The 56,477-nt window shown below is 54.9% G+C and carries 54 protein-coding genes and 1 riboswitch (1 of these 55 running past the window's edge); of the genes, 24 read left to right on the forward strand and 30 right to left on the reverse strand.

Features of this window, described 5'->3' with window-relative positions; translation table 11 throughout:
- Window positions 1–24 precede the first annotated feature (24 nt).
- From CRO87_RS12805 to CRO87_RS12820, 3 genes are all read right to left on the reverse strand, one after another.
- Entirely contained in the window at window positions 25–1,350 is a 1,326-nt protein-coding gene (locus CRO87_RS12805) for an MFS transporter (protein ID WP_097163332.1), read from the reverse strand.
- Between the two features lie 260 nt (window positions 1,351–1,610).
- Entirely contained in the window at window positions 1,611–2,639 is a 1,029-nt protein-coding gene (gene yhjD, locus CRO87_RS12815) for an inner membrane protein YhjD (protein WP_097163333.1), read from the reverse strand.
- An 81-nt stretch (window positions 2,640–2,720) separates the two neighbouring features.
- Complete coding sequence (locus CRO87_RS12820) at window positions 2,721–3,620, reverse strand: LysR family transcriptional regulator (RefSeq protein WP_097163334.1); 900 nt, start codon at window positions 3,618–3,620, stop codon at window positions 2,721–2,723.
- A 118-nt stretch (window positions 3,621–3,738) separates the two neighbouring features.
- On the opposite strand from CRO87_RS12820, the gene CRO87_RS12825 reads away from it, so the two are divergent.
- Window positions 3,739–4,497: an SDR family NAD(P)-dependent oxidoreductase gene (locus CRO87_RS12825; protein WP_097163335.1), complete on the forward strand. Its 759-nt coding sequence runs from the start codon at window positions 3,739–3,741 to the stop codon at window positions 4,495–4,497.
- Window positions 4,498–4,837: 340 nt separating this feature from the next.
- Here CRO87_RS12825 and CRO87_RS12830 read toward each other — a convergent pair whose 3' ends face one another.
- Window positions 4,838–5,374: a GNAT family N-acetyltransferase gene (locus CRO87_RS12830; protein ID WP_097163336.1), complete on the reverse strand. Its 537-nt coding sequence runs from the start codon at window positions 5,372–5,374 to the stop codon at window positions 4,838–4,840.
- Window positions 5,375–5,516: 142 nt separating this feature from the next.
- Between CRO87_RS12830 and CRO87_RS12835 the strand changes: the two genes are divergently transcribed.
- Window positions 5,517–7,103: an STY4199 family HEPN domain-containing protein gene (locus tag CRO87_RS12835; protein ID WP_097163337.1), complete on the forward strand. Its 1,587-nt coding sequence runs from the start codon at window positions 5,517–5,519 to the stop codon at window positions 7,101–7,103.
- 5 nt (window positions 7,104–7,108) lie between these two features.
- On the opposite strand, the gene CRO87_RS12840 is transcribed toward CRO87_RS12835, so the two are convergent.
- On the reverse strand, window positions 7,109–8,761 hold the full coding sequence (locus CRO87_RS12840) for an alpha,alpha-trehalase (RefSeq protein ID WP_097163338.1): 1,653 nt from the start codon (window positions 8,759–8,761) through the stop codon (window positions 7,109–7,111).
- A 376-nt stretch (window positions 8,762–9,137) separates the two neighbouring features.
- Between CRO87_RS12840 and CRO87_RS12845 the strand changes: the two genes are divergently transcribed.
- Window positions 9,138–10,229 (forward strand): serine hydrolase, encoded by a 1,092-nt coding sequence (locus CRO87_RS12845; RefSeq protein WP_097163339.1) that lies wholly within the window; start codon window positions 9,138–9,140, stop codon window positions 10,227–10,229.
- Window positions 10,230–10,235: 6 nt separating this feature from the next.
- Here the strand turns inward: CRO87_RS12845 and CRO87_RS12850 are convergent, their stop codons facing one another.
- The 3 genes from CRO87_RS12850 to CRO87_RS12860 form a co-directional block, all read right to left on the reverse strand.
- Window positions 10,236–10,487 (reverse strand): hypothetical protein, encoded by a 252-nt coding sequence (locus CRO87_RS12850; RefSeq protein WP_097163340.1) that lies wholly within the window; start codon window positions 10,485–10,487, stop codon window positions 10,236–10,238.
- Window positions 10,488–10,671: 184 nt separating this feature from the next.
- Window positions 10,672–12,024, reverse strand: coding sequence for a glutathione-disulfide reductase (gene gorA, locus CRO87_RS12855; protein ID WP_097163341.1), 1,353 nt, complete (start codon window positions 12,022–12,024; stop codon window positions 10,672–10,674).
- 70 nt (window positions 12,025–12,094) lie between these two features.
- Window positions 12,095–12,937 carry a 23S rRNA (adenine(2030)-N(6))-methyltransferase RlmJ gene (locus tag CRO87_RS12860; RefSeq protein WP_097163342.1) on the reverse strand — a complete coding sequence of 281 codons (843 nt, stop codon included), beginning with the start codon at window positions 12,935–12,937 and terminating at the stop codon, window positions 12,095–12,097.
- 181 nt (window positions 12,938–13,118) lie between these two features.
- Here CRO87_RS12860 and prlC point away from each other — a divergent pair, with 181 nt between their 5' ends.
- Together prlC and rsmJ are read left to right on the forward strand one after the other, a co-directional pair.
- Entirely contained in the window at window positions 13,119–15,161 is a 2,043-nt protein-coding gene (gene prlC / locus CRO87_RS12865) for an oligopeptidase A (protein WP_097163343.1), read from the forward strand.
- A 7-nt stretch (window positions 15,162–15,168) separates the two neighbouring features.
- On the forward strand, window positions 15,169–15,921 hold the full coding sequence (gene rsmJ / locus CRO87_RS12870; protein ID WP_097163344.1) for a 16S rRNA (guanine(1516)-N(2))-methyltransferase RsmJ: 753 nt from the start codon (window positions 15,169–15,171) through the stop codon (window positions 15,919–15,921).
- A 204-nt stretch (window positions 15,922–16,125) separates the two neighbouring features.
- Here the strand turns inward: rsmJ and uspA are convergent, their stop codons facing one another.
- On the reverse strand, window positions 16,126–16,563 hold the full coding sequence (gene uspA, locus CRO87_RS12875; protein ID WP_003861223.1) for a universal stress protein UspA: 438 nt from the start codon (window positions 16,561–16,563) through the stop codon (window positions 16,126–16,128).
- A 300-nt stretch (window positions 16,564–16,863) separates the two neighbouring features.
- On the opposite strand from uspA, the gene uspB reads away from it, so the two are divergent.
- Complete coding sequence (gene uspB, locus CRO87_RS12880) at window positions 16,864–17,199, forward strand: universal stress protein UspB (protein WP_097163345.1); 336 nt, start codon at window positions 16,864–16,866, stop codon at window positions 17,197–17,199.
- A gap of 62 nt (window positions 17,200–17,261) precedes the next feature.
- On the opposite strand, the gene pitA is transcribed toward uspB, so the two are convergent.
- Window positions 17,262–18,758, reverse strand: a complete 1,497-nt coding sequence (gene pitA, locus CRO87_RS12885) for an inorganic phosphate transporter PitA (protein ID WP_097163346.1) — start codon at window positions 18,756–18,758, stop codon at window positions 17,262–17,264.
- Window positions 18,759–18,987: 229 nt separating this feature from the next.
- On the opposite strand from pitA, the gene CRO87_RS12890 reads away from it, so the two are divergent.
- Window positions 18,988–20,181: an NAD(P)/FAD-dependent oxidoreductase gene (locus tag CRO87_RS12890; RefSeq protein WP_097163347.1), complete on the forward strand. Its 1,194-nt coding sequence runs from the start codon at window positions 18,988–18,990 to the stop codon at window positions 20,179–20,181.
- 259 nt (window positions 20,182–20,440) lie between these two features.
- Here CRO87_RS12890 and CRO87_RS12895 read toward each other — a convergent pair whose 3' ends face one another.
- The 6 genes from CRO87_RS12895 to CRO87_RS12920 all read right to left on the reverse strand — a co-directional run bounded on the left by CRO87_RS12895 (window position 20,441) and on the right by CRO87_RS12920 (window position 26,471).
- Window positions 20,441–21,046: a LuxR C-terminal-related transcriptional regulator gene (locus tag CRO87_RS12895; RefSeq protein ID WP_097163348.1), complete on the reverse strand. Its 606-nt coding sequence runs from the start codon at window positions 21,044–21,046 to the stop codon at window positions 20,441–20,443.
- Window positions 21,047–21,129: 83 nt separating this feature from the next.
- Entirely contained in the window at window positions 21,130–21,657 is a 528-nt protein-coding gene (locus CRO87_RS12900) for a fimbrial protein (protein ID WP_097163349.1), read from the reverse strand.
- A gap of 16 nt (window positions 21,658–21,673) precedes the next feature.
- A complete protein-coding gene (locus tag CRO87_RS12905) occupies window positions 21,674–22,606 on the reverse strand; it encodes a fimbrial protein (RefSeq protein ID WP_255252511.1) in 933 nt (310 codons plus the stop codon).
- 22 nt (window positions 22,607–22,628) lie between these two features.
- Window positions 22,629–25,178, reverse strand: coding sequence for a fimbria/pilus outer membrane usher protein (locus CRO87_RS12910; RefSeq protein WP_097163351.1), 2,550 nt, complete (start codon window positions 25,176–25,178; stop codon window positions 22,629–22,631).
- A gap of 29 nt (window positions 25,179–25,207) precedes the next feature.
- A complete protein-coding gene (locus tag CRO87_RS12915; protein ID WP_097163352.1) occupies window positions 25,208–25,885 on the reverse strand; it encodes a molecular chaperone in 678 nt (225 codons plus the stop codon).
- 58 nt (window positions 25,886–25,943) lie between these two features.
- On the reverse strand, window positions 25,944–26,471 hold the full coding sequence (locus CRO87_RS12920; RefSeq protein WP_097163353.1) for a fimbrial protein: 528 nt from the start codon (window positions 26,469–26,471) through the stop codon (window positions 25,944–25,946).
- Between the two features lie 513 nt (window positions 26,472–26,984).
- On the opposite strand from CRO87_RS12920, the gene CRO87_RS12925 reads away from it, so the two are divergent.
- From CRO87_RS12925 to CRO87_RS12935, 3 genes are all read left to right on the forward strand, one after another.
- The gene (locus tag CRO87_RS12925; RefSeq protein ID WP_176504309.1) at window positions 26,985–27,635 is read left to right on the forward strand and encodes a helix-turn-helix domain-containing protein; all 651 of its coding nucleotides are present in this window, start codon (window positions 26,985–26,987) and stop codon (window positions 27,633–27,635) included.
- Window positions 27,636–27,706: 71 nt separating this feature from the next.
- Entirely contained in the window at window positions 27,707–28,336 is a 630-nt protein-coding gene (locus CRO87_RS12930) for a winged helix-turn-helix transcriptional regulator (protein WP_097163355.1), read from the forward strand.
- A gap of 293 nt (window positions 28,337–28,629) precedes the next feature.
- Window positions 28,630–28,812: a hypothetical protein gene (locus tag CRO87_RS12935; protein WP_097163356.1), complete on the forward strand. Its 183-nt coding sequence runs from the start codon at window positions 28,630–28,632 to the stop codon at window positions 28,810–28,812.
- Window positions 28,813–28,856: 44 nt separating this feature from the next.
- Here the strand turns inward: CRO87_RS12935 and CRO87_RS12940 are convergent, their stop codons facing one another.
- The 5 genes from CRO87_RS12940 to CRO87_RS12960 form a co-directional block, all read right to left on the reverse strand.
- Window positions 28,857–29,870, reverse strand: coding sequence for a magnesium transporter (locus CRO87_RS12940; RefSeq protein WP_097163357.1), 1,014 nt, complete (start codon window positions 29,868–29,870; stop codon window positions 28,857–28,859).
- Between the two features lie 59 nt (window positions 29,871–29,929).
- A riboswitch (M-box (ykoK) riboswitch) is annotated at window positions 29,930–30,114 on the reverse strand.
- Between the two features lie 75 nt (window positions 30,115–30,189).
- Window positions 30,190–30,705, reverse strand: a complete 516-nt coding sequence (locus CRO87_RS12945; RefSeq protein ID WP_097163358.1) for an NlpC/P60 family protein — start codon at window positions 30,703–30,705, stop codon at window positions 30,190–30,192.
- A 221-nt stretch (window positions 30,706–30,926) separates the two neighbouring features.
- The gene (locus CRO87_RS12950; protein WP_097163359.1) at window positions 30,927–31,493 is read right to left on the reverse strand and encodes a LuxR C-terminal-related transcriptional regulator; all 567 of its coding nucleotides are present in this window, start codon (window positions 31,491–31,493) and stop codon (window positions 30,927–30,929) included.
- 372 nt (window positions 31,494–31,865) lie between these two features.
- The gene (locus CRO87_RS12955) at window positions 31,866–32,726 is read right to left on the reverse strand and encodes a LysR family transcriptional regulator (protein WP_176504310.1); all 861 of its coding nucleotides are present in this window, start codon (window positions 32,724–32,726) and stop codon (window positions 31,866–31,868) included.
- Between the two features lie 62 nt (window positions 32,727–32,788).
- Window positions 32,789–33,706, reverse strand: coding sequence for a LysR family transcriptional regulator (locus tag CRO87_RS12960; protein WP_097163361.1), 918 nt, complete (start codon window positions 33,704–33,706; stop codon window positions 32,789–32,791).
- 837 nt (window positions 33,707–34,543) lie between these two features.
- On the opposite strand from CRO87_RS12960, the gene arnB reads away from it, so the two are divergent.
- Genes arnB through arnF form a run of 7 tightly spaced genes read left to right on the forward strand, consistent with a single transcriptional unit; the run spans window position 34,544 to window position 41,907 of the window.
- Window positions 34,544–35,683 carry a UDP-4-amino-4-deoxy-L-arabinose aminotransferase gene (gene arnB / locus CRO87_RS12965; protein WP_097163362.1) on the forward strand — a complete coding sequence of 380 codons (1,140 nt, stop codon included), beginning with the start codon at window positions 34,544–34,546 and terminating at the stop codon, window positions 35,681–35,683.
- Window position 35,684: 1 nt separating this feature from the next.
- Entirely contained in the window at window positions 35,685–36,668 is a 984-nt protein-coding gene (gene arnC / locus CRO87_RS12970) for an undecaprenyl-phosphate 4-deoxy-4-formamido-L-arabinose transferase (RefSeq protein ID WP_097163363.1), read from the forward strand.
- Complete coding sequence (arnA, locus tag CRO87_RS12975; RefSeq protein ID WP_097163364.1) at window positions 36,665–38,647, forward strand: bifunctional UDP-4-amino-4-deoxy-L-arabinose formyltransferase/UDP-glucuronic acid oxidase ArnA; 1,983 nt, start codon at window positions 36,665–36,667, stop codon at window positions 38,645–38,647. Before arnC ends, arnA begins: the two co-directional genes overlap by 4 nt.
- A complete protein-coding gene (arnD, locus tag CRO87_RS12980; RefSeq protein ID WP_097163494.1) occupies window positions 38,647–39,540 on the forward strand; it encodes a 4-deoxy-4-formamido-L-arabinose-phosphoundecaprenol deformylase in 894 nt (297 codons plus the stop codon). Before arnA ends, arnD begins: the two co-directional genes overlap by 1 nt.
- Window positions 39,541–39,545: 5 nt before the next feature.
- Entirely contained in the window at window positions 39,546–41,201 is a 1,656-nt protein-coding gene (gene arnT, locus CRO87_RS12985) for a lipid IV(A) 4-amino-4-deoxy-L-arabinosyltransferase (RefSeq protein WP_097163365.1), read from the forward strand.
- A complete protein-coding gene (arnE, locus tag CRO87_RS12990) occupies window positions 41,198–41,536 on the forward strand; it encodes a 4-amino-4-deoxy-L-arabinose-phosphoundecaprenol flippase subunit ArnE (RefSeq protein WP_097163366.1) in 339 nt (112 codons plus the stop codon). Before arnT ends, arnE begins: the two co-directional genes overlap by 4 nt.
- Window positions 41,536–41,907, forward strand: a complete 372-nt coding sequence (gene arnF, locus CRO87_RS12995) for a 4-amino-4-deoxy-L-arabinose-phosphoundecaprenol flippase subunit ArnF (protein ID WP_097163367.1) — start codon at window positions 41,536–41,538, stop codon at window positions 41,905–41,907. Before arnE ends, arnF begins: the two co-directional genes overlap by 1 nt.
- Before the next feature lie 63 nt (window positions 41,908–41,970).
- Here arnF and rpoH read toward each other — a convergent pair whose 3' ends face one another.
- From rpoH to ftsY, 4 genes are all read right to left on the reverse strand, one after another.
- Window positions 41,971–42,825 carry an RNA polymerase sigma factor RpoH gene (rpoH, locus tag CRO87_RS13000; protein ID WP_097163368.1) on the reverse strand — a complete coding sequence of 285 codons (855 nt, stop codon included), beginning with the start codon at window positions 42,823–42,825 and terminating at the stop codon, window positions 41,971–41,973.
- Between the two features lie 266 nt (window positions 42,826–43,091).
- Window positions 43,092–44,150, reverse strand: a complete 1,059-nt coding sequence (gene ftsX / locus CRO87_RS13005; RefSeq protein WP_097163495.1) for a permease-like cell division protein FtsX — start codon at window positions 44,148–44,150, stop codon at window positions 43,092–43,094.
- Window positions 44,143–44,808: a cell division ATP-binding protein FtsE gene (ftsE, locus tag CRO87_RS13010; protein ID WP_097163369.1), complete on the reverse strand. Its 666-nt coding sequence runs from the start codon at window positions 44,806–44,808 to the stop codon at window positions 44,143–44,145. Before ftsE ends, ftsX begins: the two co-directional genes overlap by 8 nt.
- A 2-nt stretch (window positions 44,809–44,810) precedes the next feature.
- On the reverse strand, window positions 44,811–46,328 hold the full coding sequence (gene ftsY, locus CRO87_RS13015) for a signal recognition particle-docking protein FtsY (protein WP_097163370.1): 1,518 nt from the start codon (window positions 46,326–46,328) through the stop codon (window positions 44,811–44,813).
- A 146-nt stretch (window positions 46,329–46,474) separates the two neighbouring features.
- On the opposite strand from ftsY, the gene rsmD reads away from it, so the two are divergent.
- The gene (rsmD, locus tag CRO87_RS13020) at window positions 46,475–47,071 is read left to right on the forward strand and encodes a 16S rRNA (guanine(966)-N(2))-methyltransferase (RefSeq protein ID WP_097163371.1); all 597 of its coding nucleotides are present in this window, start codon (window positions 46,475–46,477) and stop codon (window positions 47,069–47,071) included.
- Window positions 47,061–47,333, forward strand: coding sequence for a DUF1145 family protein (locus tag CRO87_RS13025; RefSeq protein WP_097163372.1), 273 nt, complete (start codon window positions 47,061–47,063; stop codon window positions 47,331–47,333). The genes rsmD and CRO87_RS13025 overlap by 11 nt, the downstream gene beginning before the upstream one ends.
- 108 nt (window positions 47,334–47,441) lie before the next feature.
- On the opposite strand, the gene CRO87_RS13030 is transcribed toward CRO87_RS13025, so the two are convergent.
- The gene (locus CRO87_RS13030) at window positions 47,442–47,798 is read right to left on the reverse strand and encodes a DUF2500 domain-containing protein (RefSeq protein WP_097163373.1); all 357 of its coding nucleotides are present in this window, start codon (window positions 47,796–47,798) and stop codon (window positions 47,442–47,444) included.
- Window positions 47,799–47,920: 122 nt separating this feature from the next.
- Here CRO87_RS13030 and CRO87_RS13035 point away from each other — a divergent pair, with 122 nt between their 5' ends.
- Window positions 47,921–48,547 (forward strand): lysoplasmalogenase, encoded by a 627-nt coding sequence (locus tag CRO87_RS13035; protein ID WP_097163374.1) that lies wholly within the window; start codon window positions 47,921–47,923, stop codon window positions 48,545–48,547.
- A gap of 80 nt (window positions 48,548–48,627) precedes the next feature.
- A complete protein-coding gene (gene zntA / locus CRO87_RS13040; RefSeq protein ID WP_097163375.1) occupies window positions 48,628–50,826 on the forward strand; it encodes a Zn(II)/Cd(II)/Pb(II) translocating P-type ATPase ZntA in 2,199 nt (732 codons plus the stop codon).
- A 43-nt stretch (window positions 50,827–50,869) separates the two neighbouring features.
- Here the strand turns inward: zntA and CRO87_RS13045 are convergent, their stop codons facing one another.
- From CRO87_RS13045 to tusA, 4 genes are all read right to left on the reverse strand, one after another.
- Window positions 50,870–52,153: a TRAP transporter large permease gene (locus CRO87_RS13045; RefSeq protein WP_097163376.1), complete on the reverse strand. Its 1,284-nt coding sequence runs from the start codon at window positions 52,151–52,153 to the stop codon at window positions 50,870–50,872.
- Between the two features lie 10 nt (window positions 52,154–52,163).
- A complete protein-coding gene (locus CRO87_RS13050) occupies window positions 52,164–52,673 on the reverse strand; it encodes a TRAP transporter small permease (RefSeq protein ID WP_097163377.1) in 510 nt (169 codons plus the stop codon).
- Between the two features lie 22 nt (window positions 52,674–52,695).
- Complete coding sequence (locus tag CRO87_RS13055) at window positions 52,696–53,679, reverse strand: TRAP transporter substrate-binding protein (protein WP_097163378.1); 984 nt, start codon at window positions 53,677–53,679, stop codon at window positions 52,696–52,698.
- Window positions 53,680–53,849: 170 nt separating this feature from the next.
- Complete coding sequence (gene tusA, locus CRO87_RS13060) at window positions 53,850–54,095, reverse strand: sulfurtransferase TusA (protein ID WP_097163379.1); 246 nt, start codon at window positions 54,093–54,095, stop codon at window positions 53,850–53,852.
- A gap of 168 nt (window positions 54,096–54,263) precedes the next feature.
- Between tusA and CRO87_RS13065 the strand changes: the two genes are divergently transcribed.
- The 3 genes from CRO87_RS13065 to CRO87_RS13075 all read left to right on the forward strand — a co-directional run.
- Entirely contained in the window at window positions 54,264–54,929 is a 666-nt protein-coding gene (locus CRO87_RS13065; RefSeq protein WP_097163380.1) for a 7-cyano-7-deazaguanine/7-aminomethyl-7-deazaguanine transporter, read from the forward strand.
- 73 nt (window positions 54,930–55,002) lie between these two features.
- Window positions 55,003–55,560, forward strand: a complete 558-nt coding sequence (locus CRO87_RS13070; protein WP_097163381.1) for a DcrB family lipoprotein — start codon at window positions 55,003–55,005, stop codon at window positions 55,558–55,560.
- A gap of 122 nt (window positions 55,561–55,682) precedes the next feature.
- Window positions 55,683–56,477, forward strand: partial view of an AI-2E family transporter gene (locus CRO87_RS13075; protein WP_097163382.1) — the 5' portion only. It continues 255 nt past the right edge of the window; 795 of the gene's 1,050 nt are visible here — the first part of the coding sequence; the start codon lies at window positions 55,683–55,685; its stop codon lies beyond the right edge, outside the window.

Below are 56,477 nucleotides of genomic sequence, written 5' to 3' on the forward strand. Positions count from 1 at the left end.
GAGGGGGAACAGCGAGAGGCAATCTTACAACGACTGATGCTTCGTCTCATGCGTCAGCACCAGGGCGATCAGCGTCAGGGCTGCCATCGATGCCAGATAGTAGCCGACATACGCCAGGCCATAAGCCCCGGTGAGCCAGGCGGCGATATACGGTGCCACAGACGCGCCCAGAATCGACGACACGTTATAAGAGAACGATGCCCCGGTGTAACGCACTTCGGTCGGGAACAGCTCCGGCAGCAGCGCACCCATCGGGCCGAAGGTCAGGCCCATCAGGCTCAGGCCAATCAGCAGATACGCCATAATCAGCGTCGGGTTGCCGGAACCCAGCAGCGGCTGGAACACGAACAGACCAAACAGAATGATAAGCGAAGTAATGGTGATCATGCTCTTACGGCGGCCAAAGCGGTCGGCCAACAGGCCGGCAATCGGCACCATTACGCCAAAGCCAATTACCGCCATCATCAGCATCCACAGCACTTCGTTACGCGGCAGGCCCAGACCCTTCGGCACGGCAGCGGTGCTGTAGGTCATGGAATAGACGGTCATGATGTAGAACAGCGTGTAGGTGGCCAACATGATAAAGGTGCCGAGAATGGTCACGCGAAGGTGCTTGCTGAGCAGCGTGCCCATCGGTACTTTCACCTGTTTCTTCGCGGCGGCAACTTTGGCGAAGACGGGTGTTTCATGCAGCGAAACGCGCACGTACAGGCCGATGATCACCAGTACCGCAGAGAAGATAAACGGCACGCGCCAGCCCCAGCTCATAAACTGTTCGTCGGTCAGCAGCCAGGAGAGCAGCAGGAAAGTGCCGTTGGCGAAGAAGAAGCCAATCGGCGCGCCGAGCTGCGGGAAGGAGCCGTACAGCGCGCGCTTTTTCGGCGGAGCGTTTTCCGTTGCCAGCAGCGCTGCGCCGCCCCATTCACCGCCAAGCCCTAAGCCCTGACCAAAACGCGCCAACGCCAGCAGCATAGGGGCCAGAATACCGATGCTCTCGTAGCCCGGCAGCAGGCCGATAACGACTGTTGAAATACCCATCGTCAGCAGCGACGCGACCAGCGTTACTTTACGACCTACGCGGTCACCGAAGTGGCCGAACAGCGCAGAGCCGATTGGACGAGCCACGAAGGCAATGGCGAAGGTTGCCAGCGACTGCAGTGTCGCGGCGGTCGGGTCGCCCTGCGGGAAGAAGATATGCGGGAAGACGATCACCGCGGCGGTGGCGTAAATATAGAAGTCGAAGAACTCAATGGCGGTGCCAATCAGCGAGGCGACAACAACTTTATTGCGGGAGTTAACCGGCGCGATGTCCTGCGAATTATCGAGTGTTGTGGTGGCGGAAGTTTGCATAATATTTTCTTATTTTGGGCGAACGAACGGCCATATTACGCACAGCAAAAGCCCCATTTCAATCTGTAACAAAGCGCGGGCGTGGACGAAAAAACGGCAAAAAGCGGATAATTTTCAGCCTGGCAAAATCACTTCTATGAAATGCTTCACATAAATAATTAATTAGCAGATAAAACCAGTTTTTGGTTAAAGAAAAGTTACCGTCTGGATTTATCTGCTAAGAAGGTGGGTTGGGGTGAAATTTCACCCCAACGGTGAGATCAACGATGGGTTTTGCCCGGCATTCGTGGGTCATCTTTGTATTGGGCGGTGGCGATCCACGCGGCGCAAAACAGCGTCAGGCGGGCGAAGAAGTAGAAGAACGCCATCAGCCCCAGCACTGAGCCAAATGCCGCGCCGGAAGGCGATTTCATCAGCGCGGGCAGGGTCCAGGTCATAATGATTTTGATCACCTCAAAGCCGATTGCCGCAATAAAGGTGCCGCGTACAAGCGCCTTTTTGCGCGGGCGATGGCGAGGCAGTCGCCAGAAAATCCAGAAGAACAGCAGGTAGTTAGCAAAAATCGAAATTGCCAGCCCAATCACCTGCCAGGCGGGCTTCAGCCAGTCAATGTAGTCAAGATAGAGCGCCGAGATGATCATCTGCTGGGCGGCCCCGGCAACCGAGGTGATGGAAAGCGTGACAATCAGCGCCACCAGCAGGCCAATCAGCGAAATAAAATCGCGGAAATACTTCACCCAGATTTTTTCCTGATCCTGCGGCGTGCGTTCCCAGACGTCGCGCGACTGGGCGCGAATCGCCTCACGCAGGTTACCCATCCAGTTAATGCCGGAGTAGAGCGCCACCAGCAGGCCGACAATCCCCACGGTGGTACGCTGCTGGACCGCGGTGCTGATGGTGCTTTTCAGCGTGGCGGCGAGCGTCGGGTCGCTGACGTTGATCAGGATCTTATCGAAAATGTCCTGAAGCAGCGTCGGGTGTGAGGCGAGGATGAAACCCCCCGCGGCAAACGCCACCATCAGAATCGGGATCATCGACAGGAAAGAAAAATAGGTAATCGCTGCGCCAAACTGGTTGCCGAGCCGGTCGTTGAAGCGTTCGGCCGCGCGAATCAGATGGGCGATAATCGGCTGGCGCTGCACTTTCTGAGCGGTGCCCGTTGCCTTATTCAGTGCGCCGGTGGCGCGCTGTTTTATGCCATTTTGGGCAGGCTCTTCAGTGTCCATTTTCCTGACGGGATCGTACTCAAGATCCTGCGTGGGGCGTTTTGCGTCGTTTTCCGGCGTCATCAGGTGCGTAATCCTTTCTTTCATAACAAAATGAAATTATAGCCGATGAGGTGTCGATACTTATCCGAAACTTCGCGTGCGTCAGTCTACGTAGCTTTTGAGGATCTCCGTCAGCCACTCCATAAACAGGTGCACTCGGCGGGAGAGGTTGCGGCGATGCGGGTAGATAAGCGACACCGGCATCGGCGCCGCGCGATGGTGCGGTAGAATTTCCACCAGCTTGCCGCTGCGCAGGGCGTCCTTCACGCCGACGCGCGGCACCTGGATAATCCCCAGCCCGGCGAGGCACGCAGCGTGATAGGTTTCGGTGCTGTTCACCGTCAGCACGCCGCCGGTTTTCAGCCAGCGGGTCTGGCCATCAACGCTGATTTCAAAGCCCTGCGGCCGCACGCCGAGGCTGGTGGCGTAATGCACCAGCGCGTGGCTCTCCAGATCGTCGAGCGATTCCGGGTAACCGAATCGCGTCAGATAGTCCGGGCTGGCGCAGTTAATCACCGTTAATTTGCCCACAGGGCGCGCGACTAATCCGGAATCCTTCAGCGTACCTACGCGCACCACACAGTCGAATCCTTCCCGAATCACGTCCACCAGCCGGTCGCTGCTGCTGAGTTCCAGTTCGATGCCCGGATACTGCTGCAAAAAGGCGGGCAGTTTCGGAATGACCAAATTTCGAGCAACGCCAACGGGCATATCCACGCGCAGTCGTCCGCTGATGCTCCTCGGGTCATGCTGGAACATGCCGTCGAGTTCGTCGAGGTTGCTGAGCAGATCTTTCGCCCGCTCGTAATAGACCATGCCATCCTGCGTAAGCTGCACGCGGCGCGTGGTGCGGTGCAGTAGGCGGATCCCGAGCAGGTTTTCCAGCGCCTGAACCTGGCGCGATACGCTCCCTTTAGGGAGGCCCAGGGTGTCGGCGGCACGGGAAAAACTCTCCAGTTCTGCGACGCGAATGAATAACTGCATTGCGTGAATTTTATCCAAAGCGAACGCCTTTTGTTGTTTTAAATGAAACAATGAAACGTATTTTGCTCTCTTTATTGATTATAAGTCACCTAATAAGCTTCTTCTCAGGGTTCTCCTGTCTGAAATGAGGTTGGTTATGACACAACGTATTGCTTTAATCACCGGCGGCAGCCGCGGTCTTGGTAAAAATGCGGCGCTGAAGCTGGCGGCGAAGGGAATTCATGTTCTGCTGACGTACAACAGCAATCAGCAGGAAGCACAGAAAGTTGTCGCTGAAATTGAACAACTTGGCGTGAAAGCGGCGGCATTACAGCTGAATGTCGCCGATGTTGTTAGTTTCGAAAAATTCGCCGAACAGGTCCAGCAGCAGCTGCAGCAGACCTGGCAGCGCAGCACATTTGATTATTTAGTGAACAACGCGGGTGTGGGTTTATACGGCGCCTTCGCTGAGACCAGCGAAGCGGTGTTCGACGAGCTGATGAACATCCATTTCAAAGGCCCGTTTTTCCTGACCCAGCGCCTGCTGCCGATGATTCAGGACGGCGGTCGTATTCTCAACGTTTCCTCCGGTCTGGCGCGTTTCGCTCTGCCGGGTTTCGCGGCCTACGCTTCAATGAAAGGTGCGATGGAGGTGCTGACGCGCTATCAGGCGAAAGAGCTGGGCGCGCGCGGGATTTCGGTCAACATTATTGCCCCTGGCGCCATTGAAACCGACTTCGGTGGCGGTCGCGTGCGGGATAACGCCGAAATGAATCAGCACATTGCTTCGCAAACGGCACTCGGCCGCACGGGCCTGCCGGACGATATCGGCGGGGCGATTGCGGCGCTGCTGAGCGATGAACTCGGCTGGATGAACGCCCAGCGCATTGAAGTTTCAGGTGGGATGTTCCTGTAATCCACCCTCACCCCGACCCTCTCCCTGAAAGGGAGAGGGAGAAATTCAAAAACAGCGCAAATCAGTCCCCTCACCGCTTTGGGGAGAGGGCTAGGGAGAGAGAGAAATTCAAAGACAGCACAAATCAGTTTCCACGCCGCTTTGGGAGAGGGTTAGGGAGAGGGAGAAATTCAAAGACGGTACAAATCAGTTCCCTCGCCCCTTTGGGAGAGGGCTAGGGAGAGGGAGAAATTCCAAGACAGCACAAATCAGTTTCCACGCCGCTTTGGGGAGTGGGTTAGGGAGAGGGAGAAATTCCAAGACAGCACAAATCAGTTCCCTCGCCCCTTTGGGGAGAGGGTTAGGGTGAGGGGAAATAGTCGCTGCGTAATAACCCCATCAGCCAGTCGTTATGCCACTTCCCGCCGAGCCAGTAGCTTTCACGCAGCTCGCCCTCGAGTACAAACCCCACTTTTTCCAACACCCGACGCGATGCCAGATTGCCAGCTGTAACGGTCGCCGTCAGCCGCCTGAATTTCCCTTCGCTGAAGGCAAAATCGCACACCGCACGCAGCGATTCAGTGCCGTAGCCCTTTCCCTGCGCGGTGGGGGAAAACAGAAACCCGACCTCCGCCATTTCTTTCTCACGCTGGATAAAACCGGTCAGACCAAGCGGCTCACCGCTGCTGGCCTCACGCACGAGCAGGCAAAGCCAGTGTTCTGCACCCGGCGACCAGGGGGCAAGGCGCGATTCGAAAGCGTCGCGAATCTCCGTTTCACTCATCGCGTCCATAACCTGACGCATTACCGCCTGGTTCTGATAAAGCGACAGAAAGAAAGGCCAGTCTGCTTGATGGAGCATTTCGCAGCGCAGCCTGGGGGTGGCGAGCATTATCATCGTCATTATTCCGGGGCTTTTTATAGGTTTATAGGCGAATTAACCCACAATGTTGTGAGGTAACCTACTTTGTAACTGTCTAAAAATAAAAATAAAACCCCGTATTGATCAGGGGAATTTTCCGCCTTGAAAAGGAAAACAGATGCACACGGCATCGCACTACTCTGGTGACCAGTTTGAGCACTGCCTTGGCGTTATCCGTCAGGCTGCTACAGAAATCCTGTCGCTGCTGAACGTTCACGGCGCGGAGGCGAAAGATCCTCGGTGGTTTCTCGAGCAGCTTGAACAGGCTCGCCTGAATCTTGGCGGCTGGGCGAATGTCGCCCGACGGCTCAATCTTAACGATGCCGAAATCAGCGACTTTACCCTGCAGTTACGCCACCTTCAGCAAATCGTACCGGTGTATGAACGCGGGCAGGCGGTGACGGACAACCAGCTGATTGCGGCACTGCGCTTTGTTGCCGCGCTGGAGTTTGTGCGTCAGCAGCAGCCCCTGCTGAAGTTTTCTTCACTCCCCGGAGAAGACGGCAACGCGCGTCAGGAGCAGGCCCAGCGGCAGATGCGGGCGATGACCCTGACCCTCAAAGCGCTCATCAATCAGGCTTTCCCTGATGCAACAAAGCTCAATGATTCGCTGAAGCTGCAATTCGGCGCCGACAGCGTGCGGCGCTGGCTGGCCAACGGCGAAACCGGGGATATCCTTTCCGGGATGTTATTCAGTGACTTAGCGTTGCTCATTGTGGATAAAAAAACCTTTGCCCGTCACTACTCTCCCTTGTTCAACGCGGCGGCGGCACTGACGTTTCTGGCTGAACAGCGCGTCACGCTGCACGCTTTTCTGGACGATTGCCGGGTCATGCGCAACGCAATTCTGGCCCGGCGTCCGCTGACAACCACGGAAATGGTGCTGATCGACAATTACCTGCATCAGATTACCGGCCCGGTGCAGCGCGCCTTTGAACAGGGGCGAACCCGGGTTAACCCGGCGTCGTTTATGGCGGTGGACAGCAATGAGCTTGAGCATTTCTGGGAGCATGCGCGGAGCAAAGATCGGGCGCTGGGAGGCGACAAACATCCGGTGCGCGAAAACATTGAGCCACCGAAAAAAATTCAGGTGCGCAACGAGCAAGACCGCCACCAGATGATTTCCACGGTGCTTTGGGGAACGGTCGGCGTGGCAATGCTGGCCATGGCGTTTGCCGCCCTGTGGCTGTTTAACAGCGTCGCGCCTGCTGAATCAACGGCGCAGGCCAGCGAATCACTGGTGGATGCCCCGGAGCGGGAATCGCCTTCGCCGAGGGAAAAGCTGGCAAACATGGGCGTTACCTGGGATGTGAACAGCCTGCGTTCGGCTATCGATCGCAATGACACGCGAGTGACCACTCTGTTTTTACAGGGCGGCATGACGTGGCAGCTGGCCTGGACGGAGCAGGCGCAGTCTTTTCGTTACAACGAGGTGCTGGAGCTGCTGTTGCGCTATCGGCTACAAATGGACGAGCCTAAGCCCTGTCGCCGGTTTATCAGTACGCTCAGCCACGCGATGTCGGGGGGCGAACCGCTGACGTCGGTGCGCAAAGCCTACCTACAGGCATTCTGCACCACGCCTGCAGTGGTGGAGCGCCAGCGATACAGCGTGTCGCAAGCAAAGCTTCGGGCCGAGGCAACACCGGACGCCCAGCATAAAAAATGGCTGAGCATTCAGTCAGCCATTTACAGCGCGATTAAATAACGCACTCACGGTTCGCCGTAGAGCCCCATCAGACGGCGCACCACGCCGTTAGTCCAGCCGAAGCCGTCCTGCAACGGATACTCCCCGCCGCCCCCTTCCCGGGGCGTGCTGCTGGCGATGTGGTATTTCTCAATCAGCTTGTGATGGCGCTGATAAAAATGGTTCACGGTTTTCAGCCAGCTGCGGGCGATTTCATTGCCGAGCGAGTCGTTGCCGTAGAGCTTAAAGCCCTGGATCGCCATCCATTGCAGCGGTGCCCATCCGTTGGGGAAGTCCCACTGCTCGCCGCTTTCATATTCGGTGGCGAGGATCCCGCCCGGCGTTAACAGGCGCGCACGCACTGCACTTTCCAGTTTTTCAGCCTGTTCATGCGTTGCCATGCCGACATACAGCGGCACCATGCTGGCGGCGGAAAACAGACCCATCTCCTCGCGACGCCAGTCGTAATCGCGGTAGCAGCCCTGTTGGTCATCCCACAGATAGCGCGTCACCGCCGCCCGACGCTCGCTGGCCTTGTGGCGAAACTCCGCCTCGGTTTCCCGATCGCCTTTGGAGCCGGAAATATTGGCAATAGTATTTTCCAGTTTGAACAGAAAGGCGTTCAAATCGATGGGGATAAACTGGGTGGTGCGAATGCTGGCGAGCCGGGTTGGATCGCGCAGCCAGCGAGAAGAGTAGTCCCAGCCGGATTCCGCACCGGCGCGCAGATCGCGGTAAACCTCGTTTGGCGGGCGGCCAGAATGGCGGGCGGTTTCGACGTCTTCGGCCCAGGATTCGTCGCGCGGCGTGTCGCGATCGTCCCAGTAGCGGTTCAGCAGCGAGCCATCCGGCATACGGACCACGTGACGCCAGGCCTGGTTCGGCAACAGATTGCCCGCGCCGTCCATCCAGAATTCATACTCCAATTTCAGATGATCAAGGTAACGCTTGGCGCCGCGCACGCCGTCCTCTTCAAACAGCTCTACCATCAGGGCGAACACCGGCGGCTGCGAGCGGCTGAGGTAGTAGGTGCGGTTGCCGTTCGGAATGTGGCCGTAGCGCTCAATCATCCAGGCGAAGTTGTCCGCCATGCATTTGAGCAGATCTTCGCGACCACTTTCTGCGAGACCGAGCATGGTGAAGTAGGAGTCCCAGTAATAGGTTTCGCTGAAGCGCCCGCCGGGCACAATGTAGGCCTGCGGCAGCGCCAGCAGGGACGACCACGGAATATGATCCTGCGGCTCGCGGGTCAGCACCGGCCACAGCTGGTCGATGTGCTCCTTCAGCGTGCTGTTGGGATCCGAGACGTAGAGATCGCCGTCCGCATTCGGCAGCCAGAAGTGTTCCTCGACAAAGGCTCGCAGGTCAAAGCCGGGCTGGCGTTTTAGCTTGCGAAAGCGGATCAGGACATCCAGCGGATCCATTTTTGGGGCGCAGTCGGGGAAGGTTTTGCTGTCAGCAAAGATACGTGCCGTCTGGACGCGTTCAAAGAGTTCAAGGTAGCGGTCGGCGGGGGTCAGGGCATCAGAGGCGGGCATCCCCTCAATCATCTCCGGTTCCGGCTCGACCTCGGGCATGTCATCCAGTTTTAACTCGCACGGATCCGTGAGATAACTCAGCTCAGGCTCAATGGTCTGTGCTTCGTCGGTGTCCGGGTTACGTAATTTCTGGTTGAGCATAACGGTAAAAACCTCCGGATAACGTCAAAACTAAGGTGCCAAAAATTGGCGCTTCTTTAAGCGTAGACATTCGCTTCGGTCTCCGGGTGTTAAAGCGTGCGCTTCGTCACGTTTATGCGATTTTTCTGTTCTTTCAATTTACGATAAAGCGATGTTTTTACATGAAAATCGGCGAAAACACCGTGAAATGATGCCATTGCACTTTCAGAGCTTTCACTTTGCAACAAAGCATGAATATCGTTAATGTTTGCGCTCCGCCGACCAGCACATATTTTATTCATCTTACGAAACGGGAAGGTTTGCATTGAAAGGGTTAATTATCCCTGGGCTGATAGCGTCTGCTCTGCTCTCCGGCTGTTCCGGAACGCTGTCGCAAATGAATATGCCTTCCAGTGAAGTGAAGCAGGTGGCGCAAAATGGCCGCACGCTTTCCGTTAATGAGCTTGTCACCGAATACATGCAAAGTAAGCAGGTATCGGGCATGGTGGTGGCGGTGATACAGCACAACGGCCCGGCGAAGTTTTATTGCTTCGGGGTGACCGATGCGAAAAACCATTATCCTGTAACGCCGGACACCCTCTTTGCGCTGGGCTCGCTCAGCAAAGGCATTACCGCTGAAGTGGTCACGCTGCTGGTTAACGAAGGTCGTCTGCACTGGGACGACACCCTGAAAACGCTGCTGCCGCCAGACACGCCGCTGAGTGCCGATGCGCAAAAGATTACGCTGCTACAGCTGGCAACACACACTTCCGGATTACCTCGTCAGCCCATGAGCCTGCTCTCGTTGGAGCATCTGGTGGGCTATCTCAGCGACGGTGAGAATTTCTATCAGGATCTGGACAGCGACAGCGTGCTGGGTTATCTCAGCACATTCAATGCGCCGCTGGTGCGCGAACCGCGCTACTCCAACATTGGCTACGCAATTCTGGGCTACGTTCTGAAGTACCAGACCGGACAGTCCATTGAACAGCTTGCCGCAAATAAAATCTTTCAGCCGCTTGGCATGAAGAATGCCAGTTTCCGCCCTGAAAGCCTGCGTGCTTTCCCGTTGCGCGCGCTGGGCCATGCCGGCGATCAGCCGAAATTTATCGCCCGTGGAGCCTTAACGCCTGACTGGCAGTTCAACAACAATATGGTCGGCGCGGCGAGCCTTTATAGCGATGCTCGCGATCTGATTGAATATACCCGGGCGCATTTCTCACCCACGCATAATGAGGCTTTAGATAAAGCCTTCCATGATGTCACCGTAGATTATTTCCCGCGTGAGAAAGAAGCGGCCAATATCGCCTGGATAACAGACTCCTACGGCCAGCAAAAAATTACTTATCAGGTGGGGTATATCGGCGGTTATTCCAGCTACATCGGCTTTGATAAAGCGAACCAGAATGCGGTGGTGGTCTTACAGAACAGCTTTAACTGGAGTAATTATATCGGGCACGCGTTATTAAAACGGATCGCGCCCGAGTAATTCAGCTTACCACTTCTCGTCGCGAGCATCGCGGCGGCCATCGCGGCGGTTTTCACGCTTATCCTGACGGCAATGTGCATTGCTTTTGTCATCGTTTCTGTAACATTCACGCTTATCTTCGCGGCCTTCGCTTCGCGCATCCTGACGAATAGCACGCGCATCCTGACGTTTTTCGCTGTGATATGTTGCCTGGGCCGGTAAAGAAAGCGCCGGAAGAAGCATTGCGGCAGTGACCAGAGAGAGGAACATTTTTTTCATAGAAAAGCCTTACTAAAAAATAAAGAAAACAAGACGTGTATTTTCACGTTGTTCTTTTTTTAGGCTTGTGCAAGTTGTGCGAAAGACAAAGAAGAGTGGTTTAATTTTAAATAAATGCGTGAGGGTGTAAGCCTGAAAAAAAAGCCCCGTATTATCACGGGGCTGATGCTGTAGCGAGTCAGGCTTAGCGCATTGTGACAAACTCTTCTGCCGCAGTTGGGTGAATCGCCACGGTGTTGTCAAAGTCCTTCTTGGTTGCGCCCATTTTCAGCGCCACGGCGAAGCCTTGCAGAATTTCGTCCATGCCGAAACCGATGCCGTGGATGCCGACGATTTTCTCTTCCGGCCCCACGCAAACGAGCTTCATGCGGCACGGCTGACGGTGAGAAGTCACGGCGGTGTACATTGCGGTGAAGGAAGATTTATAAACCTTCACGGCGTCTTCACCGTACTGCTCACGCGCCTGCGGTTCGGTCAGACCCACGGTGCCAATTGGCGGGTGGCTGAACACGACGGTCGGGATGTTGCTGTAGTCCAGATGCTCGTCCGGCTTGTTGTTAAACAGGCGCTCGGAAAGACGGCGACCCGCCGCCACGGCAACCGGCGTCAGTTCGACGGCACCCGTGTTATCGCCGACGGCGTAGATGCCTGGCACGCTGGTGTTCTGGAACTTATCGACAACGATGTAGCCTTTATCGTTGGTTTTCACGCCGGTGGCTGCCAGGTTGAAATTGTCGTTCGCCGGTTCGCGACCGATGGCCCAAACCAGGCAGTCGACCTCGAAGGTCTTCCCGTCTTCCAGCGTCAGCGTCAGGCTGTCATCGGCATTCTTAACGACAGATTTTGGCACTGAGTGCGTGTGCAGCTGCGGGCCTTCAGCGTTCATCACTTCCACCAGCGTTTCCACAATCAGCGGATCGAAGCTGCGCAGCGGCGCATGTTTACGCACGAACAGGTGTGTTTCAGCGCCCAGGCCGTTGATCACGCCCGCCAGTTCAACGGCAATGTAGCCTGCGCCAACAACGGCAACGCGTTTTGGCAACGCAGGCAGCTCAAAGAAGCCGTCAGAATCGATGCCGTACTCCACGCCCGGAATATCAGGATGGCTCGGACGACCGCCCGTAGCAATCAGGATGTGGTCCGCAGTTAGCATTTCGCCGTTCACTTCGATGGTTTTCGCGTCCACGAAGCGGGCAAAGCCTTTAATCACATCCACTTTGTTTTTACCCAGCACGTTGTCGTACGAGGTGTGAATGCGATCGATATAGGCACTGCGGCTGGAAACCAGCTTGTTCCAGTCGAAGTGATTAATAGTGGTATCGAAGCCGTAGTCCGGGCCATACATATGAATGGCTTCGCGGATCTGCGCGGCATGCCACATCACCTTTTTCGGCACGCAGCCGACGTTCACGCAGGTGCCGCCGAGCTCTTTGGCTTCAATCAGCGCACACTTCTGGCCGTACATGGCTGCGCGGTTGATCGAGGCGATGCCGCCGCTGCCGCCGCCGATGGCGATGTAGTCATAATGCTTGGTCATAGCTTCTTCCTTAATCGTTGATTGCCGCGATTGTATACCTGGAATCCATAGGTTCCACCGATGGTTGTGATTACTCCGGCACAATCCAGCTGACGGTGGCGTGGCCCGTGCCCGCAGGCACCAGCTTTTTGTGCAGCCACGGCAGCACGTTGTTCATCTGCTGTTCGAGTTTCCACGGTGGGTTGATAACGATCATGCCAGAAGCGGTCATGCCGCGCTGGTCGCTGTCCGGACGCACCGCCAGTTCGATTTGCAGGATGCGGCGAATGCCGGTGGCTTCAAGATCCTTGATCATACGTTTGATTTGCGCGCGCAGCACAACCGGGTACCACAGTGCGTAGGTGCCTGTGGCGAAACGCTTGTAGCCTTCGCTGATGCCGGAAACCACCGCCTGATAGTCGGTTTTGATTTCGTACGGCGGGTCAATCAGGATAAGACCACGGCGTGAGGCTGGCGGAAGCTTGGCCTTCAGCTGCTGGTAGCCATCGGCTTTTGCCACGCGGGCGCGGTCGTCTTTCTGGAACTCGGAGCGCAGCAGCGGGAAGTCGCTCGGGTGCAGTTCGGTCAGCTCCAGGCTGTCCTGCTCGCGCATCAGCTGACGGGCAATCAGCGGCGAGCCCGGGTAGTAGCGCAGCGTTCCGCTGCGATTAAAGTGCTGCACCACGTTGATGTAAGGCTCCAGCTCCGCAGGCAGGTCATCCTGCTGCCAGATACGGGCGATGCCTTCCAGATATTCACCGGTGCGCTCGGCGTGCTCGCTGCTCAGCTGGTAACGACCGGCACCCGCGTGGGTATCGAGATAAAGAAACGGTTTTTCTTTCTCTTTGAGCGATTCAATGATCAGGCTCTGAACGGTGTGTTTGAGGACGTCGGCGTGGTTGCCGGCGTGAAAGCTGTGGCGATAACTGAGCATGGATTAAGGCATTCCGGTGAACTGAAAACGAAAGTGATGCCACAGTATACCGAAAAGTCGCCGCGGCCGCGAAAAGGCATTGCCTGACATTGAAATCCTCTACACTTAACCCCATTGTGTGAAGATATCGACAGCGCCGGAACGTGCGCCTTATTCACTCTTTTTCAACAGGACAGCGCTTATGACTAATCCATTACTCACGCCCTTCGACCTGCCGCCGTTTTCGAAAATCCAGCCTGAACACGTGGTCCCTGCCGTTACCAAAGCGCTGGACGATTGCCGCACGGCGGTAGAAAGCGTGGTTGCCCAGGGCGCGCCATACAGTTGGGAAAGCCTTTGCCAGCCGCTGGCCGAAGTGGACGACGTGCTGGGCCGTATTTTCTCGCCAGTTAGCCACCTGAACTCCGTCAAAAACAGCCCGGAGCTGCGCGAAGCCTATGAGCAGACGCTGCCACTGCTGTCCGAGTACAGCACCTGGGTCGGCCAGCACGAAGGGCTCTATCAGGCGTATCGCGATCTGCGCGACGGCGACCATTACGCGAGCCTCAACACCGCGCAGAAAAAAGCAGTGGATAACGCGCTGCGTGACTTTGAGCTCTCCGGGATTGGCCTGTCGAAAGAGAAACAGAAGCGCTACGGCGAGATTGCCGCGCGCCTGTCTGAGTTAGGCAACCAGTACAGCAACAACGTGCTCGACGCGACCATGGGCTGGAACAAACTGGTAACGGACGAAGCGGAACTGGCAGGCATGCCGGAAAGCGCGCTGGCGGCAGCAAAAGCCCAGGCCGAAGCGAAAGAGCAGGCAGGCTATCTGCTCACGCTCGATATCCCGAGCTATCTGCCGGTGATGACCTACTGCGATAACCAGGCGCTGCGTGAAGAGATGTATCGCGCCTACACCACTCGCGCTTCCGATCAGGGCCCGAACGCCGGGAAGTGGGACAACAGCCCGGTGATGGAAGAGATCCTCAAGCTGCGTCATGAGCTGGCACAGCTGCTGGGCTTCGAAAGCTACGCCTTTAAATCCCTCGCCACCAAAATGGCGGAAAACCCGCAGCAGGTACTTGATTTCCTGACCGATCTTGCCAAGCGCGCCCGCCCGCAGGGTGAGAAAGAGCTGGCTCAGCTGCGTGCCTATGCGAAAGCAGAATTTGGCGTGGATGAACTCCAGCCGTGGGATATCGCGTATTACAGCGAAAAACAGAAACAGCACCTGTACAGCATCAGCGACGAGCAGCTTCGCCCTTATTTCCCGGAAAACAAAGCCGTTAACGGCCTGTTCGAAGTCGTTCAGCGCATTTACGGCATCACTGCCAAAGAGCGCAAAGATGTGGACGTCTGGAATCCGGAAGTGCGTTTCTTCGAGCTGTACGATGACAAAAACGAACTGCGCGGTAGCTTCTACCTCGACCTTTACGCCCGCGAACACAAGCGCGGCGGCGCGTGGATGGATGACTGCGTTGGGCAGATGCGCAAAGCTGACGGCTCGCTGCAAAAACCAGTGGCGTACCTCACCTGTAACTTCAACCGTCCGGTGAACGGCAAACCTGCGCTGTTCACCCACGATGAAGTGATCACCCTGTTCCATGAGTTCGGTCACGGCCTGCATCACATGCTGACCCGCATCGAAACTGCCGGTGTCTCCGGCATCAGCGGCGTGCCGTGGGATGCGGTCGAACTGCCGAGCCAGTTTATGGAAAACTGGTGCTGGGAGCCGGACGCCCTGGCGTTTATCTCCGGCCACTATGAAACCGGCGAGCCGCTGCCGAAAGCGCTGCTAGACAAAATGCTGGAAGCGAAAAACTATCAGGCGGCAATGTTTGTTCTGCGCCAGCTGGAGTTTGGCCTGTTCGATTTCCGCCTGCACACCGAGTTCAACCCGGAGCAGGGCGCAAAGATCCTCGACACCCTGGCTGAAATTAAGAAACAGGTTTCCGTGATTCCGGGGCCATCGTGGGGCCGCTTCCCGCACGCTTTCAGCCACATCTTTGCCGGTGGTTACGCGGCGGGCTACTACAGCTATCTGTGGGCCGACGTGCTGGCGGCAGATGCGTTCTCCCGCTTCGAAGAAGAGGGGATCTTCAACCGTGAAACCGGGCAGTCGTTCCTCGACAATATTCTGAGCCGTGGTGGTTCCGAAGAGCCGATGACCCTGTTCAAACGCTTCCGTGGCCGTGAGCCGCAGCTCGACGCAATGCTTGAGCACTACGGCATTAAGGGCTGACGCGTTCGTGAAAATCTGTTTAGTCGATGAATCAGGCGCCAGCGATGGCGCCTTATCTGTTCTTGCGGCCCGATGGGGCCTGGAACACGATGAAGATAACCCTATGGCGCTAGTGCTGACGCCGGAGCATCTGGAGTTACGTAAACGCGATGAGCCAAAGCTCGGCGGGATTTTTGTGGACTTCGTCGGTGGCGCAATGGCACATCGCCGCAAATTCGGCGGTGGTCGCGGTGAAGCGGTGGCGAAAGCGGTCGGCATTAAGGGCAGCTATCTGCCGGATGTGGTGGATGCCACGGCGGGCCTCGGACGCGATGCGTTTGTACTGGCCTCTGTGGGCTGCCGTGTACGGATGCTGGAACGTAACCCTGTTGTTGCGGCCTTGCTCGATGACGGCCTGGCGCGCGGCTATGCCGACCCGGAAATCGGCGGCTGGCTAAAGGAACGTTTGCAGCTGATTCACGCCTCAAGCCTGACGGCGCTGACGGACATTACGCCGCGCCCGCAGGTGGTGTATCTCGACCCGATGTTCCCTCACAAGCAGAAAAGCGCGCTGGTGAAGAAGGAGATGCGGGTGTTTCAGTCGCTGGTGGGGCCGGATTTAGATGCCGATGGCCTTTTGGGGCCTGCGCGAGAGCTGGCAACCAAACGGGTTGTGGTGAAGCGGCCGGACTATGCACCGCCGCTGGCGGATGTTGCGACAACCAATGCGGTGACCACCAAAGGGCACCGGTTTGATATTTATCCGGGCACGGCGGAATAGAAAGACAACAGTAGATACCCTCTCCCCGGCCCTCTCCCGAAAGGAGAGGGAGAAAAGACGCCATACCAGATTGGTTCCCTCTCCCGAAAGGAGAGGGAGAAAAGATGCCACACCAGAGACCCTCTCACGAGAGGAGAGGCACACCAGACTGGTTCCCTCTCCCATTGGGAGAGGGTTAGGGAGAGGGGAAATTACAAATCTGAATTACTCGTCTTCTTCATCCCGCAGCGGAACAATCAGCATATCCACGTGGACAGTGTTAATCAGCTGGCGAGCCGAGGACATCAGCTTGCTCCAGAAGTCCTGATGGTGACCGCAGACCACCAAATCCATATCGTATTTCTTGATGGCGTCGACCAGCACCTGGCCGAGATCGCCGCTGCCGCTCAGGGTTTCAGTGATCGGATACCCGGCGTTAGTGGAGAGTTCGCTTAACGCGTGGTGAGTTTCTTCCGAGATGCGTTTTTGCATGTCACCCAGATTGACGTCAATCAGGCCGGTGTAGAGATCGGAGTAGTTCACATCGACATGAATCAGGGAAACTTTCGCGTTGTAAGGGCGCGCCATGGAGACTGCTTTGTCGACCAGTACTTTGCTTTCCGGGGACAGGTCAACCGCGATAAGAATGTGTTTGTAAGCCATAGTGTTACTCCTTCCTTAAGTGGTTAATGACTGTAAGTGTAGACAACTCAACCTTAAAACGAGCCTCAAGTAACGTCAATGTCCCTTGATCACCAATTAGTTAAACAATTCTTTGCCGTTGGGCTCTTGATAACGATTAAGGATGTGGCAAAAAAATCCGCTGATCTCCTACACTATTTAAAGGGCTGGTCCGCTTGGGTAATGTGAGCAGCCTCTCACTCTTTCACTGACTGTCTGTCGAGTTTCGGGGTGCGGTAGTCCCGGAGGGGTTCTCCGTGGGCGGGTCGCCGGGGAGGAGGTATGGTAAGCACTGTCGCGCTGTTTTGGGCTTTGTGCATCGTGTGTGTAGTGAATATGGCGCGCTATTTCTCATCGTTGCGTGCCCTTCTGGTGGTGCTGCGTGGTTGCGATCCCTTACTGTATCAGTATGTGGATGGCGGAGGATTCTTTACCTCTCACGGTCAGCCTGGCAAACAGGTGCGTCTGGTGTGGTATATCTACGCGCAGCGATATCGCGATCATCATGATGATGAGTTTATTCGCCGCTGCGAGCGCGTTCGCCGTCAGTTTGTGTTGACCAGTGCGTTGTGCGGGCTGGTGGTTATCAGCATGATTGCTTTGATGATTTGGCATTAAGCACAAACATAAAAAAAGCGGGTCAGTTTCCTGGCCCGCTTTTTTGTCGTTTCTGAAAAGGCTTAGATGAGCTTCAGGCTCAGCCAGTACAGCCCACCGGACAGCAGGATCGCCGCAGGCAGGGTCAGCACCCACGCCATCAGGATATTGGTCACGGTTTTGCGCTGCAGACCGCCACCGTCAACGATCATCGTACCCGCAACGGAGGACGACAGAACGTGAGTGGTGGACACCGGCATCCCGGTGTAGCTTGCCAGGCCAATGGAAACCGCGGCGGTCATCTGCGCGGACATCCCTTGAGCGTAGGTCATGCCTTTCTTACCGATTTTCTCACCGATGGTGGTCGCCACACGACGCCAGCCGATCATGGTACCAATGCCCAGCGCCAGCGCGACGGCCATGATAATCCAGATTGGTGCATACTCGATGGTGCTCAGCATGTCGGTTTTAAGTTTCTTCAGCAGGCGCTGGTCGTCAGCGTTGACGTCCGGCAGCTTCGCCACCTTATCGGTGGTGTCAGAGATGCACAGCATAATGCGACGCATCTGGCTGCGCTGGTCAACGCTCAGCTTGTCGTAGCTCTCAATGTTATCCAGCATGCCCTTCACGCGGTTCAGCGCGTTGATGGTGTTTGCCGGATGACAGTGGAACTCCGCAGGCTGTGTTGCACCCGGTTCCGGAGACGGGATCAGCTGGTCAACGCCGGTCACTTTTTTCAGCAGATCAGGATGCTGCTGGAAGTAGACTTCGACGTTATTGACGGCATCACGGGTACGGGTAATTTCGTAGCCAGACGCATTCATGTTCACCACGAAACCGGCCGGGGCCACGCCAATCAGTACCAGCATCACCAGACCAATGCCTTTCTGACCATCGTTCGCGCCGTGGGAGAATGCCACGCCAATCGCGGAGATGATCAGCGCAATACGGGTCCAGAATGGCGGTTTTTTCTTCCCGTCTTTCTTTTCACGTTCGGCTGGCGTCAGATGGATACGGGCCTTTTTCTTGGTGTTGCTCCAGTAGCGGCGCAGGATGAAAATCAACCCGCCTGCAACCACCAGACCAACGATAGGGGAGATGATAAGCGAGCCAAAGATCCCCATGACTTTCGGGATGTTCAGCGCGTCCACCACCGAGGTGCCGGTCATCAGCGCATTGGTTAACCCAATACCGATAATCGCCCCGATCAGGGTGTGAGAGCTGGATGCCGGCAGGCCGAAATACCAGGTTCCGAGGTTCCAGATAATCGCCGCTAACAGCATAGAGAAGACCATGGCGAGACCATGAGCAGAGCCCATGTTCAGCAGCAAATCCGTTGGCAGCATATGCACGATCGCATAGGCTACGCTCAGACCGCCTAACAGCACGCCAAAGAAGTTGAAGATTGCCGCCATCGCCACCGCTAATTGCGAACGCATTGCGCGGGTGTAGATAACGGTCGCTACTGCGTTTGCGGTGTCGTGGAAGCCATTAATCGCTTCGTAGAACAACACAAATCCCAGAGCAAGCAATAACAAAAGCCCGGTATGCAAATCCAGGCCAGCAAACAAATGTAGCATAGGACGTTACGCCATTTTGAGGACATGAACGCGGCGCATTATCCAGGACAAACGCAGCGTGGGCAAAGAGAAATATAGACATTTATTGATATTTCTTCACTGCGCTAAAAATAGTGTTCGAAATTATCCTATAAGTTTCAACGGTATGAGCCGTCATCAAAAAAAACTTACTGGTCGATCCACCGCGGAAAATTTACAATTCCCGACATTCAAATGAGAGGAAAGACGTGTGGAAAGGTTTGATGCCATAGTTGTCGGCGCAGGCGCGGCGGGAATGTTTTGTGCAGCGCAGGCGGGACAAGCGGGGACGCGAGTGCTGCTTCTGGATAACGGTAAAAAGCCGGGCCGCAAGATTTTAATGTCCGGCGGCGGGCGCTGTAACTTCACCAATATGTACGTGGAACCCGCGGCTTACCTCAGTCAGAACCCGCATTTTTGCAAATCCGCGCTGGCGCGCTACACCCAATGGGATTTCATCGATCTGGTCGGGAAGTACGGCATTGCCTGGCATGAGAAGACCCTCGGCCAGCTGTTCTGCGACGACTCCGCCGAGCAGATTGTCGCCATGCTGGTAGCTGAATGTGAAAAGGGCGGCGTGACCACGCGGCTGCGTACGGAAATCCTCGGCGTTGAACGTGACGACGAAGGTTATGTTTTGCAGCTGAACGGCGAAACGGTCGCGGCGAAAAAGCTAGTCATAGCCAGCGGTGGCTTGTCGATGCCGGGCCTCGGTGCCTCTCCGTTCGGCTATAAAATTGCCGAGCAGTTTGGCCTGAACGTACTGCCAACCCGCGCGGGTCTGGTGCCGTTCACGTTGCACAAGCCGCTGCTCGAACAGCTTCAGACGCTCTCCGGTGTTTCCGTGCCGTCAGTCATTACTGCTAACGACGGCACCGTGTTCCGTGAAAACTTGTTGTTTACCCACCGCGGCCTTTCCGGCCCGGCGGTATTACAGATTTCCAGCTACTGGCAGCCGGGCGAGTTTGTCGACATCAACCTCGTGCCGGAGTGCGATCTGGAATCCTTCCTCGACGAGCAGCGCAGCGCGCACCCGAATCAGAGCCTGAAAAACACTTTGGCGATGCAACTGCCAAAGCGCCTGGTGGAATGCCTGCAACAGTTGGGGCAGATCCCGGACGTGCAGCTCAAGCAGCTCAACAGCAAAGAGCAGGCGCAGCTGGTTGAAACCTTAACCCACTGGCGCGTGCAGCCCAACGGCACCGAAGGCTATCGCACTGCTGAAGTGACTCTCGGCGGCGTCGATACTAATGAACTTTCTTCGCGCACCATGGAAGCGAAGAAAGCGCCTGGACTCTACTTTATCGGCGAAGTGATGGACGTGACCGGCTGGCTCGGCGGCTACAACTTCCAGTGGGCATGGGCTTCAGCGTGGGCGTGTGCGCAGGCGTTGACTGAGATGTGAACCTACAAGACGGGGCAGGTTTGAGCCTTGGCTTAGCGTTCAGGATGTTGCTTCGATAGGCACTAGTGCGAAGATCGGGTTGGGTAAAACCAACCCGCTGGATGCGTCAGAGCCATAAAAGCTGTGCCGTACAACCAAACGGCACGACCATGTCCTTCTGGCGGCAACCGTGCCGAATGAGTGTGGCCAAATGCATGATGCCACTATATTCCATTCCTTGTGTTCAATCGGATGTGGGCATCAGATTAACCGCCTGCGCTTAGAGGAAAACACCTCTCGACTGCACATAGCGAAGAAAAGAGTGGAGCTGATAATCGGTTTCCAGCCCAAACTTTCGCATTGCCAGGTATTTGTGGGAAAATACTGTTTTTTCACTCAGGCCCAGCTTGCAGGCAACGTCAGAAGCAGACAAACCCTGGTAAAAAAGATGCATAATGCGCGACTGCTGTGCTGACCATGTCTTGTGGCAACAACGCATACAGGTGTTCTTAGAGGAATAATGTACGGCGCCGTAGCGATTGCCCCATGCGTCTGCAACCTTTTCTTTAAACTCAGCAGGCGAAATATCACGAGGTACCTGAATAATATCCTCAAAACAGGATTTCTTCACAGGTGCATTTTTTATATTATCCACCACGCCGATAATGATGTTTAGGCCTCTGAGCTTTAATTCCGGGATGCAACCATGTATCTCTCCGTGGCAGAGATCTAAAATAACAATGTCCGCCTCTTGTACAGAAAGTTCATTAAATTCATCAAAATAATGAATCTCTCTCTGCTGACTATTTTCGAATAATTCACTGAGCAGACATTTCATTCCGCTGAGATAAAACCGGTCTCTTTCTTTAATAACAATATTAACCATAAAAACCTGATTACCGAACCGCAGGATACGTTCCTTTATATCCCTCTGCTGAATATAAGGTCGCACGCCCTGCGGTGTGTAATTTACTGATAAGTGAATGTCACGGTGACTACTGCACTGATCGTTCCGGGCGTGACGCCGCCATTTTGCGTATATGCTCGTGCACGCAGGTTATAGGTATAGGTGGCTCCAGAAGTACCCGGAAGTATTCCGGTAAATGACTTCCCGTCGCCAAACTGATCGCCACCTGTTCCCTGTAGCTGTACCGCGATATTGCCCGCTGTGCCGCTGTTTTTATACATATCAGCAGGGTTATCCGTGTCTGGCGTACCGTGAAACTGGATAGTGGCTTTGGTGGTGCCTGCCGGGCAATTTACCAGTCCGATGGTAAAGGTGACCCAGGGGGTTGCCGAACCTGCTGTTTGCAACGTAGAAGCCTGGATCGGTGAACCACCCCCTAAATCAATGGTTTTGGTCACGCTGTCGCTGCTGATTTCGCACGGTGAGGCAACAATATTCCCGGTGATATTCAGCGTAACTGGATCCGCCAGTGCGGCATGACTTAGCAAGGCACTAATAAAAACAGTACTCAACTTTAATTTATTATTCATGCTTATCTCGTTTATATTATTGATAAGTTAAATCTAATGTGGCAGAGGCATTGGCTTTACCTGCCGTTACCGCAGTTTTGGTTTGATAATAGCGAGCGGTAATCGGGAATGTTTCCTGACCGCCAGCGGATTGTTTTAAAACAATGCGGTTATTTAAGACCAGCGGTGAACCGTTATAAACCAGTTGTACACCGACGCCGTTTGCCACATCACTGTTTCCTTGTCCGGTCAGAGCCAGCACGCTGGTAGTGCTGACGTCCGGGTTTTGCGTGCCCTGAAGGCTAACGTTAATATTTGCATTTGCATCACAGTTCAGGCCCAGGTTTTGGGTATTTTGTGCACCTGAAGGAATTGTGCCTACCGCCGTTCCAAAACTTGACGCGGGAATATCTCCTATTTGGAATGTCAAATTTGGAGTTGTTATGCTGCAGGCAAGTTGCTTTATGTTAACTCCCGAAGGGACAACGTACTGTGCAAAGTAAGCATAATTTGCGACAGATTCCTTGGCCAAAATTGCTCCTGGAGTCAATTGCCCCGAGGTTATGTCACCAACCTTAACCAAGGTTACAGTTACAGTATCCCATGTTTTATGCGTGCCGCCAGCTACAGTTGCGTCAAACGGCATATATGAATTAAAAACCGAACTATAAAATTTAAATCCAACACCTGGCACATTTGTTTGCCATACTTTAGAAAATGATGTGGATTGAGAGAATGTCGCGAGTTCATACCTGTCGGTCCAGTCTGTAGTACAGCCACTCCATGTTCCTGATTCACCAATCGAGAATGATTTTAATTCAGTTCCAACTGGGGTGTCTCTCTGAACATATACATCACCAGCATTCATATAAAATGACATTACTCCATTAGCGGTACATCCAGCATTTGATTGTATGGAAAATAAAATAAAAAACAGGAACGACAAAGTGCACAATAATTTAACTCGCATATTACACCTAATTTTTTAAAAATTACTCATGGTTGCAGATAATGTTTAAATCAGCAATGCCATGCGCTGTGTCCGGTATATTATATTGACCATTACAAACATCGTTGGCATTCCACTTTGCTTTTAAAACTCCATTGGCAGGCATTCCTGTTAAATATACACGGCCATTATCCGCAACAATTCCTGCGTTTTCATTTATACCGACGATTGTTACAATCGCCCCAAACGGCACCGGCTTACCGTTAGCCTGGGTCAGCGTCATTAATACCCGCATCCCGACGTTCGCTACATAATCCGCTTTAACGACTGCACCGCGAGTCGGAACCACCGTTTTTGTCGTTAATTCCAGCTCAACGTCATTCGGCAGAGTTTCGGTATTCAGCGTCACATCGTTTTTACGGTACGGCATCACGTTGCTGACGGCGGTGTAGCCGCGCCAGTCGGTTTTGGCGCCGGTCTGGTTCTGAATGCCAATACCCTTCGCACCAGGTGCCTTAACCAGCACGTTGGTTTCACCCAGCGGCTGCGAGAATGTCACACCATCAGCATGGGCGATAACGCCACCCTGAAGGCCGTAGTTCAGACGGTCGCTGCTCTTGTCGTAGCTGTAGCCCGCCGTCACTTCGCCGTAAGTACCTTTATAGTCACCGTTCATATTGCCGGTGTAGCCCACGCCGTCGGTGCCGTAGCCCTGCTGCACGTTCCAGCTCAGCGCGTTGTTTTCCAGCGCCATGCCGTTAATGCCTACAGAGTGCGTAGTGCCGCTGTTCTTACTGGCGTTCATGCTGTAGTTGGCCCACGTCTGCGGCAGGAATTTTTCCAGCGGGATACTGACGTTAAAGGCCACAATCTGGTCTTTGTCGTAGGTCACGGTGCTGTTGTTACTGGTATTGCTGCCGCTGTTGCCGTAGCTACCATTGCCATTTTTACTGTAGGTGTACGTCAGGCCGTAGCTGATGCCATTCCAGGCATTGTTGTAACCGACGCTGTAAGACTCCATGCTCTTGTCGGAATTCCAGTAGTCCTCTTTCACTGCGCTCAGCGACAGCGAACCGAAGCTTTGGCCCAGCGTCTGGCTGACGGTCAACTCTTCGCGGTTGCGACGTCGGTCTTCCAGCGCGCTGCTGTCACCGTAGGAGTCCAGCACTTCCTGCATGCCGTAATAGCCCGCCGTCGAGTAGCGATAGCCCGCAATGGCAAAGTTAGTGCCGGTTTCAGCAAAGTTCTTGCTGTAGCGGATACGCCACGACTGCCCGCTCTCTTTATCCTGCCCTTCAGGCGTTGACCACGCCTGGGTGACGTCGGTAGAAAAAGCCCCGAAATCGCCCATGTTTTTACCCACGCCCGCCGCCAGCGACTGGTACTTGCTGGACTCCTGGAAGCCGCCGTATAGCGTAAAGCCGTGCGGCAGGCCATAAATCGCTGTGCCCTGAGCAAATGGCGTCTTATTCACGCTGCCGTTATAAGAACGATACTGGCCGCCGGTAACAGAAAACTTCACCCGTCCTTCACGTTGTAATACCGGTAATGAAGCAAACGGCACAGTAAAGTGCTGTTCGCTGCCGTCCGCTTCCTTAATGGTGACATCCAAATCACCCGCGCCACCCGTCGGGTACATGTCGGTGATTTCAAACGCGCCTGGTGCCACGTAGCTCTGGTAAATCTGGTAGCCGTTCTGGCGTACCACCACCTGCGCGTTGGTGCGGGCAATCCCGCGCACCACCGGGGCATAGCCTTTCAGCGAATCCGGCAGCATGTCGTCATCGGACGCCAGTTGCACGCCACGAAATGGCATGCTGTCGAATACATCTGACGGAGCCGAGCTGTCACCCGCGGTAAACTGGGCTTTCAGCGGCACCACGGACCGCTGGGCGTAGGTGTAGACCGAGTCCCATTTGTCCTTGCCGTCATTATCGCGACTCCAGGTGGAGTAATTGCGAAAGCGCCACGGACCAATATTCAGCCCCGGACGCAGGTTGGCGTACTGGCTGTTGCTGTCCGTCCCGCTTCCCTGGCGCGCCCAGCTGTTAGCCCCGCTCAGGCTGTAGTTGAGCATCAGCGCGGTAATGCCGTTGTCCCACTGCTCCGGCGGCACGTAGCCACGGGCCTGCATGGCAATAGCGGCCTGAGGGATGGTCAGCGCCAGACGCTGGCTGCTGAACTGGAACTCCGCCGTAGCCTGGGGAATAGCCGCCAGGTTGACGCACTCCCCGCCTTTATTGAGGTCAGGAAACAGCTCGGTTTTCACGCCCCAGCCTTTCAGCTGTTCCACGCTCAGGCAGGGCTGCAGGCTCTCTTCGCCGTCCGGCTCTTTTACCGTATCAAACTGCACATCCAGGGTGTCGACCTGTTGCTCATCCAGCACCACGTCGACATGGTATTTGCCCGGTGCCTGTGAGCCGGACTCGAATGCCGACAGGTCAGCTTTGCCAGCCCCCGGATTGCCCAGTTCCACCAGTTCGGGGTTAAAATAGTCGCGCGCCTGCACCAGACCACTGTGGCCGCTCATCGCCATAGCGACGAAAAGGGCCAGCGGAGCCGGGCGAAATAATGTTTTTTGAGCTATCACCATCAACCTGCTAATCCTTTAAAAATGGGTTATTAAATGCTGGCTTTATGCACGTCTCCGGTGCCGCCGTAGTCATTAATCACTTTGAATGTCACCGCACCGCCGCTGACACCCTGCGGTAACGTGAAGCGCGCGCTGCTGCCCGGCAGGACATAGCTGACGTCGTCGAGTTTTTTACCGTTGACGGTAATTTCATTGAAATTGATCACCAGGCTGGTTGGGTTGGTGACCTGGATCTGATTGCCGCTTCGCTGCCAGGTTAATTTCGCTGCCTGCTCTTCCGGCAGCTGGCCTTTTAATGCCGCCGGGCGATAAATCAGCTTGATACGGGTTTTCACCGCAATTTGCAGGGTATTATCTTTGGCCGGTGCCGACGGAATGGCTTTAATATTCATCCAGTACAGACTTTCTTTATCCTGCGGCAGTGCACCCGCCAGTAAAATACGCTCAACGTTCTGCTGGCCCTTATCCAGGCGGTATAATGGCGGCGTGATAATAAAAGGCGCTTTCTCAGCGCCATTACCTGGCACCTCGACCCATGACTGAATTAAATACGGCGTACTGTCCGGGTTATTGACGCTCAGAGAGGCTTCCTTTTTATTGCCATCATAAATCACGCGGGTGCCACCAATAACCACTCCGGCGCTGGCTGCAGAACAGCCCATTGCCATAGCCGCGCAGGCTATGAATGCTTTGCTAATAAAGTTCATAAGTAATCTCGAGTAATAGGGCCGGCAAGCCGGCCCTGATGCTTTCCGGTAAGGGAAATTAGTTGTAAACCACAGAGAAGTTGGCCACAGAGTTAGCCGGACCCGCGGTGACATCATCAGCAGTGGATTTATACTGAGCGTAGAAATCCAGAGTGTTGTCATCGGTGGTCAGGGTGTAACGGTAGCCGTTGTCACCGTGCAGGCCCAGGTCCGCTTTGTCAGCAGTCATCAGGTTGATTGCCACGCCAGTTGCTGCACCAGCAACAGAACTGTCGATCGCCAGCAGGTTGGAGTCAGTCGCGTCAGGCTTACCATCAAATGCAACGTGTGCAGAGGTGATGGCTGCCGGGCAATCTTTCAGCACGATGTTGAATTTCTTGGCCGCAGTGGTATCACCGGCCGCAGAGAATTCAGATTTATTGTATTTACCCAGAGCCACAGTCTGGTCCTGTGAAGCCACGTCAACGGTGCACGCAGCATCCAGAATTTCGCCTGTGAAGTTAACTGTGCCCGCCGCAGCAAAAGCGTTAGAAGCAGAGATAACAGCGGTGGCAGCGATAGCGATAGCAAACAGATTCTTTTTCATTAAGAGCTTTCCTTTAAATAGAGATTTTCAGGCTGGTATATGGACATAAGCCATTCAGCCAGAATTCCGTAAATACGTTAATATTAAGCGTCGATGATAATTATCATTTTAAAGCCACAGAAAAACCCTGGTGCAAATCGCCCCAGGAAACTCCATGCGGGTAATTGATAAAATATTATCTGACTGCGATAAATATAATTCTCCTGATTTGAGCTTTCAAACGATTAATAATCCAACATGAGACTCACTGCCATTACCTGTGCAGGCCGCGAATTGCCTGTGTTTTTTTCAGATCAATACCCTTATTTGTCTACTTTTAGAGTGCGCAAGGGAAGGGTGGAAGAAATTGAAATCATCATAACTTGCTGAAATTTATTATAATAATATCGCAATAAGAGATGCCCTCATGGCGGGTCTATTTTGGGACGTTGTTTAAGTGGCGAAAGAAAAACGTTCTATGAACATAATAAAAGCAATGAACACCTCAAGATAAACACAATCATGAATAAAGTAATGACTATTAACACGATTAGTGGCGAAGACGGCATTGATCAACGAAAGCCCGTTGAAAGTATCTTGTCTGTCATCTCTACCGCCAATCCAAGTTGTAATAAATATGTTGCAAAAAAGAGTCAGGTTATTGAAAGCCCCGAAGGGGCACAACATGTTTGCTATTTTCTTTTGTCAGGCAATATTGCCCTGCACCGACGCGGGGATGGTATCGTCATGATGTCAGAAAAGGCGCCTTTTATTTTTGGGTTCAGTAATCAGTTGGGTAAAGATAGCGGAATGTATCTGCGGGCGCTCGAAGACTCCGTTTATCTGAAGATACCGGTGTCGGTTGTTTACAAGATGATCGAAGAAAACGATCTCTGGAAGCAGCTGGCTGAATTGCTGATGTACACTACAACACGCGTCTACCTGCACTGCGCGCGCGTACCACAGCTGTCATCTTATGACATTATACGCTGTCATCTGAATGAGCTAATGAATGAGTCTGACGAGCTGAGACAGTCAACGGCAGTATCCGCCTATATCAAAAGCAGAACTTATCTGTCCCGTAGCGGGATTATGCGGATCTTGTCTGAGCTGCGATCCGGAGGGTACATCAAAATGGAAAAGGGTGTGCTTCAGTCTATCAATTACTTGCCGAGGAAATACTAGCTCCCCGGGGTTGCCAGAATCTAAAGGCAAAGCTAAAATTTCATAAAAATCATTATTCATCCGGGTATAGAATGGAACACAACGGGGTAATTAATCTCAATGATCCCTCTCCATTTTCCGCAGAGATCATTGAACACTTATTGACGCAAGCGCGAACAGCCGATCACCCAAAAGCCACCCTTTTTCATTTTGTGAAAAAGGGAGAGCGTATGTGTTATATCATTCTTTCTGGAAGTGTCTCTGTCATCAGAAACTCCGACAAACGGGTATTGGTAAATATCTCAGCCCCTCTCATTTTAGGACTGAACATTTTTGGAGAAGATACCATTCACATAAAGCTACTGAGCGAGTGTCAGGTCGGGGAGCTGCCATTAGAAACCGCCATGGAGATCATCCGAACCAGGAACTTATGGGAGCAGATGACCTACTATATGATGAGTTTTTCCAAAAAAATCTGGATCAGCAGTGAAATGTTGAGTGCCGGATCCTCTTATGACCTCATCAAGTACCAGTTGACTGAACTGATGAAAGAACCTGAGGATTATCGTAATAATATCTCTGCAGATTTATATATAAAAAATAAAACGAACCTATCAAGAAGCGGGATTATGCGGATCCTGGCGGAGCTAAAAAAAGGGGGCTACATTGTCATGCTTCGTGGGATTTTATTAAAAATTAATCAGCTGCCACCAAAGTTCTGACCATGCACTCGCCATACCTGGTGTCACCTGGAGCGCTTTACTTCCTCCCTGTCTGAAGAATTAAGTCATGTCCACGGGCCACAGTCCTCTTAATCAGACATCATGTTGAGATACTCTGTACCAATCAATCTTTCCAGCATGGCAGTCGATAATGCGACTACAGACTTTATTGTCGACCCACATGAGAGCTGATTTCCGTGGGCCAGGATAAAGTTGGAAACAATTCCATCATTCTATTGTGGATATTCCTCAGGTAGCATTCCTGCCCTTTCATCCCAGCGAACAGAGAACGTATGCACACCGTTGTGATTTTGCTTAGCGTCTTTGCGGCAAAGATGCTCATTTCTTTTGTGGTTTATCTCAGGGCAAAACACGTTCTGGCAAAAATGAGCTTACCGGCCAAAGGGGCGGTGATCGGTTGCAGCTGGCTTGCTGGCTACGGCCTGGTTCAGCTGATTGAAGAGTTTACGCTCTGAAAAATAAGCCAGCGCTGTCGCTGGCTTATTCACTTTAGCCCTACTCACTGAATGTCGAGAAAGACCTGCGCAATTTTGAAGTAGATGATAAGCCCGGTGCCATCGATAAGCGTGGCGATAAAGGGCGCAGACACCACCGCAGGATCGATGCCCACCCGCTTTAGCACCATCGGGATCACCGAAGACACGATGGCGCTCCAGAGCGTAATGCACACCAGCGTGATGCTAACGATCAGCGTGATCTCCGGGCCAATTCCCATCATCCATGCGCGGATACAGCCCGCGGTGCCGAGCGTGAGGGCAATCAACAGCGAGGTGGTCATCTCCTTGCGGATGATTCGCCACATATCGCGCAGATGCACTTCACCAAGCGCCATGGCACGCACCAGCGTGGAGGTTATCTGCGTGCCGCTGTTGCCGCCGGTGCCAATCAGCAGTGGAATGAAGAAGGCCAGTGCGATGGCTGATTCCAGCGCTTCCTCAAAATGCTGAATGACGCTGCTGGTGTAGGCTTCTGCGACGAACAGCAGCAGCAGCCAGACGGATCGTTTCTTCCACAGCGCCAGCGGGCTGGTTTGTAGATAAGGCTGCTCCAGCGGCAGCGTAGCGCCCTGACGTTGCACATCTTCGGTGACGTCGTCAGCCAGCAGCCGATCAATCTCTTTTTCCATCAGCCCGCCGACCAGCACGCCCTGGTCAATGACGGGGACAACGCTGTACTCGCGATCCGCCAGGCGGGCGGCGACCTGCTGGCGCTCATCCCCTGGCGTGACGTGAAAGAGGCTGCTTTCCATCAGCGTACAAATCGGCTGCCCGGTATCGCTTTCCTGTAACAATTTCCGCACGGACAAAATGCCCCGCAGTTTATTTCCGGCAACGACAAAGGCATGGCCGGGAATATCGTTGTCTGTTAGCTGTGATAGAAAAGACTCACGGGCTTCGTGAACGCAGAAATGGTCGGCGAGAGCGATATAGTTTTCTGACATATAGTGCGCGACGGTATCGCCATCAAAAGAAGGTACGGCAGGTGAAAGTGTTGATAACTGAATGTGTGACATTTTTAACTTCCCTATAGAAAAACTCTCATAGGGGCGAACAAGACAGGAACAGCTAACTGAGCAGATCCCTACGTCCTGGATTTAGCACTGTACAACGTATCTGTCCGGCATAAAACGTCGGCAGAAGTTATCTTGGCAACACCTTGATTCGATGGATGCCTGTATTTCCCTGTGGGGTCTCTCTCGATACCGTCAGGGCGATAACTTATATTTGTACAGGAGCCTCGCCATAACGAGATCGGTAACATGAGCGGCCATTATATTCAGGCCGAAGTGTTAAACGAGCAGGGAGTGCGAGTGGTTTAGGCTCTATTTAGAATTATCTTGCGGCGGTGTCCGGCAAGACCTGGCGCATCGACAGGTAATGACGATTCCAGTAAGGATCGTTTAGCTGTGAAATAGTGACGCCTTTGCGTCGGGAAGCATGGATGAACCGGTTCTCGCCAATGTAAATCCCGACGTGCTTCTGTGCCCGTCCGGTTTTGAAGAACACTAAATCACCAATGTGCGCCGCACCCGGCCTTGTTTTTTTGCCTCGTCTTAACTGTTCGCCGGTTGTGCGTGGCAGGCTCACAGAAAATGCTTCCTGGTACAAACGACGCGTCAGCGCGGAGCAGTCAATCGCCTTGTGCGAGTTAGCCCCGAGGCGATAGCGGGTACCTTTCCACTGCTGATACTGACGCATCAGACGTTTGCGGCGTTTAAGGCTGCTGGTTTTGCTGGTTTTGACAGCAGTTTGCTTTGGATGAGGGACATGATGAGTTCGGGCAGCCTGCGCGGTACAGTGGAAGGTAAACAGAAAGCAGAGTAGCAAAGTCAGGCGCAGGGAAATCATCGTTTAAGCTAAATGTGGTAACAGGTCTAAAAACAAGAATGGCAGGAATGCTACGTTTTTTAGCCGCGGTGAGCAATCTGATAAAGGCATTATCTGGCCTCAGTATCGAAGCGGTCACACTTTTTCGCTAACTTTGTTTGGCTGGGCGAAGATAATTTACAAACAGAAACATTAACCCCAGGGAGAATAGTCTCCCTGTGAAGTTAATGTATAGGGAAATGTTATCGGTTATGGTTGGCAATCAGTCCGTGTAGTTTATCCCCGCTGCTGCGAGAAATAGCCGCTTTAATGCGTAACATTGCCAGCGCATTCTTCGATTTCATCCGCAGCTTATGCTGAATATTAACGCGGTGACCGCTGGCGGTTTTTTGCGAAATATCCAGCGCACGGGCAATTTTAACGTTTTGCAGATGGAACACGTCCAGGATATCCAGCTCGCGCTGGGTCAGGACATTCTGACGAGGTTTTGGGAAAACGCGCGCAATTTTTTGCAGATAGTGCGGAGAGCATTCCAGAGAGGAAAAGACCACGTCACCAATCTTAAAGCAGTGATCTTTAATAATATCCTGCATCAAAACCATATACTGAAGGCTCAGTTGATTGACTTGCTTAATGAAGTAATCCCTCAGGAAAAGGTTCTCAATGCCCAACACCAGATAGCGATCCGGATGGCAGGATTGCAGATAAGCATCAATGCTGCGCTTGCTGGTAATCTGGTGGGAATCGAATACCTGCGATTCAATGCCTGAGCAGAGGTAATAGTTATCACTAACGAAACTGATATGCATAAATTTGAAATTCCTGACCGGGAATTTAAAAAAAATTAAATGGCACGTGAAGGGTGTTTAAATTTAAATTTCGGTCGGTTGTTTATTGATGTCCCAGTATGAATGTTGTGCTGGTGAAGTAAACCCATATAATGTTAAATGTCTTTTTTTAAATATTAGTGAGAGCAGTCAATGTGCTGTTTATCCAGTTTTTATGGCGCTGAGGCGTTGTTGAATGTGGCGGTTGCTGAGGAACGTTCACCACTTTACGGAAAGCGTCAATCCATTCCCGGAATGAAAACGCCTCAAGGGTATGCCTGAGACGATATCAGTCAATGAAATATTCAGATAATGAAAGGTGAATTTATCAATATATGAAAAATAGACGAGGGCTTATTCAGCATGCTGAAGTATTTTATGCAAAGCCAATGCGTTAATATTCTCCTCCATCGCCCGATGATAATGCAGATAACAGTCAAAGGTCATCTCGAGCTCAGGTGGCGGCGACCAGAACTGAACCGCGAAGCGTTTTTGCAGAGCAGGCTGAAATACGGTGGGCATCAGCATCACGTAATCCGTGGCGGAACACAGCCAGGCAAGCGTCAGCAGATTAGGACTGGTCCACGCGATGTCCCTTTCGGCTAATAGCTGAGTATCCAGTTTCTCCACGATACCATTGATGCTGCCTAAATCCCGCTGCCAGCGCAGGTGGGAGTGGCTGCGCCAGTCATCAAGGGTAAATTGTGCCCCAATATGCGGATGATCGGCACGGCCCATGATGCAGGTTGCGGAGTGCAGATAGCGTGAAGTTACGATGGAGCGGTCTTCCGGCAGCCTGCCGCCAATATCAATATCCACTTCACGATGCTTAAGCTTACGCAGCCTCTCATCATCGCTGGTGGACATAGTCATAAAGTGCATCAGCGAGCCATTGGTCACGCTGGCCTGCCCGGCCATGTGTTCCGCCAGCACCATCTCGATTAACGAATAGGTCGTGATAACAAACTCACGCTTGCGGGACTGCAGCGAGGCCAGGTCTGCATAGCGCTTTTGCAGATCCAGCGCCTCCTGAGTCGGACGCAGCCCCTGTCGGGTACGGGTAAACAGCGTCAGCCCGTTTTGCTTTTTGAGCTGGTTTAAAGAGTAACTTATCGCCGACGGGGAGAGGGCTAATTGCCTGGCGGCCGCCAAGGCGCTGCCACACTCAATCAGCGCATTGATGATTTTTAGTTGTTTAATGGTTATTTCGGTCATTACGAATATCTCTAATAATGCGGATAAAGCTGCTTCAGCATTACCCGTCATTCGGGAATGAGTTACAGAGCGGATGGCGATGCAATGGCGGCAGATTTGAGATGAAGAATAATGTCGTTTGTCACCTTCAACGCGTTCGCATTTTCAAGCAGGCTGTTGCTGAAGTGGCAATAACAGTCGTAATGCATCTCGATCTCTTCAGGCATCAGCACCCGGCGTACGGCGAAGTTTTTCGTCAGCAGCGGCGTGAAATAATCCGGGATCATCATCATGCAATCGCTGGCGGCGCAGAAGGTGACCATATTGACAATGCTGCCGGAGATCATCTTCACCTTGCGCTCTTGCAGAAACTGCTGCGCCCGCTGCGACTTCAGCGCGTCATTGCAGTAATAATCAATCAACACTGACCACACCGCGTGATGGCCGGTTCGCCATTCATCAAGTGTCAGGCGTTCGCCATAGCGCTTATTCTCTCCTGAAACCAGCAGAGAGACGGGAGTCGTGAAAAGCTTAACATTGTTTATCAGGGGCTCTGCGGGTAGCTTGGCACCAATATCAATATCCACCTCGCCACTTTTAAGTTTGCTTAAACGTTCTGTCGTGCTGGAAAGATAGGGAGAGAAATGATAACTCAGCGCTTCGGACCGGGCAGGATTACTGACCAGCATCATTTCCACCGGGGAATAGGTCATAAAGGAGAGGACATTTTTTTCGCTCTCCTCGCCTGCAAAAAGAGTGTCCTGACTTGTACCAGTGAATTTTTGATAGCGGAGACACAGCTCCCGCGCAGTGGTATCAGGCTTCATTCCGGATCGGGTGCGAATAAAAAGATGCGCGCCGGTCAGGGTTCTTGCTTTATTAAGGGCGTAGCTGATTGTCCCTGGGCTGAGATTAAGCGCTTGCGCCGTTTTGGTGACGCTGCCACAAATGAACAAAGTGTTTATTATTTTTAAAAGCTTTAGATCAATTTCTGTTTGCATAGAGTCGGCTTTCTCCACCAGCGAAACTTTACCAGCGAAGCTTTTCGCAGCGAATGGTATTGATAGGGCCCAGAGGGGGCAGGATATTGTTCGGAATATTCTCGATGAAAAGAATAGTATCGGAATGAGGTGTAAATACAATCAAAATAGCCACGGACGGGTAGTGGTTAATGCCTGATTATTATCTTCCGCCTCTAATGTGTTGTGTTATTTGATGTTTTTTTGTTTTAATGATTTTAAATAGTGATGATGCAAATTTGAAATTTCAAAAGAGTGGCGATTATATTCTCATTGTTTTAAAAATCTACGATTCTTGGGTTTAAATATAAATTTAGACGAATTCAATATTTCATGGGACGGTTTTGTTCCCCTGAAAAGTAAACCGATTATCAGGTGGCGCTGGGCTAAAAAAAAGAGTGCCGCCGGTCATTTTTGACTGCGGGATGGCGCATGACAACAATGTCGAGCTTCAACCAGCAAGTTAGGCATTTCAGCGACAAGAGGTGCGTCTGCATTTTACTAAAGATGTGCTTTTTACTCAGTCGTTGATGCTGCATTTAACTTATCAACAAATACAGCACGGATCAGATTTTACAGGAGGGGGTTAGAGATACTTACGGAGTGCTGCAGCTAACGTTATGATATGTAAAGATTAACTTAAAAGTGCATCTCTTGCAATTTCCTTAATCTATTCCTAATCTTCCTCCTGTAATTTAAAAAACGTTGAACTGGCGTTTATCAATCCGCTGCGTTTGACCCTTCTATTATTACTTCGTTTAACTCTGTTGGCGCAGGATGAATTTGGTGTAACCCCAACGTTCAGGGTAAGGATAATCAATGAGTGAATTTTTACCTTTCTCACGCCCGTCAATGGGTGATGAGGAGTTTGACGCGCTGAAAGCCGTGCTGCAGTCCGGGTGGATCACCACCGGGCCAAAGAATGCACAGCTTGAAGAAGCGTTTTGTGCCCTGACCGGTAACCGTCATGCCATTGCCGTCAGCTCCGCAACGGGCGGGATGCACGTCACGCTGATGGCTCTGGACATCGGGCCGGGCGACGAGGTGATTACCCCTTCCCAGACCTGGGTGTCCACGCTCAACATGATCGAACTGCTGGGGGCGACTCCGGTGATGATCGACGTCGATCGCGACACGCTGATGGTGACGCCCGATGCCGTTGCCGCCGCTATCACGCCGCGTACCAAAGCCATCATTCCCGTTCACTACGCGGGCGCGCCGTTCGATGTCGATGGCATTTATGCCGTTGCACAACAGCACGGTATTCCGGTAGTTGAAGACGCTGCCCACGCGGCAGGCACGCACTATAAAGGCCACCACGTTGGCGGCAAAGGCACGGCAATTTTCTCCTTCCACGCGATCAAAAACATGACCTGCGCAGAAGGCGGCCTGATTGTCACCGACAACGACCAGCTGGCTAACCGCATTCGCAGCCTGAAGTTTCACGGCCTCGGCGTCGATGCCTATGACCGTCAAACGCATGGCCGCGCGCCGCAGGCTGAAGTGATTTCGCCGGGCTTTAAATACAACCTTGCCGATATCAACGCCGCGCTGGCGCTGGTCCAGCTTGGTAAACTGCCGCAGGCGAACCTGAAACGCGCGGAGATTGCGCAGCGCTACCTCACTGAGCTTGCCGACACGCCTTTCCAGCCGCTGGCGATCCCTTCCTGGCCGCATCAGCACGCCTGGCACCTGTTTATTATTCGCGTCGACGAAGCCCGCTGCGGCATCAGCCGCGATGGCCTGATGGAGCAGCTGAAGGCGCAGGGCATCGGCACTGGCCTGCATTTCCGCGCCGCGCACACGCAAAAATACTACCGCGAACGCTACCCGCACGTTTCCCTACCGGACACGGAGTGGAACAGCGCCCGCATCTGTTCTCTGCCTCTTTTCCCGGATATGACTCATGACGACACAACCCGCGTCATTTCTGCGCTCCGTCAGCTCGCAGGACATTGATATGTTTGAAGCCCCGAAAGTGAAAAAAGTCTCGGTGGTGATCCCCGTTTATAACGAACAGGAGAGCCTGCCAGAGCTGATTCGCCGCACCGACGCGGCCTGCGCCACGCTTAACCGTGACTATGAAATTCTGCTGGTGGACGACGGCAGCAGCGATGACTCCGCCCGCATGCTGGTTCTGGCTGCTGAAGCGCCGGGTAGCCACATCGTGGCGGTGCTGCTGAACCGCAACTACGGTCAACACTCGGCGATTATGGCCGGGTTCAGCCACGTCACCGGCGACCTGATCATTACGCTGGATGCCGACCTGCAAAACCCGCCGGAAGAGATCCCGCGGCTGGTTGAGAAAGCCGATGAAGGCTACGACGTGGTCGGCACCGTGCGCCAGAATCGTCAGGACAGCATCTTCCGTAAGTCTGCGTCGAAGATGATCAATCGCCTGATCCAGCGCACCACCGGCAAAGCGATGGGCGATTACGGCTGCATGCTGCGCGCCTATCGTCGCCACATTGTTGACGCGATGCTGAACTGCCACGAGCGCAGCACCTTTATTCCGATCCTCGCCAACACCTTTGCGCGCCGCGCGGTGGAAATCCCCGTGCTGCACGCCGAGCGCGAGTTCGGCGATTCCAAATACAGCTTTATGCGCCTCATCAACCTGATGTACGACCTGGTGACCTGCCTGACCACCACGCCGCTGCGCCTGCTGAGCGTAGTGGGCAGCGTGGTGGCGCTGGCGGGCTTCGCCTTTGCCATTCTGCTGGTGATTTTGCGCCTGGCGTTTGGCGCCGAGTGGGCGGGCGATGGCCTGTTCCTGCTGTTTGCGGTGCTGTTTATGTTTATCGGCGCACAGTTCGTCGGTATGGGGCTTCTTGGGGAGTACATCGGGCGTATCTATAACGACGTCCGCGCCCGTCCCCGCTACTTTATTCAACGTGTTGTCCGTCAGGAAGGCCTGGCGACTGAAGAGGAAAATCGTTCATGAAAGCTGTCGTCTTTGCCTATCACGATATGGGTTGCACAGGTATTCAGGCCTTACTGGACGCCGGATATGAGATTTCGGCCATCTTTACCCATCCGGATACCGCCGGTGAAAATCACTTCTTTGGATCGGTGGCGCGCCTCGCCGCTGAGCAGGGGATTACCGTGTACGCGCCGGAGGATGTGAATCACCCGCTGTGGGTCGATCGCATTCGCGAGATGAACCCGGACATGATTTTCTCCTTCTACTATCGCAACCTGCTGAGCGACGCGATTGTGAGCCTCGCGCGTCACGGTGCCTTCAACCTGCACGGTTCTCTGCTGCCGAAATACCGTGGCCGTGCGCCGCTGAACTGGGTGCTGGCGAACGGTGAAAAAGAAACCGGCGTTACGCTGCATCGCATGATCAATCGCGCCGATGCTGGCAACATTGTGGCGCAGGCAACTGTCGCCATTGACGAAAACGACGTTGCGCTGACGCTGCACCGTAAACTCTGTACTTCTGCACAATCTTTGCTGCGCGATGCGCTGCCACTGATCGCCACAGGCAAAACCACGGAAACCGTGCAGGACGAAAGCCAGGCGAGCGTTGTAGGCCGTCGAACGCCGGAAGACGGTCGTCTTATCTGGGAGCAGCCTGCTGAAACCCTGCACAACCTGGTACGCGCGGTGTCCGATCCTTGGCCAGGCGCATTTAGCTTTGTCGGCACCAATAAATTTATCGTCTGGAAATCCCGCGTGCGTCACGACGTGGCGGCGGCGAAGCCGGGCACGGTGATTTCTGCCTCTCCACTTATCGTTGCCTGCGGGAGCGGCGCGCTTGAAATCGTCACCGGCCAGAGCGACAAAGGCGTTTACATGCAGGGCACTCAGCTTGCACAGGCGCTGGGTCTGGTTACCGGCGCGCTGCTGTCGAGCTATCCTTTCGTGGCGGTGAAGCGTCGGACCCGCGTGCTTATCCTTGGCGTGAACGGCTTTATCGGCAACCATCTGACGGAGCGTCTGCTGAAAGACGACAACTACGAAATCTACGGCCTGGATATCGGCTCTGACGCCATCAGCCGCTTCCTCGATAATCCGCGCTTCCACTTTGTTGAAGGTGACATCAGCATTCACTCCGAGTGGATCGAATACCACATCAAGAAGTGCGACGTGGTTCTGCCGCTGGTGGCAATTGCTACCCCAATTGAATACACCCGCAACCCGCTGCGCGTGTTCGAACTCGACTTCGAAGAGAACCTGAAGATCATCCGCGACTGCGTGAAGTACAACAAACGCATCATCTTCCCGTCGACTTCCGAAGTGTACGGCATGTGCACCGACAAAAACTTCGACGAAGACAATTCGAACCTGGTCGTCGGGCCAATCAACAAACAGCGCTGGATTTACTCCGTCTCCAAGCAGCTGCTGGACCGCGTTATCTGGGCTTACGGCGATAAAGAAGGGCTGAAATTTACCCTGTTCCGTCCGTTCAACTGGATGGGACCGCGTCTGGACAGCCTCAATTCTGCGCGTATCGGCAGCTCACGTGCGATTACGCAGCTGATCCTGAACCTGGTGGAAGGCTCGCCAATCAAGCTGATTGAAGGCGGCAAACAGAAGCGCTGCTTCACCGACATCAGCGACGGTATCGAGGCGCTGTTCCGCATCATTGAGAACAAAGAAGGCCGCTGCGACGGGCAGATCGTCAACATCGGCAACCCGGACAACGAAGCGAGCATCAAAGAGCTGGCCGAAATGCTGCTTGACTGCTTCGAGCGTCATCCGCTGCGTAACCAGTTCCCTCCGTTTGCGGGCTTCCGCGACGTGGAGAGCAGCGACTATTATGGCAAAGGTTACCAGGACGTTGAGCACCGCAAGCCGAGCATTCGCAACGCAAAACGCTGCCTCGACTGGCAGCCGACGGTGGAAATGCAGCAGACCGTCGAAGAGACGCTGGACTTCTTCCTGCGCACGGTTGAGTTAACGGAAACCCAAAAATGATGAGAAAAGTTGGCTTACGCGTGGATGTGGACACCTTTCGCGGCACCCGCGAAGGCGTACCGCGCCTGCTGGAGACTCTCCAGAAGCACGATATTCAGGCCAGCTTCTTTTTCAGCGTCGGACCGGACAACATGGGGCGTCATCTGTGGCGCCTGCTGAAGCCGAAATTTCTGTGGAAGATGCTGCGCTCGCGCGCGGCATCGCTTTATGGCTGGGATATTCTGCTGGCGGGCACTGCCTGGCCGGGAAAAATCATCGGCGAAGCCAATGCAGAGATTATCCGCGCCACCGCGCAGGCGCATGAGGTCGGGCTGCATGCCTGGGATCATCACCGCTGGCAGATGTGGAGCGGCGTATGGGATCAGCCGCGGCTTGAGGCAGAAATCGCCCAGGGTTTGCAGGCGCTGGAAACCATCATCGGCTCGACCGTTACCTGTTCCGCCGTGGCCGGCTGGCGGGCGGATGAGCGGGTTGTCCGGGCGAAAGAAGGCTTTGAGTTTCTCTACAACAGCGACTGTCGCGGCACACGCCCGTTCCTGCCGGTGCTGGGTGAAGGCATTACCGGCACGGTACAAATTCCGGTTACTCTGCCAACCTGGGACGAAGCGGTGGGCAGCAGCGTCAGCACCGAAGGGTTTAACGACTGGCTGATTGAGCGTATCCATAAAGATAAGGGCGTGCCTGTCTATACCATTCACGCCGAAGTGGAAGGGATCGTGGGCGCGGAGCAGTTTGACAAGCTGTTACGGCAGGCGGCAGAAGAGGGCATCACCTTTTGCCCGCTGAGCCAGCTTCTGCCGGATGACTTCAGCACGCTACCTAAAGGGAGCGTGGTGCGCGGTGAGCTGACGGGCCGCGAAGGCTGGTTAGGACAAGAACACTTATTGGGTTAAAACTAATGAAATCCCTACGTTTAAGCGCTTCTTTGCTGTTTCTGTTTGTTCTCTATTACATCGTTCCTCTGAATTTCCGCCTGCTGTGGCAGCCCGATGAAACCCGCTACGCGGAGATCAGCCGCGAAATGCTGGCCACCGGCGACTGGATTGTGCCGCATTTTCTTGGCCTGCGTTACTTTGAAAAACCCATTGCCGGATACTGGTTTAACAGCATCGGGCAGTGGCTCTTTGGTCATACCAATTTTTCTGTGCGCTTTGGTGTGGTCTTTTCCACCGCCTGTACCGCGCTGCTGGTGGGCTGGCTGGCGTGGAAGCTGTGGCAGGATAAGCGCACCGCTATTCTTTCGGTGGTCATTTTCCTCACCGCTTTCCTGGTCTACGGCATTGGCACTTACGCGGTGCTCGACCCGATGATTGCCCTGTGGCTGATGCTGGCCATGTGCAGCTTCTGGGGGGCGTCTCAGGCGAAGACCCGCGGCGGCAAACTCGGCGGTTACGTGCTGCTCGGTGTTGCCTGCGGTATGGGTGTGATGACCAAAGGCTTTCTTGCGCTGGCGGTGCCGGTGATTGGCGTGCTGCCCTGGGTTATTGTCCAGAAACGCTGGAAAGAAGTGCTGCTTTGGGGTTGGGTTGCCATCGTCGTATGCGTACTGACGGTGCTGCCGTGGGGCCTGGCGATTGCCAATCGTGAACCGGATTTCTGGCGTTACTTCTTCTGGGTGGAGCACGTCCAGCGCTTTGCGCAGAGCGATGCACAGCACAAGGCGCCATTCTGGTACTACATTCCGTTCCTGATCGCAGGCAGCCTGCCGTGGCTGGCGCTGCTGCCGGGTGCGCTGAAAAAAGGCTGGCAGGAGCGTGATGCGCAGCGTAGCACTTTCTATTTGCTGAGCTGGGTGGTAATGCCGTTCCTGTTCTTCAGTATTGCGAAAGGAAAGCTGCCGACCTACATCCTGCCATGCTTTGCGCCGCTGGCGATCCTGATGGCGCGCTATGCGGTAGAAGCGGCTGAAAAGGGCGCGAAGGCGCTGCGAGTGAATGGGTTTATCAACATTGGCTTCGGTCTGATCGGGCTGGTGGCAGTGCTGGTGGTTTCGCCGTGGGGCCCGATGCACAAGCCTGTCTGGAACAGCATTGAGCTCTACAAGTGCCTGCTGGCGGCGGTGGCGTTTGCCGCCTGGGCGCTGGTGGGATGGCTGTCGATTCGCGACGGCGTGAAGCGCTGGGCGCTGGCCGCCTGCTGCCCACTCGGTATCGCTCTTCTGGTCGGGTTTGCTATTCCGGATAAGGTCATCGACAGCAAGCAGCCGCAGTTCATCACCGATATCGTCAGCGAACAGCTGACGCCAAGTCGCTACGTGCTCACCAACGGCGTGGGCGTGGCTGCCGGGCTTGCGTGGGAGCTGAAGCGCAGCGACATTATCATGTTCCGTCAGCAGGGCGAGCTGAAGTACGGACTGGCCTATCCTGATGCTCAGGGGCGCTTTATCGACAGTGATGCGTTTGACGGCTGGCTGGCCGCGCACCGTGCCGAAGGCCCGATTTCGCTGGTGCTACAGTTAAACAAAGGACAAACGCTGGAGGACCTTGGCTTGCCGAAACCCGATAACGTTTATGCAATGAGTCGGATGGTCTTCGTGCAGTACCTGCCGAAATGATCACCGCGCTCTCGCTGCTGCTGGCCAGCCTGCTGAGCTGTGCCGGGCAGCTGTGCCAAAAGCAGGCCACCCGCCCGGCGAAAAACGGGCGGCGAGGGCAGCATATTGGCTTATGGCTGGGGCTGGCTTTGCTCACGCTTGGCGGCGGGATGGCGCTCTGGTTGGTGGTGCTGCAACGCCTGCCCGTCAGCATCGCCTACCCGATGCTGAGCCTGAATTTTGTCTGGGTGACGCTGGCGGCCAAATTTATCTGGAAAGAGCCGGTATCGCGCCGCCACTGGCTGGGCGTGAGCCTGATTATTATCGGTATTATCGTGCTCGGAGGGAGCCACTGATGGGCGTTGTTCTGGCGTTACTCAGCGTGATACTGGTGAGCGTGGCGCAGCTGCTGTTGCGTTCCGCGATGATGGCGCTGCCGCCGGTCGGAGACGTTGCCGCACTGTTCTGGCATCTCATTCAGCTTCAGGCGGGCACAGGTTCGCTGTTTCTGGGGCTGTGCGGCTATGTCGCTTCCATGGCGTGCTGGTTTTTTGCCCTAAAGCGCCTTCCACTGGCAAAAGCGTATGCGCTGCTGAGCCTGAGCTATATCACCGTCTGGGGCATGGCGCTGGCATTTCAGAACGAGGCATTTTCCTGGCAAGGGCTCGCGGGCGTGCTGCTGGTGATGGCCGGCGTGATGACCATTTTTGCCCCGGTGCGGCGATAGCAGAATTCAGAAACTAAAAAGGCAGCCAGTGGCTGCCTTTTTCATGTTTGCGTCAGGAGAAGCTTAGGCTTCGATCGCCATACGCAGTTTTTTCATCGCGTTCTTTTCAAGCTGACGGACACGCTCGGCAGATACGCCATAGCGGTCGGCCAGTTCCTGCAGGGTGGACTTGTTGTCTTCGTCCAGCCAGCGGGCTCGGATGATGTCCTGGCTACGCTCGTCCAGGCCTTCCATCGCATGCGTCAGCTTGTTGGCCGCCTGATCTTCCCAGTTATCGTCTTCAATGCTTTCAGCAAAGTTAGAAGACTTATCCTGCAGATAGAGCACAGGGGCAACGGTATTGCTTTCCGAATCGTCGTCGGAAGACATATCGAACGCCATGTCCTGGGCGGACATTCGCGATTCCATCTCACGCACGTCTTTGCTGGAAACGCCCAGCTCGCGCGCTACCATCTCAACTTCGTCCTGATTGAACCAGCCCAGACGCTGCTTGGTTTTACGCAGGTTAAAGAACAGCTTACGCTGTGCTTTAGTGGTCGCGACTTTCACAATACGCCAGTTACGCAGAACGTATTCGTGAATTTCGGCTTTGATCCAGTGTACGGCGAAGGAGACCAGACGCACGCCCACTTCCGGGTTGAAGCGACGCACGGCTTTCATCAGGCCGATATTACCTTCCTGAATCAAATCCGCCTGCGGCAGGCCGTAGCCCGAGTAGTTACGAGCAACGTGAACAACAAAGCGCAGGTGAGACAGGATCAGCGTTTTCGCTGCTTCCAGATCGCCCTGGTAATGCAGCTTCTCCGCCAGTGCCCGCTCTTCATCAGCCGACAACATCGGCCATGCGTTTGCCGCCCGGATGTAAGAATCCAGATTGCCAACAGGGGCTAAAGCTAAAGTTTGCATGTCTTTGGTCATTCAAATCCTCTCAATTCTTTCTCTTCTGCTGCTTCGTCCCTCTAAGAGGCAACAAGCATGCCAGAAATTTTGAGCAACGAGATTAGCACTCACTCTTTTATCAGACAGTGATGTTATCCACAAGTTCCATGCAACGCTGTGAATAGATTACGCACAAAATGTGACACCACGATGATATGACTTGAGGGCAGGGAAGGCAGAAGGTTTTGAAGCTCTCCCTGCGAACAGGAAATCTTGCAGCAGGGAGAGAGTATATCAGAGTTTTTTTATTCCGGCGTAAAGTGGCGTAAATGTTGAACCGTGGCAAGCCAGGCGGCCACCCAGCCAATCATCGAGCAGACAATCAGCATCAGCAAGCACTCATCAAAGCCTAATCCGCTGAGTTCAAACTGGGTCCCGAACACTTTGGCCACTTCCGTGACCGCCGACGACAGGCGCAGCACCAGAATTTCGGAAAGAATCAGCGATAAAAACGCGCCCGAAAAACCGAGCAGTGCGCCGCCGTAAAGGAACGGACGCAGAATGAAGCCGTCCGTTGCGCCAATGAGCTTTTGCACGTTAATGGTATCGCGACGGGCAAAGATGCTCAGGCGCACGCTGTTGCCGATGACGAGGAATACCGCCGCCACCATCAGCACGCCAATCATCGCCGCTACGCGGCCAACCAGCCCAGTGATGGAAGAGAGACGGGCAAACCAGCTGTCGTCCATGCGCACTTCGTCAACGCCCTGGATGCGTGACACGCGGTCGCGCAGCGTGTTCAGAGAATCTGTGCCCTGGAAATCAAGTTTCGGGATGACGATAGCCACCGCTGGCAGAGGGTTCTCTTCCAGCATATCCAGCGCGCCGCCGAAGCCCGACCAGTTGCGGAACTCGCCCAGCGCTTCATCGCGGGAGAGGTAATTCACCTTATCCACGCCCTGTTCCGCCTGAAGTTGCCCGACGACTTTCGCCGCCGCGTCATCATCCAGCGTTTTTTCCAGATAGACCGTAATTTGCGGCGACGGGTAATACTGCGAAGCCGCCGTGTTGACGTTCTTGTAAACCATATAGCAGACGCTCGGCAGCGTCAGGGAGATGGCAATCACCATCACGGTCAGGAAGGTCGCTATCGGTTTGCTTTTCAGATCCTGCAACGCGCCGTGGAACGCATAGCGCACCTGCTCGTTAAAAACGTTGGTTTTGCGGGAGTTTGGTTTAGGCGCGGCCTTCTGGCGCTTCGGCGCATTGCCGCCACTGTTTCCGCCGCCGCTCGCCGTGTTACGCAGCCGGTCAAAGCGGTTGCCGAACTGGCGAATGTGGTTCATCGCTTCGCGTTTATTCACCATAGCCTCCATGCAAATGACCGTCGCTCAGCGTCAGCATCCGGTATGAACGGCTGGAAATCAGTCCCAGATCGTGAGTCGCCATCAGTACGGTGACGCCAACGCGGTTAAACTCTTCAAACAAGCGCAGAATGCCTTCCGACAGCGCTTCGTCGAGGTTACCGGTCGGTTCATCCGCCAGCAGCACGGCGGGTTTGTTGACCACCGCACGGGCGATGCCCACGCGCTGCTGTTCCCCCCCGGAAAGCTGAATCGGCAGATTTTTCGCTTTGTCGAGCAGCCCGACCTTATCCAGCGCCGCCGAAACGCGGCGACGAATGTCATCGTAGCTCGCGCCCGCAATGATAAGCGGGATAGCCACGTTATCGAACACGGTTCGGTCCATCAGCAGATGGTGATCCTGGAAAATCATGCCTATCTGACGACGCAGGAATGGCACTTCACGGTTTTTCAGGCGGCTGATGTCGTGGCCGCTGAACCAGATTTTCCCGGTGCTCGGGCGTTCGATGCCGCAAATGAGCTTGAGCAGGGTACTTTTCCCCGCGCCGGAGTGGCCGGTCAGAAAGGCCATCTCGCCCGGCTGCAGCTGGAAGTTAATCCCCTGCAGCGCTTGTCTCCCACCGAGATAGGCTTTGCTGACTTGTTCAAAGCGAATCATTGTTAATCCTCTCGGGCAAATAGTGCCTCAATAAAGTCGTCCGATTTAAACGGACGCAAATCTTCGATACGTTCGCCGACGCCAATGTAGCGGATCGGAATGCCGAACTGATCGGCCACCGAGAAGATAACGCCACCCTTGGCGGTCCCGTCCAGTTTAGTCAATGTAATGCCCGTCAGCCCGACGGCTTCGTGGAACAGTTTCGCCTGGCTGATGGCGTTCTGCCCGGTGCTAGCGTCAATCGTCAGCATAATTTCATGCGGCGCAGATTCGTCGAGCTTTTTCATCACGCGGACAATTTTCTTCAGCTCTTCCATCAGGTGCGATTTGTTCTGCAAGCGCCCTGCGGTATCGGCAATCAGCACGTCGACGTTACGCGCCTTAGCGGCCTGAATAGCATCGAAAATGACCGAGGCGGAATCCGCGCCCGTGTGCTGCGCAATCACCGGAATGTCGTTGCGCTGGCCCCACACCTGAAGCTGTTCCACCGCTGCGGCACGGAACGTATCGCCCGCGGCGAGCATCACAGATTTGCCCTGCTGCTCAAACTGACGCGCCAGCTTGCCGATGGTGGTGGTTTTACCCACGCCGTTGACGCCGACCATCAGGATAACGAACGGCGTTTTCCCTTCAATATTAAGCGGTTCGTCAACTTTCGCGAGGATATCGCCCATTTCATCTTTCAGCAGGCCGTACAGTGCTTCGGCATCGCGCAGCTGTTTGCGGCTCGCGCCTTCGGTCAGGCTGGCGATAATTTTACGGGTGGTTTCCACGCCGACGTCGGCAATCAGCAGCTGCTCTTCCAGCTCTTCAAACAGATCATCGTCAATTTTTTTGCCGCGGAAAAGACTGATAAATCCGGAACCCAGATTCTCTTTGGTTTTCAGCAGGCTGCGTTTGAGGCGGGCGAAGAAGCCCTCTTTGGTCGGCTTTTCCTGCTCCTGAACGACGACTTCTTCAGCAGGTTCTTCAGCCACTTCTTCCGCTTCGTCGACGGAGGCAAGCGCCTGAGCCTCAAGCTCTTCGTCAGTCAGTTCGTCTTCAGCGATCTCTTCCTGAGCCGCTTCGATATGGGCAACTGCCACTTCTTCTTCGATGACCGCCGCAGGTTCTTCTTCGACAATCTCTTCCGCCAGCGGCAGCGTTTCGTGTTCGATTTCTGCAACAGGTTCCGCTTCCGGCTGAGCTTCTTCCACAACTTCCGGCACGGCTTCGGCTTGCGGAGCCGCTTCTTCGATAACCTCAATAACAGGCTCTACGGGCTGCGGTTTTTCGCTTTCTGCGACCTCTTCGGTGACCTCAACCACGTCATCGGCGAAGGCTTCGACCTCTTCGTGACTGTGTGCGGTGGCTTCCGCTTCCGGCTCAGCGATGTGCTCAACGACTTCTTCGGCAACCGGCGCTACCGCCGTCTGCTCTGCGTCTGCGGCCTGCTGTTCAACGTCCTGCTGCGGCTGCTCCTGCTCTTTCTGACCGAAGCCAAGCCATGAGAAAAAGCCTTTCTTTTTGTTCTTTGCCATCTGCGACCACACTCTTCGCTGTTGATTCCCGGCACCGCGTCACCGCTATGTACATGGAAGCTAAAAAAATGATGAAATAGTCTATCACTTAACTTAACGCGCATCACCGCCTGGAAGCGTAATCCGGCATAGAGCAGAGCAAAGAGATGAAAAAACCAAACCACGCCGGCAGCGGTCAAATTCGCATTATAGGCGGGCAATGGCGGGGTCGTAAGCTCCCGGTGCCCGACAGCCCGGGCCTGCGCCCGACCACCGACAGGGTCCGCGAGACGCTGTTTAACTGGCTTGCGCCACACATGGTTGATGCCCGCTGCCTCGACTGTTTCGCCGGAAGCGGCGCGCTGGGGCTCGAAGCGCTGTCACGCTATGCGGGCAGTGCAACGCTGCTGGAAATGGAGCGCCACGTCGCGCAACAGTTACAAAAAAATCTGGCAACGCTGAATGCCCGCAATGCGCAGGTGGTGAACACCAACAGCCTGACGTTCCTCGCAGGCGCAGGCACGCCGCACGACGTCGTGTTTATCGACCCGCCGTTCCGTAAAGGCCTGCTGGAAGAAACGCTCGCGCTGCTGGAGAACAACGGCTGGCTGGCAGACGACGCGCTGATTTACGTTGAAAGCGAAGTGGAAAACGGCCTGCCGCCGGTGCCCGCGCACTGGGATTTACATCGCGAAAAGGTGGCCGGACAGGTCGCCTACCGCCTCTATCACCGTGAAGCACAAGGAAACAACGATGCTGCTTAATATTGGCCGCCTGCTGATGCTCTGCGTCTGGGCTTTTCTGGTTCTGAACGTCGTCCATCCGTTCAAATTTCCGGTGAATATCTTCGTTAACGTGGCGCTGATCTTTATGATCCTGATGCACGGCCTGCAGATGACGCTGCTGAAAGCCACCTTGCCGAAAGATGGCCCACAGATGACGCGTGGTGAACAGGTGCGCGTGTTCCTGTTCGGCGTGTTTGAACTGATTGCCTGGCAGAAGAAAATGACGCCGAAAAAGAAGTAATGTGTGGTGCCGGAAATCTGATTGCCGGGTGGCGCTAGCGCTTACCCGGCCTACCCATTCGGGCCATACACCTGTAGGCCGGGCTAGCGAGCGCGACGCCCGGCAATATTATTCCGCTTTAAACTCCACGAACCGCGTTCCCTTATAGCTCAGCGTGCCTTTGTCGCCCACGCTCAGCTGATGATACTGTTTCTCATCCACGCGCCAGGTCTCCTCCAGCCCGCCGGTCTGCGGTTTAACGCTCACTTCGAAGCGCACTTCGCTGCCTGCCGGTGCGGTCTGGCGCTGTGGTGAAGGGCGGAAACCGGGCACGTATTCGCGCTTGTTGCTCACCACCACCTGCTTTTGCTGCAAGGGCGCGGCTTCGTTATCCATTTTTTCGCGACGCTGCTGCACAAAGCGAAACGAGGCTGCAATGATGATAATCGCCACCACCACCACGAAAAATAACGGCATTTTGCTCACGGGTTTCTCCCCTCAGAATTGACGGAAAACAGGATACCCCGCACGCCCCGCCATTGCCATCTGCCCACCCGCGCCACTACACTGAATCAGAGAGTGCTTATCAGACAATACAAGGATTTACTATGCTTTGGTCGTTCATTGCAGTCTGTCTGTCCGGCTGGTTGTACGTGGATGCGTCCTACCGCGGCCCGGTCTGGCAACGCTGGGTGTTCAAACCCGTCACGCTGATCCTGCTGCTGCTCCTTGCCTGGCAGGCACCGATGTTTAACGCCATCAGCTATCTGGTGCTGGCGGGCCTGTGTGCCTCCCTGATTGGCGATGCGCTGACGCTGCTGTCGCGCGAACGCATGCTGTACGCTATTGGCGCTTTTTTTCTGTCTCATCTGCTGTACACGATCTGGTTCGCCAGCCAGATGACGCTGTCGTTCTTCTGGCCGCTGCCGCTGGTGCTGCTGGTGATTGGCGCGCTGCTGATAGCGGTGATCTGGTCGCGCCTCGAAGAGCTTCGCCTACCGGTCTGCACGTTTATCGCGATGACGCTGGTGATGGTGTGGCTGGCGGGTGAGCTGTGGTTCTTCCGCCCGGTGGACACCGCGCTGTCGGGTTTCCTCGGCGCGACGCTGCTGCTGATCGGGAATATCGTCTGGCTGGGCAGCCACTATCGCCGCCGCTTCCGTGCCGACAATGCCATCGCTTCGGCCTGCTACTTCGCCGGACACTTTTTAATCGTTCGCGCGCTCTATCTTTAAAAAAGAGTCTTGACTCTGGAGTCGACTCCAAAGTGTATGCTCTACGTTAGTGAGAAAATTATCATTAACAGGAGAGTGCCATGTCGACTCCGGATACCGACGGCAAAAAAGCCCCACGCTTCACTTCGTTCCAGCTGACGCCTCCCGGCAGCGAGGCGACTCCCTGCGGCTGCGGCGACGCATGCGCTTCCCCTGAGCAGCCCACCGAATTGCTCAGCGCCAACCGTTTCAGCTGGAAAGTCAGCGGCATGGACTGCGCCGCCTGCGCGCGCAAAGTCGAAAACGCCGTGCGGCAGGTTGCAGGCGTGAAGCAGGTTCAGGTGCTGTTCGCCACCGAAAAACTGCTGGTGGATGCGGACAGCGATATCCGCGCTGAGGTGGAATCTGCCGTCACGAAAACAGGCTATGCGCTTCGCAGCGAAGATGCGCCCGAAGCGGAAGCCCCTTCCCGCCTGCGTGAAAATCTGCCGCTGATTCTGCTGATTGTGCTAATGGCCGTGAGTTGGGGGCTGGAACGCATAAACCATCCGCTCGGCAACCTCGCTTTTATTGCCACAACCCTGGTCGGCCTGTTCCCGATTGCCCGTCAGGCGCTGAGGCTTATCAAGAGCGGCAGCTGGTTTGCCATCGAAACGCTGATGAGCGTGGCGGCCATCGGCGCGCTGTTTATTGGTGCAACCGCAGAAGCGGCGATGGTCCTGCTGCTGTTTATCATCGGGGAACGCCTTGAAGGCTGGGCCGCCAGCCGCGCCCGCAAAGGCGTCAGCGCGCTGATGGCGTTAAAACCGGACACGGCTACACGTCTTCGTGACGGTCAGCGTGAAACCGTCGCCCAGCGCGATTTACGCCCTGGCGATATCATTGAAGTTGCTGCCGGAGGCCGCCTGCCCGCAGACTGCCAGCTGATCTCCTCCTTCGCGAGCTTTGATGAAAGCGCGCTCACCGGGGAATCCGTTCCGGTAGAGCGGGCCGAAGGCGAAGCCGTTCCGGCTGGCGCGACCAGCGTAGATCGCCTTGTTCAGCTGCGCGTGGTGTCAGAACCGGGCGCCAGCGCCATCGACCGCATCCTGCGCCTGATTGAAGAGGCCGAAGAGCGTCGCGCGCCTATCGAGCGCTTTATTGACCGTTTCAGCCGGATTTACACGCCCGCCATCATGCTGGTCGCGCTACTGGTGGCCGTTGTGCCGCCGCTGCTGATGGGCGCGGAATGGCAGCCGTGGATCTACAAAGGCCTGACTTTGCTGCTGATTGGCTGCCCTTGCGCACTGGTGATTTCAACGCCTGCGGCAATCACTTCAGGCCTGGCGGCAGCAGCCCGTCGCGGCGCGCTCATCAAAGGCGGCGCGGCTCTGGAGCAGCTCGGCAGCATCCACCATATCGCTTTTGATAAAACCGGCACGCTGACCGTCGGGAAACCTCGCGTCACCGCCATCCAGCCCCTGAATGGCGAAACGGAGAACTCCCTGTTGGCGCTTGCCGCGGCCGTGGAGCAGGGCTCAAGCCATCCGCTGGCGACGGCCATTGTGACGGAAGCGCAGAGCCGCAATCTGCCTTTGCCACAGGCGACCTCTCAGCGGGCGCTGGCCGGTTCAGGTATCGAAGCGCAGGTGGACGGCCAGCGCGTGCTGATTTGCGCCGCCGGGAAGTTCGAGGCCGCAGGATTTGCGCAGCACATTGAGCAACTGGAAAGCGCCGGTCAAACCGTGGTGTTAGTCGTTCGCAACGAGGAGCTGTTGGGCATTCTCGCCCTGCGCGACACGCTGCGGGAAGACGCGCGCGAAGCCATTGATGCCCTGCATCAATTGGGCGTGCAGGGCGTGATCCTGACGGGCGATAACCCAAGAGCTGCCGCCGCGATTGCGGGCGAATTGGGACTGGAGTACCGCGCCGGGCTGCTGCCGGAAGATAAAGTCACGGCGGTTAGCGCGCTGAATGCGCAGGCCCCGCTGGCAATGGTCGGCGACGGCATCAACGACGCACCGGCGATGAAAGCCTCAACCATTGGTATCGCAATGGGCAGCGGCACAGACGTGGCGCTGGAAACGGCCGACGCGGCATTGACGGGCAACCGCCTGACCGGGCTGGCGCAGATGATTAGCCTCGCCCGCGCCACCCGCGCCAACATTCGGCAGAACATTACGCTGGCGCTGGGCCTGAAGGGGATTTTCCTGGTGACCACGCTGCTCGGCATCACCGGCCTGTGGCTGGCGGTGCTGGCGGATACGGGAGCGACGGTGCTGGTCACGGCGAATGCTTTGCGGTTACTGAATAAGAAATAAAGACGCTGCCCGGTGGCACCGTGCTCACCGGGCAATTAACGGGCTACATCCCTAATGCATGCGGCAACCAAAGCGAAATCGCCGGAATGTAGGTCACCATCGCCAGCACGATCAGCAGAATGCCGTAGAACGGCAGCATGGCTTTCACCACCGTTTCTATTTTCTGCTTGCTCACTGCGCTGGCGACAAACAGCACCGATCCTACCGGCGGGGTGATCAGACCGATCCCGAGGTTGACCATCATGATCATCCCGAAATGCACCGGATCGATTCCCAGCGCATTGGTCACCGGCAGCAGCACCGGCGTCAGAATCAGGATGATCGGTGCCATGTCCATCAGCGTACCTATCAGCAGCAGCATGATGTTCAGGTACATCAGAATGACGTACTTGTTGCTGGACAGCGAGGTGAAGAATTCAGTGATACGCATCGGCAGCTGCATGTAGGTCATCACCGCGCCAAACGCTGCCGCAAAGCCAATCAGGATCATGACAATGCTGACCGTTTTCACCGTGCGATACATCAACTTAGGCAACTCATTCCACTGGTAGTCACGATAGATAAACATGGTGACGAAAAACGCCCAGAGACAGGCTACCGCTGCTGATTCCGTTGCGGTAAAAATGCCCGACAAAATGCCGCCGAGGATGATAACCACCGTCATCAGCCCCCATAACGCATCGACAAATATCTTCACCGCCTGGCGAAAGGGGATGACCTCTCCTTTCGGATAGCCGCGCTTACGGGCAAAGCAGAGGCACATTACCATCAGGCTGACGCCCAATAGCAGCCCCGGCAGCACGCCGGCAATAAACAGCGTGGCGATGGAAACCGTGCCGCCCGCCGCCAGGGAGTAAATCACCGAGTTGTGGCTCGGCGGGATCAGGATGGCCTGCACCGAACCGCTGGCGGTTACCGCAGCCGCGTATTCGCGCGGATAACCCTTTTTCTCCATCTCGGGGATCATCACGCTGCCAATTGATGCCGTGTCCGCCACCGACGAGCCTGAAATGGCCCCAAAAAATGTGGAGGCCACGATGTTCACCAGCGACAGCCCACCGCGAATAAAGCCAACGAACAAATAGGCAAAATTGACCAGACGGCGGGCGATGCCGCCTTCCGCCATGATGGCCCCGGCGAGAATAAAGAACGGGATCGCCAGCAGGGTAAATTTATTCACGCCGCTGGTTATCTGGATCATCAGCGCCTCCAGCGGCAAATCGATCCACAGTGCGCCCGCCACGGCGCTCAGCCCCACGGCAAAAGCCACCGGCATGCCGATTGCCAGCAGAATGGCGAGGGTGAAAAGCAGAATAAACGCGTCCATTAAACACCCCTTAACCGTGGTTACCGATAAGCACCACCGGACGGTTCTCCTGGGAACCGAACAGCAGACGCTCGATGACGAACAAAATCAGCACCGCCGAGCCGATCGGCAGCGGCAGATACGTTTCCCCGGAAGTCAGCAGCGGAAACTCCGCCACCGGCTGATCCCACAGGTCGAGACACAGCCCGTAGCTGTACCAGAGCATCAGCCCGGTAATCAGCAGCATCATCAGGTCGACAAGCCTGGTCGCCGCGCGTTGCAGCCCGGCGGGCAGACGGTCCGTCAGCATATTGACCGCAATGTGCGACCCGGCGCGGTACCCCACCGCCGCGCCGATAAAGGTAAACGTCACCATGCAAAGAATGGCCACCGGCTCGGGCCAGGACTCGCCCCGGTTGAGCACGTAGCGGGAGAAAATCCCGATCGGGATAACGATGGTCATTATCAGCAGCGACACGCCAGCGACCCACATCGCCAGCATGTACAGCTTGTCCATCAATTTTGGAAAGGACTCAGACATAGCGCCTCCGTCACCGCAACGCTTACTGCACGTCGGCAATGGCTTTCATCAGGTCCTGATGCTTATCGCCATAGGCTTTACGCACCGGCTCCGTCGCCTGGACGAAGTACGCTTTGTCGATTTCATGGAACTGCACGCCGCCGGCCTTCATTTTCGCCAGCGCCTGCTGGTTGTAGGCATTCCACAGCTGACGCTGCTCCATCTGCGCCTCGCGAGCCAGGGTCAGGATTTTTTGCTGCTGGTCAGCGCTGAGCTTGTCCCATTTCACTTTGGAGTAGAGCAGCATTTCCGGAGTAATGAAGTGGCCGCTGAGGGTGTAGTTTTTCGCCACCGGCATGTAGTTGTGGGCGATGAAGGTTGGTGGGTTGTTCTCTGCCCCGTCAATCACGCCGGTTTGCATCCCGCTATAAACTTCACTCACGCCCATTGCGACGGCGTTTGCGCCCATGTCTTTCAGGGTATCAATGGCAACCGGGCTGCCCTGTACGCGGATTTTCATCCCTTTCAGATCGTCAGGTTTAACCACCGGTTTTTTGGTGATGAGGTTACGCGTGCCTGAATCCATCCAGCCAAGGAACACCAGCTTCGATTTCGGGTTGTTGGTGAGTTTGTCGCCAAGCTGCTTGCCGATATCACCGTCGATAACCTTGTGCATATGATCTTCATCGCGGAAGACGTAGGGCAGAGTAAAGGCTTCAACATCGGGCAGAATAGCCGCCACAGGCGCCATTGAGACGCGGATCATATCGATCGCCCCCATCTGCGCCTGTTCAATCATCTGTTTTTCATCGCCCAGCACGCCGCCCGGGAAGACTTTAATCTCCAGCTCGCCGTTGCTCTGCTGCTTAAGCTTTTCCCCCATATGCTGCACCGCAACAACGTTCGGATAGCCCTCAGGATGGACGTCGGCGGCACGAATGGTCTGCGCCAGAAGTGAAGGGGCAAAAGAGAGGGTGGCAGCGGACAGGCAAAGGGCGGCCACAAATGGCCTTACAGTCATTTTCATCGGTCGTCTCCAGGGTATTTAATAAAACGTTGTTTTAGTTTTGCGTTTAAAAACTAGCCTGTTGCCGGGAGAGTGACGGTGAGGCGCCTCACAAAAGCTACAATTGTGAAACGGTGGTTTAAGGTTTTGATAACAATATTTCAGGGCAGATCACAGTTTCTGCCCAGGGATCAATGGCCTTTGCGGATCAGATACTGATAGGGCAGGCTTTCCGTCTGCTGAGCAATCAGTTCATGTTCCATAAAGCGGCAGAAGCCGGGGATGTCGCGGGTGGTGGCCGGATCGTCGGCGATAATCAGCAGTGTTTCGCCCACGGGCATCGTGCGTACGGTTTTACGCACCATCATTACCGGTTCCGGGCAGCGCAGGCCCTGTGCGTCGAGGGTGTGGTCGGCGGCAGAAAAAAGATCGCTCATGGTTCACTCAGTCAGTCAAAAAACCGCATTAGTTTACGCGCACTTTTTTGTGACGCAAGGCAGGTTAACGATTGCGCGAAAATTAGCCGTTGCAAAGCGCACAGAACGCAGTATCATGCGGCGGTTTTTCTTGGGTTCCCTCACCCCAACCACTAAAAAGGTCACAATATGACGTCGTTTTCTCAAGCCCAGCGCGTAAAAGCGTTGTTCTGGCTTTCATTGTTTCATCTGCTGGTGATCACATCCAGTAACTACCTGGTGCAGCTACCGGTCTCCATTTTTGGTTTTCACACCACCTGGGGCGCATTCAGCTTTCCCTTTATTTTCCTCGCCACCGACCTGACCGTGCGTATTTTCGGTGCGCCGCTTGCCCGTAAGATTATTTTTGCGGTAATGGTGCCTGCGCTGCTGATTTCTTATGGCGTTTCGTCGCTGTTCTACATGGGCGAGTGGCAGGGCTTTGCCGCACTTGGCAGCTTCAACCTGTTCGTGGCGCGCATCGCGGCGGCAAGCTTTATGGCTTATGCGTTAGGGCAAATTCTTGACGTTGGCGTCTTTAACCGCCTGCGCCAGAGTCGCTACTGGTGGCTTGCGCCAACGGCCTCAACGCTGTTCGGTAACATCAGCGATACCGTCGCCTTCTTCTTTATCGCTTTCTGGCGCAGTACTGATCCGTTTATGGCCAGCCACTGGCAGGAAATCGCGCTGGTCGACTACAGCTTTAAGGTGCTTATCAGCATCGTGTTCTTCCTGCCGATGTACGGCGTGCTGCTCAATATGCTATTGAAAAAACTCGCAGATAAGTCTGAAATTCCGGCATTTCAGCGCGGGTAATCGTGCAATTCACGGGTTGTGATAAGATACGCGGATGTGCCATTAATGGCCGTATATCAAAAGGAAGATGTCAATGCGCAAATTGGTTAAATACGCCGGTATTGGCCTGCTGGTGATGGGTCTTGCGGCCTGTGATAACAGCGACAGCAAAGCCCCGGCCCAGGGTGCATCCGCCGAAAGCAGCGCGGCTGCCCAGTCCATTAAGTTAATGGACGGCAAACTCAATTTCTCTCTGCCGGGCGACATGACCGACCAGAGCGGCAAGCTGGGTACGCAGGCGAATAACATGCACGTGTACTCTGACGCCACCGGCCAGAAAGCGGTGATCGTGATTGTCGGCGACAACACCAGCGAAGACCTGGGCGTGCTGGCTTCCCGCCTGGAAGAGCAGCAGCGCGGCCGCGACCCGCAGCTGCAGGTCGTGACCAACAAATCCATTGAGCTGAAAGGCCACACCCTGCAGCAGCTCGACAGCATCATCTCCGCGAAAGGCCAGACCGCCTACTCCTCCGTGGTGCTGGGCAAAGTTGACGACAAACTGCTGACCCTGCAAATCACGCTGCCTGCTGACAACCAGCAAAAAGCGCAGACTCAGGCTGAAGACATCATCAACACCATCGTCATCAACTGATCCAGCCTGCTGACGAACAAGCCCTGGTTTTGCGACCGGGGCTTTTTTTTGCCCCGCTTTCAGACAATTAACCCGCCACAACGCACTACACTTAATGCCGATAGCCCATTAAGGAAAATGCCATGACCACACCCACCGCGGACAAAGCGGGTTTACATATTCTGCTAAAACTAGCGTCCCTGGTTATCATCCTTGCCGGGATCCATGCCGCCGCCGATATTATCGTTCAGCTTTTGCTGGCGCTGTTTTTTGCCATCGTCCTCAATCCGCTGGTGACCTGGTTTATTCGCCGCGGCGTGTCGCGCCCGATAGCCATTATTATCGTGGTGTTTGTGATGCTTTGCGTGCTCATGGCGTTGTTCGGCCTGCTGGCGGCGTCGGGCAATGAATTTGTCGCCATGCTGCCAAAATACAATAAAGAGCTGACGCACAAGCTGCTGGCGTTGCAGGACTCGCTGCCGTTTTTACATATGCACATGTCACCGGAGCGTATGCTGCAACGCATTGACTCCGACAAAATGATGACCTTCGCCACCACCATGATGGCGGGGCTCTCCGGGGCGATGGCCAGCATCGTGCTGCTGGTGATGACCGTGGTGTTTATGCTGTTCGAAGTGCGCCACGTGCCGTACAAAATGCGTTTTGCGTTGGTCAACCCGCAGATCCACATCGCCGGGCTGCACCGTGCGCTGAAGGGCGTGTCGCACTATCTGGCGTTGAAAACATTTATCAGCCTGCTGACCGGTATTATCGTCTGGATCGGCCTGTTGTTAATGGGCGTACAGTTCGCGCTGATGTGGGGCGTGCTGGCGTTTCTGCTCAACTACGTGCCGAACATTGGCTCGGTGATCTCCGCCATTCCGCCAATGATTCAGGCGCTGCTCTTTAACGGCTGGTACGAATGTGTGCTGGTGGGG

The sequence above is a fragment of the Enterobacter sp. CC120223-11 genome, assembly GCF_900215375.1.
GTDB lineage: Bacteria > Pseudomonadota > Gammaproteobacteria > Enterobacterales > Enterobacteriaceae > Scandinavium.

What these genes read in the sequence shown, in the direction of transcription:
- CRO87_RS12805 (WP_097163332.1), bottom strand. Translation starts at nt 1,350, where the DNA reads ATGCAAACTTCCGCCACCACAACACTCGATAATTCGCAGGACATCGCG.
- yhjD (WP_097163333.1), bottom strand. Translation starts at nt 2,639, where the DNA reads ATGACGCCGGAAAACGACGCAAAACGCCCCACGCAGGATCTTGAGTAC.
- CRO87_RS12825 (WP_097163335.1), top strand. Translation starts at nt 3,739, where the DNA reads ATGACACAACGTATTGCTTTAATCACCGGCGGCAGCCGCGGTCTTGGT.
- CRO87_RS12830 (WP_097163336.1), bottom strand. Translation starts at nt 5,374, where the DNA reads ATGATAATGCTCGCCACCCCCAGGCTGCGCTGCGAAATGCTCCATCAA.
- CRO87_RS12835 (WP_097163337.1), top strand. Translation starts at nt 5,517, where the DNA reads ATGCACACGGCATCGCACTACTCTGGTGACCAGTTTGAGCACTGCCTT.
- CRO87_RS12840 (WP_097163338.1), bottom strand. Translation starts at nt 8,761, where the DNA reads ATGCTCAACCAGAAATTACGTAACCCGGACACCGACGAAGCACAGACC.
- CRO87_RS12845 (WP_097163339.1), top strand. Translation starts at nt 9,138, where the DNA reads ATGAATATGCCTTCCAGTGAAGTGAAGCAGGTGGCGCAAAATGGCCGC.
- CRO87_RS12850 (WP_097163340.1), bottom strand. Translation starts at nt 10,487, where the DNA reads ATGAAAAAAATGTTCCTCTCTCTGGTCACTGCCGCAATGCTTCTTCCG.
- gorA (WP_097163341.1), bottom strand. Translation starts at nt 12,024, where the DNA reads ATGACCAAGCATTATGACTACATCGCCATCGGCGGCGGCAGCGGCGGC.
- CRO87_RS12860 (WP_097163342.1), bottom strand. Translation starts at nt 12,937, where the DNA reads ATGCTCAGTTATCGCCACAGCTTTCACGCCGGCAACCACGCCGACGTC.
- prlC (WP_097163343.1), top strand. Translation starts at nt 13,119, where the DNA reads ATGACTAATCCATTACTCACGCCCTTCGACCTGCCGCCGTTTTCGAAA.
- uspA (WP_003861223.1), bottom strand. Translation starts at nt 16,563, where the DNA reads ATGGCTTACAAACACATTCTTATCGCGGTTGACCTGTCCCCGGAAAGC.
- uspB (WP_097163345.1), top strand. Translation starts at nt 16,864, where the DNA reads ATGGTAAGCACTGTCGCGCTGTTTTGGGCTTTGTGCATCGTGTGTGTA.
- pitA (WP_097163346.1), bottom strand. Translation starts at nt 18,758, where the DNA reads ATGCTACATTTGTTTGCTGGCCTGGATTTGCATACCGGGCTTTTGTTA.
- CRO87_RS12895 (WP_097163348.1), bottom strand. Translation starts at nt 21,046, where the DNA reads ATGGTTAATATTGTTATTAAAGAAAGAGACCGGTTTTATCTCAGCGGA.
- CRO87_RS12900 (WP_097163349.1), bottom strand. Translation starts at nt 21,657, where the DNA reads ATGAATAATAAATTAAAGTTGAGTACTGTTTTTATTAGTGCCTTGCTA.
- CRO87_RS12905 (WP_255252511.1), bottom strand. Translation starts at nt 22,606, where the DNA reads ATGCGAGTTAAATTATTGTGCACTTTGTCGTTCCTGTTTTTTATTTTA.
- CRO87_RS12910 (WP_097163351.1), bottom strand. Translation starts at nt 25,178, where the DNA reads ATGGTGATAGCTCAAAAAACATTATTTCGCCCGGCTCCGCTGGCCCTT.
- CRO87_RS12915 (WP_097163352.1), bottom strand. Translation starts at nt 25,885, where the DNA reads ATGAACTTTATTAGCAAAGCATTCATAGCCTGCGCGGCTATGGCAATG.
- CRO87_RS12920 (WP_097163353.1), bottom strand. Translation starts at nt 26,471, where the DNA reads ATGAAAAAGAATCTGTTTGCTATCGCTATCGCTGCCACCGCTGTTATC.
- CRO87_RS12925 (WP_176504309.1), top strand. Translation starts at nt 26,985, where the DNA reads ATGACTATTAACACGATTAGTGGCGAAGACGGCATTGATCAACGAAAG.
- CRO87_RS12930 (WP_097163355.1), top strand. Translation starts at nt 27,707, where the DNA reads ATGGAACACAACGGGGTAATTAATCTCAATGATCCCTCTCCATTTTCC.
- CRO87_RS12935 (WP_097163356.1), top strand. Translation starts at nt 28,630, where the DNA reads ATGCACACCGTTGTGATTTTGCTTAGCGTCTTTGCGGCAAAGATGCTC.
- CRO87_RS12940 (WP_097163357.1), bottom strand. Translation starts at nt 29,870, where the DNA reads ATGTCACACATTCAGTTATCAACACTTTCACCTGCCGTACCTTCTTTT.
- CRO87_RS12945 (WP_097163358.1), bottom strand. Translation starts at nt 30,705, where the DNA reads ATGATTTCCCTGCGCCTGACTTTGCTACTCTGCTTTCTGTTTACCTTC.
- CRO87_RS12950 (WP_097163359.1), bottom strand. Translation starts at nt 31,493, where the DNA reads ATGCATATCAGTTTCGTTAGTGATAACTATTACCTCTGCTCAGGCATT.
- CRO87_RS12955 (WP_176504310.1), bottom strand. Translation starts at nt 32,726, where the DNA reads ATGACCGAAATAACCATTAAACAACTAAAAATCATCAATGCGCTGATT.
- CRO87_RS12960 (WP_097163361.1), bottom strand. Translation starts at nt 33,706, where the DNA reads ATGCAAACAGAAATTGATCTAAAGCTTTTAAAAATAATAAACACTTTG.
- arnB (WP_097163362.1), top strand. Translation starts at nt 34,544, where the DNA reads ATGAGTGAATTTTTACCTTTCTCACGCCCGTCAATGGGTGATGAGGAG.
- arnC (WP_097163363.1), top strand. Translation starts at nt 35,685, where the DNA reads ATGTTTGAAGCCCCGAAAGTGAAAAAAGTCTCGGTGGTGATCCCCGTT.
- arnA (WP_097163364.1), top strand. Translation starts at nt 36,665, where the DNA reads ATGAAAGCTGTCGTCTTTGCCTATCACGATATGGGTTGCACAGGTATT.
- arnD (WP_097163494.1), top strand. Translation starts at nt 38,647, where the DNA reads ATGAGAAAAGTTGGCTTACGCGTGGATGTGGACACCTTTCGCGGCACC.
- arnT (WP_097163365.1), top strand. Translation starts at nt 39,546, where the DNA reads ATGAAATCCCTACGTTTAAGCGCTTCTTTGCTGTTTCTGTTTGTTCTC.
- arnE (WP_097163366.1), top strand. Translation starts at nt 41,198, where the DNA reads ATGATCACCGCGCTCTCGCTGCTGCTGGCCAGCCTGCTGAGCTGTGCC.
- arnF (WP_097163367.1), top strand. Translation starts at nt 41,536, where the DNA reads ATGGGCGTTGTTCTGGCGTTACTCAGCGTGATACTGGTGAGCGTGGCG.
- rpoH (WP_097163368.1), bottom strand. Translation starts at nt 42,825, where the DNA reads ATGACCAAAGACATGCAAACTTTAGCTTTAGCCCCTGTTGGCAATCTG.
- ftsE (WP_097163369.1), bottom strand. Translation starts at nt 44,808, where the DNA reads ATGATTCGCTTTGAACAAGTCAGCAAAGCCTATCTCGGTGGGAGACAA.
- ftsY (WP_097163370.1), bottom strand. Translation starts at nt 46,328, where the DNA reads ATGGCAAAGAACAAAAAGAAAGGCTTTTTCTCATGGCTTGGCTTCGGT.
- rsmD (WP_097163371.1), top strand. Translation starts at nt 46,475, where the DNA reads ATGAAAAAACCAAACCACGCCGGCAGCGGTCAAATTCGCATTATAGGC.
- CRO87_RS13025 (WP_097163372.1), top strand. Translation starts at nt 47,061, where the DNA reads ATGCTGCTTAATATTGGCCGCCTGCTGATGCTCTGCGTCTGGGCTTTT.
- CRO87_RS13035 (WP_097163374.1), top strand. Translation starts at nt 47,921, where the DNA reads ATGCTTTGGTCGTTCATTGCAGTCTGTCTGTCCGGCTGGTTGTACGTG.
- zntA (WP_097163375.1), top strand. Translation starts at nt 48,628, where the DNA reads ATGTCGACTCCGGATACCGACGGCAAAAAAGCCCCACGCTTCACTTCG.
- CRO87_RS13045 (WP_097163376.1), bottom strand. Translation starts at nt 52,153, where the DNA reads ATGGACGCGTTTATTCTGCTTTTCACCCTCGCCATTCTGCTGGCAATC.
- CRO87_RS13050 (WP_097163377.1), bottom strand. Translation starts at nt 52,673, where the DNA reads ATGTCTGAGTCCTTTCCAAAATTGATGGACAAGCTGTACATGCTGGCG.
- CRO87_RS13055 (WP_097163378.1), bottom strand. Translation starts at nt 53,679, where the DNA reads ATGAAAATGACTGTAAGGCCATTTGTGGCCGCCCTTTGCCTGTCCGCT.
- tusA (WP_097163379.1), bottom strand. Translation starts at nt 54,095, where the DNA reads ATGAGCGATCTTTTTTCTGCCGCCGACCACACCCTCGACGCACAGGGC.
- CRO87_RS13065 (WP_097163380.1), top strand. Translation starts at nt 54,264, where the DNA reads ATGACGTCGTTTTCTCAAGCCCAGCGCGTAAAAGCGTTGTTCTGGCTT.
- CRO87_RS13070 (WP_097163381.1), top strand. Translation starts at nt 55,003, where the DNA reads ATGCGCAAATTGGTTAAATACGCCGGTATTGGCCTGCTGGTGATGGGT.